Consider the following 56,784-nt stretch of genomic DNA (forward strand, 5'->3'; position numbering starts at 1 on the left):
CGCCCTACAACCCCGCCCGTAACAAAACTCGGGGCGCCCCCCGGGTGGGCGGGCGCCCTTCTTATTGTCCGGAACTGCGGTGCGGCGCCTTAGGTTACGGGCGCCGCTGCTTCCTAGTCGCGGAAGCGGGGCTTGCGGGCACCGGTGGCTGCGCTGTCGCGGAAGCCGCCTTCACGCTTCTTGAACGGGCGGTCGCTGCCGCGGTCACCGAAGGAACGCTCGCCGTCGCGCTTCTTGAAATCCTTCTTGAATCCGCCGCGGTCGGCGCGGTCGTTGAAGCTGCCGCCGCCTTCACGCTCGCGGGCCGGCTTGCGTCCCTTGTCCAGCTCGAGGTGGATCAGCTCGCCGCCGATCCGGGTGCGGGACAGGGCGCGCAGCTGGTCCTTGGACAGGTCAGCGGGCAGTTCCACCAGGGTGTGGTCGGCACGGATATCGATGCCGCCGATCTGCGCAGAGGACAGGCCGCCCTCGTTGGCAATGGCGCCGACAATCGAACCGGGCAGGACGCGCTGGCGGCGGCCGACGGCGATGCGGTACGTAGCATTGCCTTCGGTCAGCGGACGCGTCGGGCCGCGTGAGCCGACGCCGTCGTTGCGGCCTTCGGAACGCTCGCGCTGGCGGGCCGGAGCCTGTGCGACTTCCTGCAGAAGCAGCGGACGTCCGGCCTGTGCCATGACGGCAAGGGCGGCGGCTACATCTTCGGCGGGCACGTCGTGCTCGGCGATGTACTTCGTGACCAGGTCCTTGAACACCGAGATGTCTTCGGAACTACGTGTTTCCGTGATCTTCTCGGAGAACTTGGCCAGGCGCTTCTCATTGACGATGTCAACGCTGGGAAGCTGCATGTGCTCAACCGGCTGGCGGGTTGCCTTTTCAATGGCCCGCAGCAGGTACTTCTCGCGCGGGGTCATGAACAGGATGGCGTCGCCGGTGCGTCCTGCACGGCCGGTGCGGCCGATGCGGTGGACGTAGGACTCGGTATCGTGCGGGATGTCGTAGTTGACGACGTGGCTGATGCGCTCGACGTCGAGGCCGCGGGCGGCAACATCCGTGGCAACCAGGATGTCGATCTTGCCGTCGCGGAGGGCCTCGACCGTGCGTTCGCGCTGCTGCTGCGGGATGTCGCCGTTGATGGCGGCGGCGCTGTAGCCGCGGTCCTTGAGCTTGTCAGCCAGGTCTTCGGTGGCAGCCTTGGTCCGGACGAACGCGATAACGCCGTCGAACTCTTCGGTTTCCAGGATGCGGGTCATTGCGTCCAGCTTGTGCGGGCCCATGACCTGCACGTAGCGCTGGCGGGTGTTCGCACCGGTGGTGGTCTTGGACTTGACCGTGATTTCCGCAGCGTTGTTCAGGTACTTCTTGGCAATCTTGCGGATGGCCGGCGGCATGGTGGCGGAGAACAGGGCAACCTGCTTGCTCGCCGGAGTGGAGGAAAGGATCTGCTCCACGTCTTCGGCGAAGCCCATGCGCAGCATTTCGTCAGCCTCATCGAGGACCAGGTACTCGAGGTTGGACAGGTCCAGGGAACCCTTGGCGATGTGGTCAATCACGCGGCCGGGGGTACCCACGACAACCTGGGCACCGCGGCGCAGGCCGTTGAGCTGGGGGCCGTAGGCGGAGCCGCCGTACACGGGAAGCACGGTGATGCCGTCCATGTGGACTGCGTAGGAAGTGAAGGCTTCTGCAGACTGCAGGGCCAGTTCACGGGTGGGTGCAAGCACCAGCACCTGGGTGTCCTTGGTGGCCGGGCGGCCGGCGAGCAGGGACAGGGCGGGAACCGCGAATGCCGCGGTCTTGCCGGTACCCGTCTGGGCCAGGCCGACGACGTCGCGGCCTTCGAGCAGCAGGGGGATGGTAGCTGCCTGGATGGGGGACGGCGTTACGTAGCCGACATCCTTCAGGGCTGCCAGGACGCGCTCGTCCAGTCCGAAGTCGCTGAACAGCACTGTGTTCTCTTCGGTTTCGGGAGCGGAGTTTTCGACGTTGGTGTTTTCCAGCGTGGCTTCAGACAAGAGGTAATCCTCATTCAATCGGGGAGCAGGCAACCAAGAGGCTGCAGGACGTAAGTCCGGCGCTGTTGCAATCCCAGGCAGGACTTTCCGTCACAGCTGTGGGCCGATTTCACTGGATTGTGCCTACGACCGGTGTGACGATTTCTTTGCCGGCGCTCCCCAAAAGATGAATCTGCCCGCATAAGAAATGCGGGCCCCAACACAACGAACCGTACGGTTTTCGGTGACTATCTCGAATGAACCGTAGGAAATAAGGGAATACCGGAGTGGGGGATGTTTTCCAGTGTACGGCATTCTGCTCCCCGGTGCGTGGCCGGGAGCGGTGAGCTTGCGCACAACGGCCCTTTGGGGGTGCCCAGGCCTGTGCGGGCACCGAGTCGCCTGCCGGCGCCGCCTTGGCGTGTCGCCTTGGCGTGCCGGCAGTCTAGGGCTGGGGCTCCGTGGCACGCAGCAACCCGGGCGGGTTGTTCCGCCACCAGTTGCGCGGGCGGCTGCCCCAGTACGCCAGGAACCACCAGGCCAGCAGGCCGATGCCCCAGAAGACTCCGGCGCTGGAGGCCATCAGCCACGGCTCGGGCAACTGGGAATCCAGGTTCGGCGCGTTGAACAGTTCGCCGATGGTCTTGGGCGAGTAGATGAAGATGACCAGCGAGGACGCGAGCAGGATGAGTCCGGTGATCCGGAGTTTCTGCCGTTCCGGCCCCAGATCCATCACGTTCCGGGCCAGGACCGGAATGAAGAGGGCCACCCAGACCCAGTGGTGGGACCAGGACACGGGTGAGATCAGGAGCATCAGGAGCGCGGTGGCCGCCAAAGCGGTGAAGGTCTGCCCGCGGTTGCCCGCAATGCGGATGATGACTGCCGTGGCGGCAACCGCCAGCAGGGACAGGACGAGCCACGGAAGATCGACGGGGAAGTCGGGACCGCCGAAGTGCAGGATCGCACCCTTGATCGAAAGGTTGTCCACGTAGCCGGCCCCGCCGATCCGCGAGGTGTCCGGCAGCAGGTCCAGCCAGTACGTGCGCGATTCGCGCGGGAGGATAAGGAAACCCAGGGCGAAGGTGGAGAGGAAGCCGTAGGTCATGTTGCGCAGTCCGCGCCAGTCGCCCCGGGCCAGGAAGTACAGGCCGAAGACCAGCGGGGTGAGTTTCAATCCGGCGGCCACCCCGGTCAGGAGACCGGTGGGCCAGCCCTCCTTCTTGATGACGAAGTCGGCCATGATCAGTCCGAAGAGCAGGATGTTGATCTGCCCGAAGGCCTGCGTTTCGCGCCAGGGACCGAGCAGCACAATCAGCCCGGTGCCGGCAATCGCCAGCGGCCGCAGCCAGGGGTGCCGCAGTACATCCATGGCACCCTGGCGGCGGAAGACATAGCGCACTGCCCAAACGGCGGTGGCCGCAGCAATCGCGATGGAAATGCCGGTGAAGATGTTCAGCCCCAGGCTCTGGCCGAACGGGGCCAGCACTGCAAAGACCAGCGCCGCAAAAGGCGGGTAGGTAAAGAGCAGGCTGCTGTCGGCGTCGTACTGGACCGATTTTGTATACAGTTCGCCGGCAGCGTCGATAACGCTCTGCCCGCCGGAAAGGTAGACGCTGAAGTCCAGGCCGTGACGCGGAGACAAATCGAAAGCAGTCCATACGAGCAGCCCGGCAAGTGCCAGCGCCCCCAGGGTCGCAGCGGTCCGCACAAAAACGGATCGGTGGATCTGGCCCATTATTCTCCCTGAAAGACTGCCGGCTGCGCGTGACGCCACAAAGTTGTTCGTCGATATTGACGTGGTAAGTCTACCGGGCAGCCCGCCCCGCCTTCCCCGCCCGGAGGCGCGCGATAGGCTGGCCGGACCAGATCAGTAAGCGAAAGGCCCTCGATGTCCCCCGCGCTTCTAGCCATCACCAACGCCCACGTGGTTCCCGTCACCGGCCTGCCCTTCCACGGCACTGTCCTCGTGGATGGCGGACGGATCCGGGAACTCGGCCTGGACGTCGCCGTGCCCGAAGGTGCGGAGGTGCTCGACGCCGGCGGGCAGTGGCTGCTGCCCGGGCTCGTGGATGCGCACACCCACCTTGGCGTGCATGAAGAGGGCGAAGGCTGGGCCGGCAACGATTCCAATGAGATGACGGATCCGGTGATGGCGGGCGTCCGGGCGCTGGACGCCGTCAACCCCTTCGATACGGGGTTCGATGATGCCCTGGCCGGCGGAGTGACCACCGCGAACATCAACCCCGGTTCCGGCAACCCGATCGGCGGGCAGGCGGTGGCCCTGCACACGCACGGGCGCTATCTGGAGGAAATGGTGCTGCGCGCGCCCAGTGGACTGAAGTCCGCGCTGGGTGAGAACCCGAAGCGGATCTACAGCGATAAGAAACAGACACCCTCCACCCGGCTGGGGACGGCAATGGTGATCCGGCAGGCGTTTATGGATGCGCAGAACTACCTGGGCAAAGCGGACCCGAATACCCGCGATCCGCACCTGGAGGCACTGGCCATGGTGCTGCGGCGGGAAATCCCGTGGCGGCAGCACGCGCACCGAGCGGATGATATCGGCACGGCGCTGCGCCTGGCGGATGAGTTCGGCTACGACCTGGTGCTCGACCACGGTACTGAAGCCCATGTGCTGGCCGATGTCCTGGCCGAACGCGGCGTTCCCGTCCTGATCGGGCCGCTGTTCACCACCCGTTCAAAGGTGGAGCTGCGCGGCCGCAGCATGGCCAATCCGGGGAAGCTTGCCGCTGCCGGGGTGGAAATTTCCATCATCACCGACCATCCGGTGGTACCCATCAACTTCCTGATCTACCAGGCCGCGCTAGCCGTGAAGGAAGGGCTGGACCCCGATGAAGCGCTGCGTGCGGTGACCATCAATCCCGCCCGGGTCCTGGGCCTGGCGGACCGGCTCGGTTCCCTGGAGCCCGGCAAGGACGCGGACCTGGTCCTGTGGAGCGGTAACCCGCTGGACGTGATGCAGCGCGCCCTGAAGGTGTGGATCGGCGGCCGCGAGGTCTACCGCTATGACCTCGACGCCCGCGAGCAGATTGTGGCTCCCCGCTGATGGGACCAGGTTCCGGCGGCAAGCCCCCGGTGCCGGGCACTCCGGTACCGCGCACTCCCCCGCCGGGCATCATTCGAGCGGCTGCAGCTGCGTGGCTGGTGGCCGCCGTGCTGGTGGCCACCGCCGGGGTCTCGTTTATCGTCTCTGCACGCACCCAGCACCAGGACAGCACCGCGCTGACCCTGCTGGGGGCACTGGCCCTGGTGCTCGCTGCACTGAGCGCCTACAGCGTGCTGCGGTTGCGGTCCGGTAAGCGGAGCGCCCGGGAAACGCTCAGCAGCATTGGCGTGATTGCCGGGTTCCCGCTCCTGTTCCGCGGTCCGGCCCTGGTGGCTGTGGGCCTGATCCTGCTGGCCTGCACGGCGCTGCTTTGGCTGCCGCAGAGCAACAGGTTTTTCCAGCTCCGGGACCCGAAGAAGCGCAAGGGCCGCCGGAACGGCTAGAGCTGCCCCAGCGCCTGGTCGAGGTCCGCGATAAGGTCCTCCCCGTCCTCCAGGCCGACGGACAGCCGCAGCAGGTTCTCCGGTACGGCCAGCTCGGTGCCCTTGACCGAGGCATGGGTCATTTCCGAGGGGTAGTTCATCAGGGACTCCACCCCGCCCAACGACTCAGCCAGCAGGAACAGCCGGGTGGATTCGGCCACCTTCCGTGCCGCTGCCTCTCCGCCCTTGAAGGACACCGACACCATGCCGCCGAAGTCCTTCATCTGGGCCTTGGCCAGGTCATGCCCCGGGTGCTCTTCCAGTCCCGGGTACAGCACCTGCTCCACGGCGGGCTGTTCCCTGAGCCATTTCGCCACGGTCATCGCCGTAGCCGAGTGCCGGTCCATCCGTACCGCCAGGGTCTTGAGGCCGCGGGTGGTCAGCCAGGCCTCCATCGGCGCCGACACCGCACCGACAGCAAACTGAATGAACCCGACCTCCTCCGCCGCGGCGTCGTCGTTCAGGATCACGGCGCCGCCCACGGCATCGGAATGCCCGCCGATGTACTTGGTGGTCGAATGCACCACGACGTCGGCACCCAGGGCCAGCGGCTGCTGAAGGTACGGCGAGGCAAAGGTGTTGTCGACCACCAGCAGGGCCCCGGCGTCGTGTGCTGCCTGCGCCGCTGCGGCAATGTCGCTGATTTTCATCATCGGGTTCGACGGCGTTTCCAGCCACACCATCTTCGTGTTCCCGGCCGCAATCGCAGCCGCGAGAGCCGCGGCGTCGGACATGTCCACCGCCGTATTGGTAATTCCCCACTTGCCCAGCACCTTGTTGATGAGGCGGTAGGTTCCGCCGTAGGCATCGTTGCCCAGGACGATGTGGTCTCCGGGGGCAAGCAGCCCGCGGATCAGGGCGTCCTCGGCGGCAAGTCCGGAGCTGAAGGAGAAGGCATGCTTCCCGCCCTCCAGGGCAGCAAGCTGCTGCTGCAGCGAATCCCTGGTGGGGTTGGTACCCCGCCCGTACTCATAGCCGTTGCGCAGGCCGCCGATACCGTCCTGGGCGTAGGTGGTGCTCTGGTACAGGGGCGGAATGACCGCACCGGTGGTGGGATCCGGTTCCTGCCCCGCATGGATGGCGCGGGTGCTGAAGCTGGTCATGGTGTTCTCCTTGCGCCGGCCGGAGCCGGCAGATTGGTGCAAGACAGGCGTCCCTGCGAAGGCGTGCCCAGGTTTAGAGGCTCAGGTACGAAAGTAGGTCGTGCCGGGTCAGCATGCCAACGGCGGTGCCATCGGACGTAACCATCACGGCGTCGTCGTCCGTCAGTTTGGCCCGGGCAGCCGCCACCGTGTCCCCCGCACCCACAAGGGCCGGGCGCGGCCCCATGTGCTCGCTGATTTTGTCGGTGGGTTTGGCCTCACCGCGGAAAAGCTTCTCGGTCAGCGAGCGCTCATCCACGGAGCCGAGGACTTCGCCCAGGACCACCGGAGGTTCCTGCGAAAGGACAGGCAGGAAGGAGACACCGTATTCGTTGAGGATGGCGATGACATCCCGCACGGTCTCGTTCGGATGGGTGTGGACCAGGTCCGGCAGCGACCCGTCCTTGGTGGACAGCACGTCGCGGACGGAGGCCTGCTCCCCGCCGTCCTGCAGGAAGCCGTAGGAGCGCATCCAGTCGTCATTGAAGATCTTGCCCATGTAGCCGCGGCCGCTGTCCGGCAGCAGGACCACAACGACGTCGTCGGGCCCCAGCGAGCGCGCCACCTCAAGCGCCGCCGTCACAGCCATGCCCGAGGACCCGCCTACCAGCAGGCCTTCTTCCCGGGCCAGCCGGCGGGTCATCGTGAAGGACTCGGCATCCTTTACCGGAATCACTTCATCCGGCACGGTCGGGTCGTAGTTGTCCGGCCACATGTCCTCCCCCACGCCTTCCACGAAGTAGGGGCGTCCCGTGCCGCCGGAATACACCGAGCCGTCCGGGTCCGCGGCGATCACGCGCACCGGACCGGAGGCACGGTCCGCGGAGACTTCCTTCAGGTAGCGTCCGGTGCCTGTGATGGTGCCGCCCGTGCCGGCCCCTGCAACGAAGTGGGTAACCCGCCCGTCGGTATCGGCCCAGATTTCCGGTCCCGTGGACTCGTAGTGGCTGGACGGAGCTGACGGGTTGGAGAACTGGTCCGGCTTGTACGCACCGTCGATCTCGCGCACCAACCGGTCGGAGACACCGTAGTAGGAGTCGGGGCTGTCCGGAGCGACCGCCGTCGGCGTCACCACCACCTCGGCACCGTAGGCCCGCAGGACGTCCCGCTTCTCCACCCCCACCTTGTCGGGAGTAACGAAGATGCACCGATAGCCCTTCTGCTGGGCCACCAGCGCCAGCCCGACGCCGGTGTTGCCGCTGGTGGGCTCGACCACCGTGCCGCCGGGCAGCAGTTTGCCTTCGCGCTCCGCCGTTTCAATCATCTTCACGGCAATGCGGTCCTTCACGGAACCGCCCGGGTTCAGGTACTCCAGCTTTACCAGGACAGTGGCGCGGATACCCTCGGTCACGTGGTGGAGCTTCACCAGGGGAGTATTGCCGATCAGGTCCAGGACAGTATTGGCATACTTCATGTGATCCACGTTACTTGCTTGCCCGGCCCGCGGCAGCCGGGACGGAACGCGGCGTAGCAAAAGCCACAGTCGGGCTGCCCCCGGAGCGGGCAGGAGCGGGGGTGGTACGTGCAACCATAGGTGCATGTCCTTCACTGCCGCTGTTCCAGCGCGGCCTGCTCCAACACCGTCTGCGGGCCTGGTGCGCTACTGGGACTCCCCCGCCCCGTACTGCCTGCAGACTTCCCTGCGGATCCTGGTCCGCGGTAAGCAGGACCCCACCATCCGGCTGGGCACGGGTGTTGCCTGGCTGGCCTTCCTCACCCCCGAAGGTCCGGCGACCCTGAACCTGCGCGAGGAACCTGTCCCCGCCCCCGGTGCACGGGTTCGGGCCCAGGCGTGGGGACCGGGTGCGCAATGCGCGCTGGACTCGGTGCCGGCCCTGCTTGGAGAACAGGACGACTGGTCGGGGTTTGACGACGACTCATTCTTCGCGACGCTGCCCCGGATGGTCGCCGAAACCCGGCGCCGGCACCGGTCCCTGCGGCTGCCGAGCACGGGCCGGATCATGGACAGCCTGATCCCGGTGGTGCTGGAGCAGAAGGTGACTGTCCTGGAGGCCTACTACGCCTGGCGCTACCTCGTGACGCGTTACGGCGTTGATGCCCCGGGTCCGGCACCGGCAGGCATGAAGGCCGCGCCGGCACCGGAAACCTGGCGGCGCATCCCCAGTTGGGAATGGCACCAGGCACGGGTGGACCATTCCCGCTCCACCACCATCCTGCGTGCCTGTTCACAGGCCTCCGCGCTGGAGCGGCTGGCGGACACTCCACTGGGAGAGGACCTGACCGCCAAACTGTGCTCGGTTCCGGGGATCGGCGTTTGGAGCGCTGCGGAAATCACCCAGCGGACACACGGTGCTCCGGATTCCGTGTCGGTGGGCGACTATCACCTGGCCGCGTACGTGGGCGCGGCCCTCACCGGTGAGCGTACCGACGACGACGGCATGCTGAAGCTGCTCGAACCCTGGCAGGGACACCGCCAGCGGGTGGTGCGGATGATCATGCTCAGCGGCTACCGCAAACCCACCTACGGACCGAAGCTTGCCCCGATGGACCACCGCCGCCGCTGAGGTGTCCTCGGGTGCCTTGCCATGTCGTGGCCAGATCGGGGCCCGGGTCGGATTGGGGCCAGGTCGGGGCCCGGGTCGGCGTCCGGGTCGGCGGCAACGAAATTTCCCGCTCGCAGAGCTCGCAGGAAATATTAGAGCCGCCTCCTCCGGACCCCTCAGGCCTGCCGGCCTGCTCCCGCTAGGAGACCGCAGGCTCGCCGCTGTCCAGCAGGCCGACAGCTTCCTCGCGCATGGCCACCTTCCGGATCTTGCCGGAGACAGTCATGGGGAAGCTCCCCCGGATCTGCACGTACCGGGGAATCTTGTAGTAGGCCAGCCGGTCACGGCAGAACTCCGCAATGGCCGCCGCATCCGGTTCCGGTGCGCCGGGAACCGGAATGATGCACGCCATGAGCTCTTCCCCATAGCGCTCGTCCGGTACGCCGATGACCTGGACGTCCTGGATTGAGGGGTGCGTGTAGAGGAACTCCTCGATTTCCCGCGGATAAATGTTTTCCCCGCCGCGGATAACCATGTCCTTGATGCGTCCCTCCACGCTGACGTAACCCTCTTCGTCCATCCGGGCCAGATCCCCTGTATGCATCCAGCCCTCGGAGTCGACCGCCTGCGCGGTGGCCTCCGGCTGGTTCCAGTAGCCCGCCATCACGCTGTAGCCACGGGTGCACAGCTCGCCGATTTCACCGTAGGGCACCTGCTTCCCGGTCCCGGGATCCACCACCTGGGTTTCCAGGTGCGGCATGGTCCGTCCCACCGTGCGGGTGCGGCGCTCCAGGGAGTCACCGCGGCGGGTCATGGTGGAAACCGGAGAGGTTTCAGTCATCCCGTAGCAAATAGCCACCTCGGCCATATTCATCTCGCCGATAACCCGTTTCATGATTTCCTCCGGGCAGGGTGAGCCTGCCATCACGCCGGTCCGCAGCGAGGAAAGGTCGTAGCGGTCAAAGTCCGGCAGCCCCAGTTCGGCAATAAACATGGTCGGCACCCCGTACAGGGATGTGCCGCGGTGTGTTTCGACGGCGGCGAGCGCCCGGCCGGCGTCGAAGGTGCGGGACGGAATGATCGTCGCGGCACCGTGCGAGAGGGCGGCCAGGTTGCCGATCACCATTCCGAAGCAGTGGTAGAAGGGCACCGGAAGCACCACCCGGTCCGCGTCGGTGTAGCCTAGCAGCTCGCCGATGAAGTATCCGTTGTTCAGGATGTTCGAATGGGTCAGCGTTGCACCCTTGGGAAAGCCCGTGGTTCCGGAGGTGTACTGGATGTTGATGGGATCACCGGGCTGCAGCCCCGCCATCCGTTCGGCCAGTGCCTCCGCCCCCGGCCCGCCGGCGTCCCTTCCCTCCGCCTCCAGCGCGGCGAAGCTGCCGGCGCCGTCCCCGGACAGGAATACCAGCGTGTCCAGGCTGTCCCCGGTTTCGAGGGCGATTCGAGCCATGGCCTCGTAGTCGTTGCGCTGGTCGCTTGGAGCAGTGAGCAGCATCCGCATTCCACTCTGTTTCACCACGAAGTCCAGTTCAGCCTGCCGGTAGGCCGGGTTGACGTTCACCAGGATGGCACCGGTCTTCGCAGTGGCGTACTGCGCGATGGTCCATTCCGCGCAGTTGGGTGACCAGATGCCTACCCGGTCCCCGGACTGGATACCGCGCAGAAGCAGGCCGGCAGCAACGTCGCTGACCTGCCTGTCCAGTTCGGCGTAGGTCCAGGACCGATTGGCGGGGACATCGATAAGCGCCGGAGCGTTCGGGAAACGACGGACTGTCGACACAAAGTTATCCCCGATGGTTTCCTCCAACAGGGGACTCTGCGACGGGGAAGCGGCGTATGAAAACAAGGCAGACTCCTTTGACTGCGGGACAGATGGCGGCAACGCTACCAACACTTTGGTTCCCTGCGAAGGCAACGCCCTCCACCGCGGTTTCCCGTGAAGTCCTCTGGTGGGGGAAGGACTGAAGAAACCAATACCCCGTCAATCTCCGCGCCACCATGGTCCCGAACCCCGGCGAACACACGCGGGTGAAGCTGGCCCTGGACATCACCATCAGCGCCCTGCTTGCCGAACCGCTGAAGGTGGAACAGGTCTGGCCCACCGTCAGTGCGGCGTAATCGCCACCCGGTAGATGGATTCCGGTTCCGCACCGAAACGCTTCAGGACCGCCACCACCGCTTCCTCGTGCTCTTCATCCACGGCTGCCTGCACCCGGAACCGCTCATCGAAGTCGATCAGCCGTTTTTCGCTGCGGAACGTATCGGTCCGGATCTTCCCGGTGTAGACAGCGGTGTCGGAGAGCTCCAAGGAGCGGGCGCCGGCCAGCAGCAGGGCGTCCCGCAGCCCGTCGATTCGTTCGGTATTGACCAGGGCGCTGACCAGGTGGCTGGGAGCGGCATGGCGGGGGTCCCCGGCCCGTGTACTGCCGTTTGCCGCAGCACGCCCTGCTGCCGTGGGGCGGGCACTGATACCTCTCAGCGAGTACCCGGAGGAGCCCTGCTGGACGCGGTCCAGGTTCTCCTGCTCCGGCCCCGGCTCCCGCAGCCCTACGGTCCGGGAAATGACGGCGGCAATAATCCAGCTCAGTACGAAGGAGAAAAGCACCACGCTGGCGATGGCCACGCTCTGGTGCCAGAGCAGCATCGGTCCCCCTCCGTAGAAGATGCCGTCATCACTGGCCGGGTTCACCGTGCTGTCCGCGAAGAAACCCAGCAGGAAAGACCCCAGCACACCGCCCACGAAATGAACGGCAATCACGTCCAGGGCGTCGTCGTAATGCAGGGCATGCTTGAGCCGGACGGCCAGTGCGCAGACGCACCCCGCGATTAGTCCGATCAGCAGGGCCGCACCGGTACCGACATAGCCGGCGCACGGCGTGATGGTGGCCAGCCCGGCCACCGCCCCCGACACGGCTCCGACCAGGGTGCAGTGTCCGCTGCCGATCCGTTCCACCAGCAGCCAGGTGAGCATTGCGGCAGCCCCGGCCACGTGGGTGTTGATCAGTGCCTGCGCCGCGATGTCGTTTGCCTGCAGGCCGTCCCCTGCATTGAACCCGAACCACCCGAACCAGAGAATGCCTCCGCCCACCAGCATCAGCGGAAGGTTATTCGGTGAGGTCCGCAGGTTCGGCCAGCCGCGGCGCCGGCCCACCACCAGCAGCACCGCGATGGCAGCGGCCCCGGCGGAGGCATGGACCACCATGCCTCCGGCCCAGTCCTGGGCACCGAGCCGGAACAGCCATCCCTTCGGGTGCCAGAGCCAGCGGGCGACCTGTGGATACACCAGGACGGAGAACGCAGCCAGGAAAACCACCCAGCCGGCGAAGCGGAGCCTGCCCGCCGTCGCGCCGGTCAGCAGGGCGGGAGTGATGACGGCAAACATCATCTGATAGGCCGCGAAGGCGAGCGCGGGAATGGTCACCCCGGCCGCGACGGTGTGGAACTGCGGAGTATCGAGGTCCAGGAGCGCGACGGCATCGAACTCACCGAACACGGAGTTGCCCCTGTTACTGAAGGCGAGGGTGTAGCCCACCAGGATCCAGGTCAGGGAAATGACTCCCAACGGGATGATGTTCTGCATCATCATGGTCAGGACGTTGCGCACCGGCACCATCCCGCCGTAGAAGAGGGCGAGGCCCGGGACCATAAACAACACAAGCCCGGCACAGGTCAGCACCCAGGCGGTGTCCGCCGCGTTCATGCCAGGCTCCGCGGGAGGAGGAATGTGCTGAATGTTCCGGCGCTGATGGTTCCGCTGCTACCGCACATGTCGTCCCGCTTCCAACTCGCTTATCAGCCGTGCGCGATCGGGTGGCGGGGCCCGGAGATCCGGTGCCGGGGCCCCGGACCAATCGAGTTTACCGCCGGACGGCGAGGCACCAGAAGAGTGCGGGGCACACAGAGAAGCCGGCAGGACCGATTCTGCTTCGGTCCCGCCGGCTGTGCTGCTGATCATCCGTCCTCCTGCGGGAGGACCACGGGCAGGCTAGTGCGAACCCACCATCCCGTTCGGGTCAATGACGTACTTCTTAGCCACGCCCGAATCGAACTCGCGGTAGGCCTCCGGTGCCTGGTCCAGGCTGATCGGAGTGGCGCTGACAGCCTTGGCAATCTGCACCTTGTCATGCAGGATCGCCATCATCAGTTCACGGTTGTACTTCATCACCGGACATTGGCCGGTGGTGAAGGACAGCGACTTGGCCCAGCCGGTACCCAGATTCAGGCTCAGTGACCCCCGCTGTGCGGCCTCGTCCACGCCGCCCGGATCGCCGGTGACGTACAGTCCCGGGATGCCCAGTGCCCCGCCGGCAGCCGTGACGTCCATCAGCGAGTTCAGCACAGTGGCCGGCGCTTCGCTGCTGGAACCTGCACCGTGACCGCGGGCCTCGAATCCCACGGCGTCGACGCCGCAGTCCACCTCCGGCACGCCCAGGATCATCTCGATCTGGTCCCGCGGGTCGGCCAGCGACACGTCCACGGTCTCGCAGCCGAAGCTGCGGGCCTGGGCCAGTCGCTCCTCGTTCAGGTCACCCACAATCACAACGGCGGCGCCCAGCAATTGTGCCGAGACCGCTGCGGCCAGGCCGACGGGCCCTGCCCCGGCGATGTAGACAGTGGAGCCAACCCCCACCCCGGCGGTGACAGCGCCGTGATAGCCGGTGGGGAAGATATCCGACAGCATGGTGAGATCCAGGATCTTCTCCATGGCCTGGTCCTTGTCCGGGAACCGCAGCAGGTTCCAGTCTGCGTAGGGCACCATGGCGTATTCGGCCTGGCCGCCCACCCAGCCGCCCATGTCCACGTATCCATAGGCAGCGCCGGGACGGGCAGGGTTTACGTTCAGGCAGATACCGGTTTTGCGTTCCTTGCAGTTGCGGCAGCGTCCGCAGGAAATATTGAACGGCACGGAGACCAGGTCCCCCACCTTGATGAACTCCACGTCCGATCCGGTTTCCACCACTTCCCCGGTAATTTCATGGCCCAGGATCAGGTTGGGCGGCGCCGTCGTCCGCCCGCGGACCATGTGCTGGTCCGATCCGCAGATGTTGGTGGTGACCACCTTCAGGATCGCTCCGTGCGGAAGTTGGCGCCCGATGTTGGCCGGGTTCACGCCCGGCCCGTCCTTCAGTTCGAAGCTGGGGTAGTCGATGTCCTGGACTTCCACTACGCCCGGTTCCAGATAGGCAATTCCTCGGTTGGAACTCATGTCTTCCTCGCTGTCTTCTCGTCGTCGTTGACGTCCGCGCCGCATGCTCCCCCTGCATGCTTGCCCGTAGGTGCTCCCCCGTGCGGTTCGCCCTGTGGAAGCGAGGTTACAACGGGCGCTGTGGAGACGGTAGACAGTAGCGGACCGGATTTCAACGAGAGGTCCAGCGGTTAACGCAGTCAGGGAGGCGTCCTCTCGGACGCCTCCCTGACGGAATCGGTGGGGCTAGGCCTGCTTGGCCTGGCCGTTGGAACCTGCTGCTGCCTCGCGCTCCTGCGCGGCGATCTGCTCGTGCACGGCCTTCATGTCCAGGCCCTTCACTGCTTCGACCAGTTCGCTGAACTGGCTGGCGTTGAGGGCACCGGGCTGGGAGAACACCAGCACCTTTTCGCGGAAAGCCATGAGGGTGGGGATGGAGGTGATGCCGGCGGCAGCTGCCAGGCCCTGCTCGGCCTCGGTGTCCACCTTGGCAAAGGTAATGTCGTCGTGCTGCTGCGAAACGGAGTCATACACGGGTGCAAACTGCTTGCAGGGACCGCACCAGTCCGCCCAGAAGTCCACGAAGACTATGTCATTTTCCTCGATGGTCTCGGGGAACGTTGCTTCGGTGATGTCAATAGTAGCCATAGGTCAACGCTAACCGGGCCTGCCGGCATTGTCTGTAGCTGTTCGCTGACCGGTGAAGCCCCTCAGGCGCCGGGCAGTTTCGTGAGCCGGCGGATGACGGGCAGTGCCGCCGACAATGCAGCCCGCTCCTCGCTGCTCAACTGCTCCAGCAGGGCCGCCATCAGTGCGGTCCTGCTGTCGTTGGCTTCCTCAAGCGATGTGGACCCCTGCGGCGTGAGGGTCACCCGGACACCGCGGGAATCATGGGGATCCGGGCTCCGCTTCAGCAGGCCTGCCCCTTCGAGCCGGATGATCTGCTCGGTGGCGCTGGGGACCTTCACCCCGAGGTTGCGTGCAATCTCGCTTACGCGCATCCCCTCACCGGCAGCCATCTTCATGATGCTGACCTGCGTGGCGCTGAGGTTGGTATCCGCGTCCATGTTGCGGGCAATGTACAGGGCCAGCCGGAGGGACTCTCGGAATTCCTCGGCGAGGTCGTCCAGGGCGGGATCGCTACTCATATTTAGGGAGCCTAATATCTAGTGGTCCGGAGCGCAAGGGTCCGGAGCCGGAAAAACCCGCCCTCACCTAGGTGAGGACGGGTTTGTCGGTGGCAGATACTGGATTCGAACCAGTGAAGGCGTTGCCAGCTGATTTACAGTCAGCCCCCTTTGGCCGCTCGGGTAATCTGCCGAGCGTCTTCAAGTGAAGACGTTGTCCGCAGCAGCTGCGGACAAGACAACTTTACCGAAGATTTTCCAAAGTTACGAATCGGGCCTCAAACAGGGTCCGGCAGGACCCTTTTCGGCCCTCACCGCCGCTACAGTCCCCGCACAATCCGACCTTCCAGCTGTGCATAGAACCGATCCGCCTGGGCCTGTGTCACCGAGCCCCAGGCGACGGCGTTCCCCAGGTCGCTGCGGATCCCGGCGAGCCGTTCGCGTGCGTCCTTGTCGACGTCGGCGGCCGGTGCCTTGCACTCGGCCGGGGATGAAACCGGAGACGAAACCGGGGACGACACCGGGGACGACACGGGGCAGATAGCTGCCCGGGCCGGCGCGGCACCAATAACGCCGAGCCCGGCAGCGGAAGCCGCTGCAAGGATGGAACCGGCCGCAGCGGTACGGAGGCGCAGAACTGCGGGACGGCGGGAGGACGGGCGGGACGGGCGCGAAGCGGCACCGGAATTGTTTTCCACCCCCTCACCCTTCCCCGCCTCAATGGGACAACGCCGGGGGTTTGCTGTGTGGCTGCTGGGAGCGGGGCGCCATCCGGGCGCGGACCTACTACGCTAAGTAGCAGGAAAAGTCACCAACTTAGAGGAGTCCCGAAATGGCCAGCGAGTCCACGTTCGACGTCGTCAGCAAGATCGATAAGCAGGAAGTGGCCAACGCGCTGAACCAGGCGCAGAAGGAAATCGTCCAGCGTTACGACTTCAAGGGCGTCGGCGCGGAGGTGGACTTCAGCGGCGAGAAGATCCTAATGAAGGCCAACTCCGAGGACCGGGTGAAGGCAGTACTGGATGTCCTGCAGTCCAAGCTGGTCAAGCGCGGCATCTCCCTGAAGTCCCTGGATGCCGGGGAGCCGTTCGCTTCGGGCAAGGAATACCGGATCGAAGCCTCCATGAAGGAGGGCATCGCCCAGGACCAGGCGAAGAAGATCAACAAGCTGATCCGCGACGAAGGCCCCAAGGGCGTCAAGTCCCAGATCCAGGGCGACGAGCTGCGGGTCAGCTCCAAGTCCCGCGACGATCTCCAGGCCACCATGGCCTTGCTCAAGGGCGCGGACCTCGAGGTTGACCTGCAGTTCATCAACTTCCGCTAAGCCACGGCAGAGCACTTACGACGGCGCCTCCCCGCAGCGGGGACGGCGCCGTTGGTGTTTTACTGCAGCACGTCGCCTAGAGCGCGACGTCGTCCGCGGCCGGACCGTCGTCGCCGTAGTCCTTGAGCTCCCCGCCGCCCACGGCCTCGCCCATCCACGTCAGCAGCTGCCAGGGGCCGAGGCCGCCGCCGGGCAGCTCCTCCGCTTCCAGCACGGCAACACCGGTGTTACTCAGTGCGTTCGTGACAATAAAGTCCGGCCCCACATTCTCGGCCCGCGCAGTGGCCCAGGCCCGGATGATGGCGCCGTGGCTGAAGATTGCCGGGGACTTCAGCCCTGCGGCGGCCAGGTCCCCGATGACGGCGTCAAAACGGCCCAGTGTCTCCGCACCGTCGGGCCCGCCGGGCATCCGGACGGCGGTGTCGCCGGAAACCCAGCGGTAAACCGTCTTGAGGTAGGCAATGATCGCGTCCCGGTCGTTTCGCATCTCCAGCTCACCGGCGGACACTTCCCGCAGCCCGTCCCGGATCTGTACCGGCAGGCCGAGCGAGGCAGCCAGGGGTGCTGCGGTGAGCTGGGTGCGGACGAGGTTGGAGGCAAAAATCCCGTCGATGGGTTCGTGGCCCAGGGCTTCGGGCAGCGACGCCGCCTGTTCCCTTCCCAGCTCCGTCAGCCCCGGGCCGGGAACAGCGGTGTCGAGGAAATGCTCCACATTGGAGGGGGTCTGACCGTGGCGGATGAGTATCAGGCGCATGTTCGAAGCCTACTTTGTCACCGGGGGCCGGTCAGGTTCCGGCTAGACGTCCAGTGCACGGCCGGCCATGCGCTCCAGCCGCTGGATGCGGTCCGCCATGGGCGGGTGGGTGGCCAGCAGGCCGCGCACGCCGGCGCGGAACGGGTTGGCAATCATCAGATGCGAGGTGTTCGCCAGCTTCTGGTCATTGGCCGGCAGCGGCGCGCGCTGCGTTCCGGTTTCCAGCTTGCGCAGGGCGGAAGCGAGCGCCAGCGGGTCATTCGTCAGCTTCGCGCCGTCTTCGTCGGCGTCGTACTCGCGGGTCCGGCCAATTGCCATCTGGATCAGCGAAGCGGCCAGCGGTGCCAGGACCGCCATGGCGATCATGGCCAGCGGGTTGGCGTTGCGCCGGTCGCCGCCGCCGAAGAAGAGCAGGAACTGTCCCAGCGAGGTAATCACGCCGGCAATGGCGGCGGCCACCGACGAGGTGAGGATGTCGCGGTTGTACACGTGCATCAGCTCATGGCCGAGCACGCCGCGCAGTTCACGCTCGTTCAGCAGCGCCAGGATGCCCTGCGTGCAGCACACCGCCGCATGCTGCGGGTTGCGGCCGGTGGCGAAGGCGTTGGGCGCCATGGTAGGCGATACGTAGAGCCGCGGCATGGGCTCGCCGGCCTGCAGCGAAAGCTCGCGGACAATGCGGTACATCTCGGGGGCCTGCGCCTCGGTAACCGGCACGGCGCGCATTGCCCTGATGGCGAGCTTGTCGCTGTTCCAGTAACTGTAGGCAGTGGTGGCAAGGCCGATCACGAGGAAGACCCAGATAAACGCCGGGCTTCCGGTTCCGCTTGAAAGCAGGGCCCCGATTCCCAGCAGCACGGCGAAAAGCACGCCGAAGAGGGCTGCGGTCTTGAGGCCGTTGAAATGTCGGTGCACGGGTACAAGGTCCTTTCACACGGGCCCCTTAGGGCAGTTCGAATCCATATACTTCAACGTTTAACTCCGCAGGACTGTTCCGGATTCCGCGGCGGCTCAGGGCTCGGGATGCTGGGCGTCGTACCGGGCGAACCGTGGCTGGGTGCGTGCCAGCACCGCAACCAGGGCCAGGCAGATCAGTCCGCCAAACACTGCCGCCCACCCCTCCCCGACCAGGGAGGCGTCCATGCCCGCCACCAGGTCCCCCAGCCGCGGCCCGCCTGCCACCACCACCACGAACACACCCTGCAGCCTGCCGCGCATGGCATCGGGGGTGGCGGACTGCAGGATGGTGGACCGGAAGACGCCGCTGATGGAATCGGCAATCCCGGCGCAGGCCATCGCCGCGGCCGCCGGGATCAGCCACCGGGACGGGACCGCGCCGTCGTTGTGTCCGGCCAGGACCACCACGACGCCGAATGCCGTCACCGACAGCCCCCAGGCGGCAACGGACCAGAGCACCGCCAGGCCCTGTCGGCGCACCAGCCCGAGCGGCCCGGAAAACAGCCCGGCGAGGAAGGCACCCACGGCGGTGGCCGCCAGCAGCACACCCACCGTGGTCGCGCCGCCGCCGAGCATCAGCGCCCCGATGGCCGGAAGCAGCGCACGCGGCTGGGCAAACACCATGGCGCACAGGTCCACCACAAAGGTCATGCGGATATTGGGCCGGGTGCCCAGGAACCGGAATCCCTCCAGCACGGACCCCAGCCCGGCCTTCTGCACCTTGCCCACCGGCGGCATGGGTGCCAGCCGGTACAGCGCCCACATGGCGGCAGTGAAGGTAACCACGTCGATGGTGTAGGTCCACCCGTAGCCCACCCGGGCCACCAGCACCCCGGCCAGCAGCGGCCCCGCAGTCATGGCCAGGCCGAAGGTCATCATGCTCAGCGCATTGGCGGCAGGCAGCAGCTCGGGGCGGACCAGGCGGGGAATGATGGCGCTGCGCGCCGGCTGGTTCAGCCCGCCCGCGCCGGCGTTGACTGCCACGAGGAAGTACAGCAGCCAGACGTTGCCCACCCCGGCCCAGGCCTGGGCTGCTATCCCGATGGTGCTCAGCCAAAGCAGTCCCGACGAGAACAGTGCCACCTTGCGCCTGTCGTACGCGTCCACCACGGATCCGCCGTACAGTCCGGCCAGGACCAGCGGAACCAGGCCTACCAGGCCCAGCAGCCCGACATTGAAACTCGACTCCGTCAGTTCGTAGACTTCCAGGCTGACCGCCACGAGAGTGAGCTGCGTGCCGACGGCGGAGAGCGCCGTTCCGGTCCAGAGCCGGCGGAATTCGGGGCTTTCGCGCAGTGGGGTGAGGTCAGCGAGCAGTCTTGGCACCAGAGCAGTCTAGGGTCCCGCCGGCTCGGATCCGGGCCGCCACACGCGCACGGCAATAGAAAGCATGCTTAGGATGGGACGATATCGATTCGCCCGCATCCCGCCGAAGGAGTAGCCGCCGTGTTTACCCGCAACGTTGCCGATGGAATCCACCGCCTTGAGCATGCCCATGTGAACGTTTACCTGGTCGAGGACGACGACGGTGTGGCAGTGATCGACGCCGGCCTGCCGGGGATGTGGCCGCACCTGACCGGCGCGCTGGACGAGCTGGGCTACGGCCCCGGCGATATCCGTGCCCTGGTGCTCACGCATGCGCATTTCGACCATGTGGGAACTGCTGCCCGGCTGCGGCAGGAGTACCGCACGCCCATTCTGGTGCACACCGCCGACCGGTACATTGCCGCACACCCCTACCGCTACCGGCACGAGACCAACCGGTTCCTGTATCCGCTGCGCTATCCCAAGTCGGTCCCCGTCCTGGGCGCAATGACCCTCGCCGGAGCGCTGAACGTGCGCGGAGTGACCGATGTGCACAGCCTGACCACGGATTCCGGCGACGCCCTGCCGGGCAGGCCGCGGATCCTGTACACGCCCGGACATACCGCCGGGCACGTGGCGCTGCACTATCCGGACCGCGGCACCCTCATCAGCGGCGACTCCCTGGTTACCCTCGATCCCTACACCGGCGCCAAAGGACCGCAGATCGTTTCCGGTGCGGCCACGGCCGACAGCACCCAGGCGCTCGCCTCGCTGTCCCTGCTGGCCGAGGCCAACGCGCCGTTGCTGCTCACCGGCCACGGGGAGCCGTGGCGGGACGGTTCGGCAGCTGCCGTGGAACAGGCGCTTGCCCGCGGGGCTTCCTAGGCTGTCCCGCCCCGGGGCCCGGCGTCGTCGAGTTCCTGCTCCAGCACGTCGAGCAGCCGGGAGTCACCGATGGGTCGGAAGTGGCCCATGCTCTGCAGCTGGATGTTCCGCGCTCCGGCCAGGTGGCTTCCGGCCGGAATATGCGGGTCAAAGCTGCTGTAGACGGAGGTGATCCGGGCGTTTACGTCCTCGTTGCGCAGCAGCCGGCGCAGGAACGGGTCCCGCGGTGAGAAGGCACGGATCGAGGCGAGCGGAAACAGGTTGGCATAGACCGAGCCGGAGAAGGGCGTGTTGACGGCAATCATGCGGTCCACCCGCGCCCCGCCGTCCGGCAGGGTCATCAGGTGCTTGCCGATCAGGCCGCCCTTGCTGTGCGCCAGCACCAGGACGCCCTGCAGGTTCTGTTCCTGAAGATAGCGTTCCACCAGCACGGCCATGTCCTTGACCGCACCCCGGTTGTAGCCCAGCGGGGCCACGGTGTGCACCGGATGTCCGCGCTCGTAAAGGTAATCGGCCAGCGGACGCAGGAACTGCCAGTTCTCGTAGACGCCGGGGATCAGCACCACCGGAGCCCGCACCTCGCCTTCCGGATGCAGGTACGCCGCAGGGTCCCGCCGGAAGACGAAACCGTGCACCTGCCAGTACGCCACGTAGAGATAGTCCGAGGCCCAGCCCCGCCCCTGGCGCGCCCACCGGAAGATCCGCCCCTGCCTGCGCGGACGGACCCCCGGGCGTGGAGAGGTCACTGGACAGCGGCCGCCGTGCGCAGCAGGGCAGCGGTTTCCTTGGGACGGGTGTACATCATCACGTGCGGCTGTCCGGGGATTTCCGCCGTCACCGCACCGGGGCGGGCAAGAGCCAGACGGGCCAGCCAGTCGGCACGGACCACCGGATCCTTGCCGCCGCGGACCAGCAGGACCGGCGGCTTCACCTCTCCGATCCGTTCCTCGAGCCGGTGGCGGATCATCACGGGCAGCGTGGACAGGTACCAGCGGGGGCCGGCACGCAGGTAATCGGTAACCAGGATGTAGTTGACCGCCGGCGGTTCGCCCAGGCAGTCCTGCAGCAGCCGCAGCGCCTGCAGCGGGGCCGAGCGCTCGGCGTCGTTGATGGTTGGTCCCAGCAGGACCACTGAGGAGGCAGCCTTCGGGGCGGCGAGCGCCATTTCCACCACCACCTGGCAGCCCATGGAGTGACCCACCCACTGCGCCCCGTGAATCCCGGCGGCATCGAGGGCCTGCACGGCGATACGCCCGAAATCCTCCATCTGCAGCTGAGTGCGCGGTTTCTTGGTGGTGCCGAACCCGGGAAGTTCCAGCGTGTGCACAATCGAGGTGCGCGCCAGTTCCCAGATCAGCGGGCCGTAGTACCGCTCCGAAGCGCCGATCCCGTGCACCAGGACCACCTCGCTGCGGTTCTGCGGCCAGTCGGGCGTTCCGGCGTCGTCAAAGCGCCGGTAGGTGCGGATATCCACCTGCGCGTCCCCTACCGTTATCCGCTGGTATCCGGTTCGAACTTCTGCTGCCGGCACTGTGCCTCCGCTTGGTGTTCCGATAAGTCGATCTAGGCCCAGCGTACCCGGGGCGCGGACAAGTTAGGCGATCCTTATTATGAATAACTCAGAATAAGAATAGGATGATGAACATGACCGGAACAGCAGCACCAGAGGAGGCCACCGCCAGGTGGACCGCTGAACTGCGCACCCACGGCCGCCGGGTCACCAAACAGCGGCTGGCCGTGCTCCGCGCCGTCGACGCCGCACCGCACTCGGTGGCGGACGACGTCGTTGCCGCCGTCCGCGCAGAGCTCCCGGACATTTCGCTGCAGTCCGTTTATGTTGTCCTGGCGGACCTCACCGAAACCGGCCTGCTGCGGAAGATCGAAACCCCCGACTCTCCGGCCCGGTACGAGACCCGTGTGAATGACAACCACCATCACGCGGTCTGCACCGGCTGCGGACGGATCGAGGACGTGGACTGCGCCGTCGGCCACGCCCCCTGTCTGACCCCCGGAGATACCCACGGCATGACCATCCAGATTGCGGATGTGCTCTACCGGGGGCTCTGCACCGACTGCGCCGCCGCAGCCGCGTCCTAGCCCGCCCCGAACCCCCTAGACCTTTTTGCCAGCACCAGAGAAAGAACAAGTATGTCTAACTTCACCACCACGCAGACCGGTACCCCGGTTGCCAGCGACGCCCATTCGCTGAGCACCGGTGCCGACGGCGCCATTGCCCTTCACGACCGTTACCTGGTCGAGAAGCTGGCGCAGTTCAACCGGGAGCGCATTCCGGAGCGCATCGTGCACGCCAAGGGCGGCGGCGCATTCGGTGAGTTCGTAGTCACCGAGGATGTCTCCAAGTACACGCGTGCCGCTGTTTTCCAGCCCGGCACCGTCACCGAAACCGTCCAGCGGTTCTCCTCCGTTGCCGGTGAAATGGGTTCCCCCGACACCTGGCGCGACGTACGCGGCTTCGCGATGCGTTTCTACACCACCGAGGGCAACTACGACATCGTCGGCAACAACACCCCGGTGTTCTTCATCCGCGACGGCATCAAGTTCCCGGACTTCATCCACTCGCAGAAGCGCCTGCCGGGCTCCGGCCTGCGCGATGCCGACATGCAGTGGGACTTCTGGACCAACTCCCCCGAGTCCGCCCACCAGGTCACGTACCTGATGGGTGACCGCGGCCTGCCGACGTCGTGGCGTGAAATGCCCGGCTTCGGTTCGCACACCTACCAGTGGATCAACGCCGCCGGCGAGCGCTTCTGGGTGAAGTACCACTTCACGTCCAACCAGGGCAACCATGAAATCACCGGTGCCGAGGCTGAAAAGATTGCCGGCGCCGACGCTGACTACTACCGCCGGGACCTGTACGAGGCCATCGAGGCCGGCAACTTCCCGTCCTGGGACCTGCACGTGCAGGTCATGCCGTACGAGGATGCCAAGACGTACCGGTTCAACCCGTTCGACCTGACCAAGGTCTGGCCGCACGCGGACTACCCGCTGATCAAGGTGGGTACCCACACCCTGAACCGCAACCCGGAGAACTTCTTCGCGCAGATCGAACAGGTTGCCCTGTCCCCCGCGAACCTGGTTCCCGGCATCGACGCTAGCCCGGACAAGATGCTGATGGCCCGCATCTTCTCCTACCCGGACGCCCAGCGTTACCGCATCGGCGCCAACTACAACCTGCTGCCGGTCAACGCACCGAAGGCTCCGGTTAACAACTACTCGCAGGACGGCGCCATGCGCTTCTCCTACAACTCCCCGGAAACCCCGGTCTACGCTCCGAACACGCTGGGCGGCCCCGCGGCCGACGCAGCGCTGGCCGGCTCGGGCAGCTGGGAGAACGACGGCGCACTGGTGCGTTCCGCCGCGACCCTGCACTCCGAGGACAGCGACTTCGGCCAGGCCGGCACGCTGTACCGCGAGGTTTACGACGACGCCGCCAAGCAGCGTTTCCTGGAAACCATCACCGGTGCCATCTCCGGTGTGAAGCGTCCGCACATCCGCGAAGCTGCGATCCAGTACTGGACCAACGTTGACGCGGTCCTGGGCGAGAAGCTGCGCCTCTCCCTGGCACAGGGCGAGACCACGGCCAACGAAAAGGCCGAGTTCGTCGGCGTTGCCGAGTAACTTCAGCACCCTTTAGACAGTGCAGCGGCCGGTCCCTTCGGGGGCCGGCCGCTTGTGCGTTCGGGGATGTCCTGCTGCCGGTTGGGGTTTCTGCTGCCGGTTTGGGAAACTGCTGCCACGGCGCACTGCAGCAATCTCCCATACCGGTCGGATTTTCCCAAACCGGAGCAAACCGCGGTCCGCGCCCCGCACCGCCCGCCGCGCCCCTCCACCGCGAGGGATAGGCAGGTTACCGGGACGGCCAGTACCAGATGATCAGCATGGTCACGAGGAAGCCGGTGAGGAAGTTCAGCTTCAGGAACCGTTTCCAACCGGCATTGGCCGCCGCGGAGCCGGCGTCGGTGATCCGCAGGAACGGAACCAGGTTGAGGAGATAGGGCAGGGCCAGCAGGCAGCCCAGGACCGCCGGCCACGGGATGAAGAGCATCAGCAGCCCCGCAGCCAGGTACGCCGCTGCGGCCAGCCACACCACGGGCCGCGCACCCAGCACCGTGGCAATGGAGCCGATGCCGCCCTCCCGGTCCGGGACCACGTCCTGCACCGCGCCGAAGGCCTGGCTCGCCATCCCCCAGAGGAAGAACGCACCCAGCACTGCCCACAGCCCCGGCGTGAAGACCGCGCCGGCCAGGACCAGTCCGTATACGGCGGGACTGACGAAGTGCGTGCTGGACGTCACCGAATCGAGGAAGGGGCGTTCCTTGAACCGCAGCCCGGGGGCGCTGTACGCAATCACCGCAAAGACGCTGACCGCCAGCACCAGCCAGGACAGCGGGCTTCCGAGCAGGACCAGGGCGAGCAGGAAAGGCACATTCGTAATGGCCGCCGCCCATAGCGTGGTGCGGTGGAAGCCGCGGTCCAATACGGCTCCTTCCACTCCCCCTTTGCGTGGATTATGCAGATCCGACTCGTAGTCGAAAACGTCATTGATGCCGTACATCGCCAGGTTGTAGGGAACCAGGAAGTAGAGGGTTCCGATCACCCAGGCCAGGTCAATCCGGCCGGTGGTGAGCAGGTATGCCGCAGCGAACGGATAGGCGGTGTTGACCCAGGAAAGGGGCCGCGAGGACACCAGCAGCATCCGCAGGGTGCCCCTTGTTCCGGTGGCGGCGGGGTTCACGGCTGCTCCTTGGGGTTCGGTTTCGGACGTACGGGACCGGGGCCGGGGGCGCGTCCGGGCAGCAGTACCCAGAGCGCGGGAAGCAGCAGGACGGCCGCCAGCGGGTACGCAAAGTCCTCCAGCGGAGCGGCGCCGGCAAAGGCTCCGGAAATACGGTCCTCGTTGTACCAGAAGAGGCCCACGCGGATCATGAGATTGTCGAAGACCGCTGTCAGTGCCAGCAGGACGACGGCGGTAACGGCTGCCGCGGCCGCAAAGTGCTGCGGGCGGTTCCGGCGCAGCAGGACCGTTGCGCAGGACAGCGCCGCGGGGACGAGGAAGAAGGCATTGAGGGTCCAGTAGGTCACTGCTGCGTCCTCTCCGCCGGCCTGCTCCCCGCGGGCGGCCCGCCGGCACGGTTCTCGGCTCGGCTCCCATTTCGGCTTCCGGCCCGGCTCCCGGCCCGGCCGGTGAATCTGCCGGCGATTAGACGCACCAGGCCGAAGACCACCATGGTCAGGTAACAAAGGAAGGCCAGGAAAAAGATCTCCTCCACCGGCAGGTGCGGTGCCAGGGTCAGGCCCAGCATGAACGGAGTCTCTCCCCTGTAGAAGATGTCGGAACCGATGCCGGCCAGGTCCCAGCCGGTGAAGAACGCCACCCCTACCGCCAGCACTACGGCGGCCCGCCGTGCGTCGGCAAAGAAGAACAGCCGGAACCGGTGGTCCAGCAGCGCCATGCAGCCCAGGGACAACAGCAGGAAAAGCAGGTAGAGGATCCCCATCACGCTTCCGTCCCGCCGGAAGGCGAACCGGCGGAGGATGTCTCGTCGGAAGGCATCCCGGCGGAAGGCGAACCGGCCGGCTGCCATCCGGAGGAAGCCGGGCCGGCCGGCCACGACGCTCCTCCCTGTGCCGACCACGGCGCGGGCTCCGGCAGCGCCTCGGTACCGGTGTCTCCGCGCAGCCGCTTGAGCACGAGCTCCGCGCTGATCAGGCACATGGGAAGGCCGATGCCCGGCAGCGTGGACCCGCCGGCGTACAGCAGTCCCTCCACTTTCCTGCTGGCGTTCGTTCCGCGGAAGAATGCGCTTTGCTTGAGGATGTGTGCCGGCCCCAGCAGGGTTCCCCGCCAGGAGTTAAGGTCGGTGACAAAGTCCTGCGGCCCTACGGTACGGCGGATAATGATGCGTTCGGCCAGATCCGGAATACCTGCCCAGGACGAGAGCTGGGCAATGACGGCGTCGGCCATTTTCTCGATCTGCGGATCCCCGGCACCGTCAATCCCTCCGGCTCCCAGCGACGGGTCCGACGGCACCGGCACGAGCACGAACAGGTTTTCGTGTCCGTCCGGTGCGGCGCCGGGGTCCGTGGCGCTCGGACGGCAGACGTACAGGGAGGCCGGATCCGGGACGGAGGTGTCCGTGCCGAAGATTTTCTCGAAGTTGGCTTCCCAGTCCCGGGTAAACAGCAGGGTGTGGTGTTCCAGCTGCGGCAGCTTCCCCTGCACCCCCAGATGCAGCAGCAGCCCTCCGGGGCCGGGGACGCGGTGCTCCCAGTAGCTCTCCGGATAGGTCTGCAGCCTCTCGGGCAGGAGTACGGTCTCGGTGTGGTGCAGGTCCGCCGCCGAAACCACCAGGTCCGCGTCCAGCGACATCTGCGTTCCCTCGGCGTCGCGGTAGTCCACTCCCACGGCACGCGGCCTGCGGCGGCGGAAGGGGTTTCGGCCCCGCCCCGGGCCGGAGCCGGACGGCGCGGACGTGCGGATCCGGGTGACCTCGGCACCGGTGATCACCCGGGTGCCTTCGGCCCTCGCCAGATCCGAGATCACCGAAACTATCCGGTGGAAGCCGCCCAACGGATAAAGCACCCCGTCGGCCAGGTCCAGCCGGCTCATCAGGTGGTACATGCTTGGGGTGGTGAAGGGTGAGGAGCCCAGGAAGACGGCCGGGTAACCCAGGATTTGCCGGATCCGCGGGTCCGTGAAACGCCGGGCAACAAAGCTGCTCAGGGGTTCCAGCAACAGCCGGGCGAGCCGGGGGCCGCTGCGCAGGACATCCGGGCGCAGCAGCGGCAGGAATGAGGCGAACGTTGAATACAGGAAACGCTTCCTGGCCATCCCGTAGACCTCTTCGGCGGACTCAAGGTACTCCTCGAGCCGGGCTCCGGCCCCGGGTTCCAGCGATTCAAACAGTGCCACGTTCCCTTCCCGGGTGCCGGCCACGTCCACCGCTCCGGGGACGTCTTCGAAGAGCACCCGGTAGCCCGGATCCAGCCGGACCAGCTCCAGCTGTTCGGCGGCCGAGGTGCCCAACAGCCGGAAGAAGTGGTCAAAGACCTCCGGCATCAGGTACCAGGACGGTCCGGTGTCAAAGCGGAATCCTCCGGTTTCCCAGCTGCCCGCACGGCCTCCGGTCTCCGGCTGCTTCTCCAGGACCGTGACTTCCAGGCCTTCCCGGGCCAGCAGTGCCGCGGTGGCCAGTCCGGTGATCCCGCCGCCGATCACGACGGCGGTGCGCGGACGCATGCTCATGGTTGCCTTTCGTTTCCCGCGGCATCGGGAGATTGGTTGTGAACGCGGGGACCGGAGGGACTTGCTACCCGGCGGGTCAGCACCGCACGGGCGGCGATGCGGACCTTCACCGGGTTGGGGACGCGTACCCGGGTGGTACGCAGCTGCTCCGCGGGGGTACTGCGGAGCCTGCGGGCCAGTTCACTGAACAGGTCCTGGGCCAGCGCGACGGCGGCCCTGCAGTTTGCCGGCAGCTGCGCCACGGCCGCCCCCGAGACCAGCAGGTCCGCGTCGATGCCGTCCAGGATCCGGTGCTTATCCGCCTCGGTGAAGGCCTCCACGGTGACACCGGGAAAATAGCTGCGTCCCAGGGCCTCGAAGTCCTGGGCGAGGTCGCGCAGGAAGTTGACCTTCTGGAATGCCGCCCCCAGCCGCTGGGCGCCTTCGCGCAGTTGCTTGGCCGCGTCGTCGGGCACCTGCACTTCATCGAGGAAGCACTGCAGGCACATCAGCCCGATCACCTCGGCGGAACCGTAGACGTACTCGTTGAAGCTGTGGTCGGTGTGTTCCGCCTGTTCCAGGTCCTCCCGCATCGACGCGAAGAACGGCTTGGTGAGATCCGTTCCGATTCCGGTTTCCCTCGCCGTCAGCGCAAAGGCATGGACCACCAGGTTGACGCTGTAGCCGGTGCGCAGGGCACGTTCCGTGTCCGTTTCCAACTCGTCCAGCAGCCCGCCGATCTCCCTGCGGGACACCAGGGCCGCTGCCGCCACGCCGTCGACAATCTCGTCCGCCAGCCGGACCAGCGCGTAGATGGTCTCAATCTGCATCCGGGTCCGGGCCGGCAGCAGCCGGGATGCGAGCCCGAACGACGTCGAATAGGACCGGATCAGCACGGCTGAGGCCTGCCGCGCGACGGTGTTGTAGAGGCCGAGGCCCTGCTGTGCTGCCACAGGCTACCGTCCCCGGTTCACGGCGTCGTCGGTCACTGCGGACAGTGCGGCACGCAGGGACGGCGGTATGGCGGGGTACTGCAGGTGCTGCCGGGACCGCTCGGCGTATTCCAGGACCAGGCCCCGCGCGTAGTTCCGGGCTCCGCAGCTATTCAGCAGTTCCCGTGCCCGGGCTGCATCCGGCCCGGTCAGGGCAGGGCTGCCCAGCAGCGCCGAAAGCTCTTCCCATTCAGGGGTTCCCGCCGCATAGGAGACCAGGGCGGTGCGCTTCCCCTCCCGCAGGTCCGAGAAGCTGGACTTGCCCGTTGTGCTTTCGGTGCCGAAAACGCCGAGGAGGTCGTCCACCACTTGGTAGGCAATCCCGATGTCCCGGCCGTAGAGACCCAGGACGTCGACGACGTCGTCCGGTGCCCCCGCCAGCACCGCGCCTGCCTGCAGCGGGGCCTCGAAGGAGTAGACAGCGGTCTTGAGGCGTTCCATCTGCAGGACTTCGTCGATGGGCGGGGCGCCTGGCTGGAAGGACAGATCCACGTCGATCAGTTCGCCGCCGGCGGAGGCAAATACTGCTTCGTCGAGGATGTCGGCCAGGCGCAGCCGCACCTCGGCACCTACCGCTACGCGGTCCAGCAGGCGGAAGGCTCCGGCCAGCGCGAGGTCCCCGGCAATCACCCCCGCGGACAGTCCCCGGTGCCGTGCTGCGCGTTCTTCGACGCCGGCAGCGGCCGCCAGCCCGCGGTAGATGCCGGAGACGTTTTCCTGGCCGCGCCGGGTGAAATCGAGGTCAATGACGTCATCATGGATGATCAGCGCCGTGTGCAGCAGTTCAAAGGCTGCACCAACACGGGCGGCGGCGTCGCGGTCCGTGCCCCCGAGGCTGAGGTAGGACGTCAGGAGGATCCGCGGCCGTAACCGTTTGCCTCCTGCCGCGGCGTTTTCCAGGATCTGCCAGAGGGACAGGTACGCCGGGCCCAGCTTCGCCGCCCGGTCCTTGGCTTGTTCGAAGAACTGCCGCAGGACGGTCTCGACCTGGTCCTCCCCGGCAGCCAGGTCGAGCGGGGGGTGCGTTTCCATAGGTAAAGTAAACACGTATGGGACAAGGGGAAGAAATGGCGGACAGCCCAGAACTGGTGGTTCTCGTCGACAATGAAGGCCGACCCCTGGGCACGCAGGACAAAGCCGGCGTGCACACCACCGACACACCGCTGCATCTGGCATTCTCCACTCACGTCTTCAATACCCGCGGCGAATTGCTGGTCACCCGGCGGGCCCTGTCCAAGCTGACCTGGCCGGGTGTGTGGACCAATTCCTTCTGCGGCCACCCCGGCCCCGGAGAAGCCACCGAGGATGCGGTAAGCCGGCGTGCCCGGCGCGAACTCGGGCTCGAAGTGCGGGACCTTACGCTGAAGCTTCCGGATTTCCGCTACCGGGCAGTGGATGCCTCCGGGATTGTTGAGCACGAAATCTGCCCTGTTTACACCGCAGTGGCCGACGCCGATCCGGTCCCGGCCGAGGACGAGGTCATGGACTGGGAATGGGCCGATCCGGCGCAGCTGGTTCCGGCCGTGCGGCTGACGCCGTGGGCTTTCAGCCCCTGGCTGGTGCTGCAGCTGCCCCTGCTCTACCCCTGAACCTCCTGCTCCAGCGGACCCAGGGATATTCCCCGGGCCAGTGACCGGCCAGGGTATGGAAGGCCCGGCGGAAGCGCAGGGCCAGCCCGGTCCGGCTTTGCACCGCCCGCGGCGCCATCCCCACAACCAGGTTCGGGTCCAGGCGACACCGCCGTCCCTGGCCGAGGTGGAAACTGAGGCACACGTCGTCGTGCATTTGGGCATCGTTTCGATGCACCTCGCCGCTGACCTCACGCCACGAACCCGCACGCAGCGCCAGGTTGGAGCCGAAAAAGGGCCAGTGGGCCAGGGCCGCGCCCATGGCCAGGTAATAAGACCCCAGATACAGCCGGGACAACAGCAGCGCGGGCACGCGGGGCAGGCCGTAGAAAACACCGGGACCGCTGAGCACTTCCAACTGCGGATCCGCGGCGAAGGCTTCCCTGATGCGGGCAATCCAGTCGGCTGGAAGGACGCAGTCGGCGTCGCATCTCGCAATGACGGACACCTCGTCCAGCTCCTCCGCGGCGGCGTCGTACCCGGCACTGGCCGCGGCCGGGATGCCCGCAACCGGCTCGTAAACCACCCTGGCGCCGAACCGCCGGGCAACCTCGGCGCTGGCATCGCTGCTGTTGTTATCCACCACCACTATCTCCCGGGGCGGCACGGTCTGCCGGGCCAGTGACAGCAGACAGGCTTCCAGAAGGGCTGCGTCGTTTCGGCACGGGATAACCACGGACACTGCCGGAAGCTCGGAAGGCATGGGCTGAGTTTAGCGCGGGGCCGGAAGCACCCCCGCCGGTTTTCGGTGAACGCTGCTTCCGCGGGAGGTGCAGGGCTACCGTGGGAGGGTGATTGACGCGCTGCTCCGCCCGCCGGAGACCCGGAAGGAATACCTCGCCGATACGGTCCGTGCGCTTGCCGTGCTTAGCGTTGCAGCGGCCCTGGTACTGCTGGGACCGGTGGAAACGGCACTGTTCCTGCTGGTGCTGCTGGGACTTCTGGTCTCCCGAGCACTGGCAGTTTTTGCCGGCTTCGACACCGTGTTCGGACTGGTGCTGCTGACTGCGGCCTGGAGCAGCGTCGCGGACCTGTACGCCCATATCCCGTGGTGGGATCTCGCCATCCACTGTGCCGCCACCGGCACCCTCGCCGTCATCGCCTATTTCCTGCTGGTGCAGTTTGGCGCGGTTCCCGCCGTTCGGCGTCCGCACCGGGCGTCGCGGTCGCTGCCCCTGGTGGTTCCGCTGCTGGTGCTTGCAGTGGGGCTGGGAATGAGCGTGCTGTGGGAGATCGGTGAATGGTGGGGCCACACGTACGTGGATGCAGGAATCAACGTCGGTTATGCGGACACCATGACGGATCTGGCCGCCGGAGGGCTGGGAGCTTTGGTCGCCGGAGCGTGCCTCGGTTCAGCGGTACGGCGTTCCGGTGCCTTGCCGAAGGCCCCGGTGCCGCACCGGACCGGTCGCTGAACACCAGGGCCGGGGCTGGGCGTCGGGGCGGGCCGGCGCGGGGCGAGCTGGAACCACTGTTAACTGCGAGGGGCATCCCCGGCAGCCTGGTGGCTGCCGGGGATGCCCCGGTTTCGCCGGCCGATAGGCGCCGGCTTATCCGCTAGCGGGAGAGGTACCGCTCGTGCTCGCTGTGTGCGCGGGCAACGGTTTCGCGGATCTCCTCGATGTCCTTGACCTTGTCGCGGTACTTGAGGTCCATCTTCAGGATGTCCTGCTCTTCGTCGCAGAGGGCCTTGTAGACCCGCTCCCGCTCGGTGGGATCGGCTGTGTAGTGCAGGTCCAGGTAGGCATCGGCGTGGCGGCGGGCATTGTTGACCGCAGTCATCGCCTTGCCCGCGGGACTGACCAGGGACGCAATGACGGTCACGACGAGGACGCCCACGATGACGGAGAGCGAGAGACCGGTGGTGATCTCGATGACCGAGACATGCTCGCCGCCGTTGATGAAGGGCAGCGTGTTCTCATGCAGGGCGTGCAGGACCAGCTTGACGCCGATGAAGGCCAGGATGGTTGCCAGGCCGTAGCTGAGGTAGATCAGGCGGTCCAGCAGGCCGTCGATGAGGAAGTAGAGCTGGCGCAGGCCCATCAGCGAGAACGCCGTGGCGGTGAAGACGATGAAGACGTTCTGGGTCAGGCCGAAGATCGCCGGGATGGAGTCCAGCGCGAAGAGGATGTCGGTGCCGCCGATGGCCACCATGACCAGGAGCATCGGCGTGAGGACACGCTTGCCGTTCTCCATGGTGAACAGCTTGTCCCCGTCGTAGTTCTCCGAGGTGTGGAAGATCTTGCGGGCCAGCCGAATGATGAAGTTGTTGGCTTCGTCATCGCCCTCCGTGCTTTCCGGCTTGAGCAGGTTGCCCGCCGTGATCAGCAGGATCAGGCCGAAGATGTAGAAGACCCAGGAGAAGGAGTTGATCAGCGCGGCACCGAGAAGAATGAACGCGGTACGGGCGATCAGGGAGAACACAATGCCGAAGAGCAGGACCTTCTGCTGGTCTTCACGCGGAACGCGGAAGCTCGCCATGATGATCAGGAAGACAAACAGGTTGTCTACCGAAAGCGCCTTCTCGGTGATGTACCCGGCGAAATACTCGGTGCCCATCTGGGCTCCGCCAAGGACCCAGACAACACCGCCGAAGACTACGGCGAGGCCTACGTAGATGGAGGACCAAATGGCCGCTTCCCTCAACGTAGGGATGTGCGCCTTGCGGATGTGGAAGAAGTAATCAAAGGCCAGAAGGGCCAGGATGACCACAATGGTCACTCCCCAGACCAAGGGGGAAACAGTCATGAGATGTCTGCTTTCGTAGGGTACGCCAAAGGAGCATAGGTCTCTCCCGCCAGTCTGAACAGACTGACCGCTGAACCCGGCGGAGCGTCGGTGCTCCACGTGTTGACGGATATCGGCGTATCGGGATACTCCCCTACGAAGCCATCAGTCTAACAGGACAAGGTCACCCTCGGTGTCCACGTCGCGCCCGTCGGCCAGATCCGAGCAGTCGATGACGTCCAGCAGCTCCGGATGGGCTTCGAGGAAGGAACGGGCGCCGGTATCCGGATCCACGGCCTGCTTTCCATTCCGTGCATGTTCAGCAGCGGAATAGCCGGCATCCGGACCCAGGCTTTGCACGGCCAGGGAAGCATCGAACAGAACGGGGTGCCCGCGGCGCAGCCGGCCTTCGGCTGACCGGTACCCTGCAGCGGCGATCCTGCCGGGCTGCCCAGCGGCGAGGACGCGTGCCACCACCGCCGGGCTCAGGCCGGGCTGGTCCACGAGGGCTACGAGCACGGCCGCGGGGCCGTGTGCCAGCGCCGCCTGGACCCCGCAGCGGTAGCTGGTGCCCATCCCGAGGTCCCAGCGGGGGTTCACCGCCACTTCCGTGTTCTGCAGCCGGGCGGCGGCCAAAACCTCCGAGTGTCCGGCACCCAGCACCGCGACCACCCTGGTGCACCCGCCGGCAAGGAGGACCCGGACCTGATGCTCGATCAGGGGCCTGCCGCGAAAGGGAAGCAGCGCCTTCGGTCCGTGCCCGAGGCGTTTCCCGGCTCCGGCAGCCAGCAGGACCGCCGTCGTCGTTCCGTCCATCCGCGCGTCCTCTCTCCGGGTCGGTGGCCTTAAACAGGCAGCCGCCGCACCCTGGCGGGACGGCGGCTGAAGTTACGTGTGGTTATCCTTCACAGTCCTTGCAGTAGGCCAGGCCGTTCTTTTCCACGGCCAGCTGGGAGCGGTGCCGGACGAGGAAGCAGGAGTTGCAGGTGAACTCGTCTTCCTGCGGCGGCACCACACGTACAAGCAGTTCTTCGCCGGACAGGTCTGCGCCGGGCAGTTCGAATCCCTCGGCTGCCTCGGTTTCATCCACGTCAACTACGGCAGACTGCTTGTCGCTGCGCCGGGCCTGAAGCTCTTCAATCGAAGCCGGACCGGCCTCTTCCTCAGTCTTGCGCGGCGCGTCATAATCTGTAGCCATTTTCTCGGCTCACACTCCAAATCCGTAGTTGTGTTATTCCCGGGGCACTCGATACTAGCCGAAGATAACGGTCGTACCGTTGCGTACTATTCCCATCTACGGTCGGGCGGAGGTTTTCTTTCCCGGGACGTTGAACGTCCAGGCCCGCCGGCGCCGTCGTGCGCTCCCCCCGTGTGCCCTCCCTACCCAACGTGCACCATGCCGTGCGGGTTCCGCTTTTTGGGTGGGACTTTGCCAGCGGTTGAAACGGCTGCACAGCGGGCAAGGGGAACAAAAAAGCACCGGACTGGCGGGGATTGCTCCCCACCCGTCCGGTGCCTACCTGCTTTTCCGCTTAGGCCTCGGGCTGCGGTTCAGCCGGAGACATCTTCTGCTCGCCGCCGGAAGTGTAGGAACCGTTGGTTCCCGTGCTGCCGGCCGCCGAAGAACCCGTGGTCGGGGTGGAGGCGGACTCGGTGCTGCTGGAGCTGCCGGAGCCGGAGCTGCTGGAGCCGGTGACCTTGGATGCGGCGTCCTTGGCAACGCCCGTGACCTTGTCCTGCAGGCCCGGAGCCTTCTCCTTCGCCCAATCGGTGCCGTGGGACACGGTCTCCTGCACCTTCGGGTCATTCCACAGCTGCATCAGCTTTTCACGGCCGCCTTTGGAGCCGACCAGGTAGCCAACACCTGCGCCCGCCAAAAACACAAACTTCTTTACCATGGTCTTCCTCTTCTCCTGCCCTCACTGGGCTTTGATAAGTTCCGTCCACATGCACACTACCGTCCAAAACGGCAGGTTCAACAGTCAGCTTACTATTTGGATCCTACCCAAGCAGACGGGACCGGATAAGGAAGCGTTTACCCTCAGGAGCTTCCACCGAAAATCCACTCCCCCGGCCGGAGACCACATCCACGGTGAGATGGGTGTGTTTCCAGTACTCAAACTGCTCCCGCGACATCCAGAACTCCAGTTCCTCGCCCTCCACGTCGAATACCCCCAGGAGCACATCGGCCTCTGAAGTCAGGAACTCCCCCTTTGGATAACACATGGGTGAAGACCCGTCGCAGCAGCCCCCGGACTGGTGGAACATCAACGCACCGTGGATTGGGCGCAGCCGCTGCAGCAATGCCAGTGCCTCAGGTGTCAGCGCCACCCGGGAGAAATTCTCTCCGGGCAGTGCGGCGGCCGCTTCCAGCCCGGGAGCAAGCGAAGAATCCATCAGTATCCAATCACCACACGGCCGTCGATGCGGCCTTCTCGAAGTTCAGTCATCACGTCATTGATCTCTTCCAGGTTGCGGACGGTGATGTTGGGGTGAATCAGTCCGCGGTCGTAGAAGTCAATCGCCTCCGCCAGGTCCTGGCGGGTACCCACGATCGACCCCCGGATGGTGAGTCCCTTAAGCACGGTGTCAAAGATCGGGGCCGGGAAGTCCCCCGGCGGCAACCCGACAAAGACAATCGTTCCGCCGCGCCGGGCCATGCCGATGGCCTGTCCGAAGGCTGTCGGATGGACTGCGGTGACAAGTATGGCGTGGGCACCGCCGATCTTCTCCTGGATAACCTCGGCCGGGTCCTCGTTGCGCGCGTTGACCACAACCTCCGCACCGTACCTCGTGGCCAGTTCCAGCTTCTCATCTGCGATATCCACGGCGGCCACTCGCAGTCCCATGGCAATGGCATACTGCACTGCCACGTGGCCCAGACCGCCGATGCCGGAGATGACGACCCATTGACCGGGCCGTGCCTCGCTGACTTTCAGCCCTTTGTAGACCGTGACACCGGCACAGAGGACCGGAGCGATTTCCTGCGGATCGGCTCCTTCCGGGATGCGCGCCGCAAAACGCGCATCCACCAGCATGTACTGGCCAAAGGAGCCGTCCACGGAGTAACCACTGTTCTTCTGCTGCTCACACAGGGTTTCCCAGCCGGTCCGGCAGTACTCGCACACACCGCAGGCGTAGGCGAGCCAGGCGTTGCCCACCATGTCGCCCGGGTGCAGGTCGGTGACCCCTTCACCGACCTGCACCACCTCGCCGACGCCCTCATGCCCCGGGATGAACGGAGGCGTTGGCTTTACGGGCCAGTCGCCGTCGGCCGCGTGGAGGTCCGTATGGCATACACCTGACGCCACCAGCTTGACGAGCGCCTGGCCCGGTCCTGGTTCAAGCACCGCCATTTCCTCGATGGAGAGGCCTTCACCGAGTTGGTTCACTACTGCTGCCTGCATGCTGGCCATGGGGTCCTCTTTCCATCAGCGGTTTAGGGTGGTTCCAGCGGAAAGCGGGTGATACCCCAGCCTAGGCAGGTCCTCGGGCAGCTTAGAAGAACCCCTGCTTGTTTTCGGCGTAGCTAACCAGCAGGTTCTTGGTCTGCTGGTAGTGGTCCAGCATCATGGCGTGGTTTTCGCGTCCGATGCCGGAGGACTTGTAGCCGCCGAAAGCGGAATGGGCGGGATAGGCGTGGTAATTGTTCACCCACACCCGGCCGGCCTGGATATCCCGTCCGGCCCGGTACGCTGTGTTGCCGTCCCGGGACCAGACACCGGCACCAAGGCCGTACAGCGTGTCATTGGCGATGGCCATGGCCTCTCCGTAGTCGGAGAACCGGGTCACGGAAACCACCGGACCGAAGATCTCCTCCTGGAAGATGCGCATGTTATTGGTGCCTTCGAAGACGGTGGGCTGGACGTAGAAGCCTCCGGCAAGGTCGCCGTCGAGGTGGGCACGTTCGCCGCCGGCCAGGACCTTGGCCCCCTCCTGCCTGCCGATGTCCAGGTAGGACAGGATCTTCTCCAACTGGTCGTTGGAGGCCTGCGCGCCCACCATGGTGTTGGTATCCAGCGGGTTGCCCTGGATCATTTGTGCCGTGCGGGCCAGTGCATCCGCCATGAAGGAGTCATACATGGAGTCCTGGACCAGTGCCCGGGACGGGCAGGTGCAGACCTCGCCCTGGTTCAGGGCGAACATGTTGAAGCCTTCGAGTGCCTTGTCGTAGAACGAGTCGTCGGCGGCGGCGACGTCGGCGAAGAAGATATTCGGGCTCTTGCCGCCCAGTTCGAGGGTGACCGGAATCAGGTTCTGGCTGGCGTACTGCATGATCAGCCGGCCCGTGGTGGTCTCACCGGTGAAGGCGATCTTCCGGATCCGGTTGGAGGAGGCCAGCGGCTTGCCGGCCTCCACGCCGAAACCGTTGACGACGTTGAGCACGCCGGCCGGCAGGAGATCCGCGATGAGCTCCATCAGCACCAGGATCGATGTGGGCGTCTGTTCCGCCGGCTTCAGCACAATGGCGTTGCCCGCGGCCAGTGCGGGGGCAAGTTTCCAGACGGCCATAAGGATGGGGAAGTTCCACGGAATGATCTGCCCCACCACGCCGAGCGGCTCGTGGAAGTGGTACGAGGTGGTGTTGTCGTCGATCTGGGAGATGCCACCTTCCTGGGCACGGATGGCACCGGCGAAGTAGCGGAAGTGGTCTACCGCCAGCGGCAGGTCCGCGGCCAGGACTTCCCGGATCGGTTTGCCGTTGTCCCAGGTTTCGGCAACGGCGAGCATTTCGAGGTTGGCTTCGATCCGGTCCGCGATGCGGGTCAGGACCAATGCCCGCTCGGCTACTGCAGTCTTCCCCCAGGCCCCTGCTGCCTTGTGGGCGGCGTCCAGCGCGAGATCGATGTCGGCAGATGTCCCGCGGGCCACCTCGCAGAATGCCCGGCCGTTAACCGGCGAAATGTTTTCGAAGTACTCACCCTTGACCGGGGCCACCCATTCCCCGCCGATCCAGTTGTCGTAGCGCGGTTTGAAGGTGACTTTCGAACCTTCGGTGCCTGGCTGTGCATAAACGGTCATTTTGCGCTCCTTGTGCGTTCGACGTCGATGTCGGTAGCGGACATGTGGAACGCTACGGGGACAAAGGTCGCATCTACGTTGCAAATCGGGGCCGATCACGTAGGGTTTCGCCTCAGGCGCTGCCCGGTGTGCCGGGTCTGTAGCAGGGGGAATTCATGGAACGTGCGTTGCTCGCCGCCGTGGCTTGGTCCACGGTCGGATAAGTGGACTGGTGGCAGGCTGCGGGAGCCATCCTCTCTGCCGCGGCGATCCTGATACTCACGGGGGTTCCTGCCTGTGCCGCAGCAGGTGCCAGAGGAATAACGTTGTGGGCGTCCTCCGGCCCGGCAGCCGTCAGTATCGCTTCGGTGGCCGCAGTGGTGCTGGGCAGCACCGGCTTCGCGCTGACCCCCTTGGCGGTGGCGGTGGCAGCAGCAGCGGCGGCCGTCCTGGTCCTGCTGGTCCGTTTAACCATCCGGCGCCTCCGGCCGGTCCCGCCGTCCGGACTTTTCCAAGGGACCTTCGACTGGCAATCAGCCCTCCGTCTGGGCATAGTCTGCGCAGCCATAGGGCTGCTTTTGTTCCGTCTGATGAGCGTCTTCGGCCGAATGGAGAACATCTCGCAGACGCTGGACAACATCTTCCACCTCAACCTGGCCAGGTACATTCTCGATACGGGAAACGGCTCAGCACTGACGGCAGGGCGGATTACCGATCCCGCCGTCGATTTCGCCTTCTACCCTGCAGCCTGGCACGACGCGGTGGCCCTGACATCGGTCATGTCCGGCGCCGAGCTGCCGGCGGCCGCCTCCGCCGTCAACCTCGTTATCGGTGCCGTCCTATGGCCCTTGGGGGTCATCCTGCTCGGCACCATACTGGCGGGGAACCGACCCGTGGTGTGGGCCGTGAGCGGCCTGCTCGCCGGTGCGTTCCCCGCGTTTCCCTACCTCATGGTCGATTTCGGAGTGCTGTACCCGAATTACCTATCCATTGCCCTATTGCCGACACTGCTCGCTCTGTTTGCCGGCGGCATGCGCAAAGGGTCGCTGCGCATCCACATCAGTACCTTCTGGTTGCTCTTTGCCGTTGGGCTGCCGGGCCTGGCGCTTGCGCATCCCAGCGCACTTCTGGCTCTCATAGCCTTCACTTTGCCGCTCGTCGTCAGCATCCTCTGGTCCGGGACACGGGACCGAAGCTCCTCCGCATTGAAAGCGGCACTGCAGTTCTGCCTGCCGTGGGCCGCTGTTGCCGCTTATCTAGCGGGAGTTGTCTATGTCTGGCAGCACCTGCGGCCCAACATGGACGGAGTCGTCTGGGAGCCGTTCATGGATCCGGCTCAGGCTCTCGGCGAGGGATTCCTCAATGCGCCGTTCGACCTGCCCGTTCCGGGCCTGATCGCCGTCCTAACCGCTGTCGGAATCGGCAGGACGCTTTTTGCCAGGCGTAATGCGTGGACGATTGGGGTTTTCGGAGTGGGCGTCGCGCTCTTTACGATCGCTGCGGGGTTCCCCTGGTCCGATTTCAGGACCGCCGTGGTGGGGAACTGGTACAACGACCCACCCCGATTGGCTGCCCTGCTGCCGCTGGCCGCGATCGGCGTCGTAGTCGTGGGAGGAACCTTCGTGATCGACTGGTGCACCATCCGGCTCGGGGCGCTGGCCGGAAAAGGACGGGGCAGGGAGTGGACGCCGGAGCAGGAAACCACCTTCCTGGCGAAGCCTGCCGGGGTGCTGACCGGATTGCTGCTGGCGGCCGCGATGGGGTGGGCCGGGCAGCAGGCTTCTGTCCAGTCCGCGGTTGCCCGCGCCTCTCTGAATTACGAATTATCGGACACATCGAAGCTATTGAGCGCGGACGAGGAAGAGCTGCTGTCCCGGGTCGGCAAGCTGGTTCCTGCCGACGCCACGGTGGTCGGAAACCCTGCAACCGGGGCCTCGCTGGTCTATGCCCTGGCCGATCGAAAGGCGCTCACACCACACGTTTTCTGGGCTTCGGATCCGTTGGTGTCCCTGGTCCTGGACCATCTCGACGAAGCAGCTCCGGGCAGCGAAGTGTGCGCTGCAGTCGAAGAACTCAATGCCTTCTATGCCCTGGACTTTGGCACCCTCGGGGTGCATGGAGAAGTCCCCCGCTTCCCCGGAATGGACAACCTCGAGGCAAACCCGGGTTTCGAGCTGGTGGAGCAGGTGGGTGACGCCCGGCTGTACCAGGTCATTGCCTGCGGCCAGGGCTGACGAAAAAGCGCTTAGGCCAGATCCCGTTCGATGCGTTCCAAACCGGCGACGACGGCGGCACGGCGGGGTGAGCGCGGCGGAAGCATCCGCAGGGCAAGCTGCCAGGCCTCGGCGTCGTGCTCTGCTTCCGGCAGGTGCAGGTACCGCAGCAGGGTGTCGGCGCCGGCGTCGGACAGCATCGCCTGGCGCAGGACGGCGGAAACCTCGGCGCGCAGCCGGATAAGGGCGGGGGCTTCCGAGCGTGGCAGCACCTGTCCGCCGTACATCTGCAGCGCCAGCCGGTACGCGCCCTGTTCCAGGAACCGCAGGACCTGCGCGGCGTCGACCGCCATGGGCCGGGCCAGGCGGTAGGGGCGCGAACGCGGGACCAGGGGTTCGGCAGCTGTCCCGGCGGCCACGGACTCCATCAGCTTGCGCAGCCGCAGCATCTCGGCACGCACGGTACCTGCCTGCCCGCCGTCGGGGTATGCAAGTACGGCCAGTTCCTCGGCTGTGAGGCCGCCGGGATGCAGTGCCAGAACGGCCAGCAGCTCTCCGTGGCGGGAGCTCAGCTCCACCGTCCTGCCCACGGTGTGGAGAACCGCGCGGTCCCGGCCGAGCAGCTCCAGGCTTTCCGTGAAATCCGCGGCGGGCAGCGAGGCCGGCCGCCGGGCACGGCGGCGCGGAAGGACGGCGGAGGACATGGGGGACCCGTTGCGGGGCGCATCCCTGCGGGCCTGCAGGCGCTGGACCTGAAGCCTGGCTTCGGCGGCCGCCACAGCTGCCCGGACGAGGGCCAGGGTATGCGGTGCGACGGCTTCGGAGCCGCCGGTGACATCCACAACGCCCAGCACGGAACCCGTGTCCGGGTCGTGGACGGGTACGGCGGTGCAGCTCCAGGAGTGTACGAGCCGGCTGAAGTGTTCCGGCCCGGCAATCTGCACATCTGCCCCGGTGGCGAGGGCAGTTCCGGGGGCGCTGGTGCCGACCGTTCGTTCGGACCAGTCCGCTCCGGCCATAAAAAGCATGCCTTCGGCACGCCGGCGAAGGACCGCATCGCCGTCCACCCACAACAGACGGCCCAGTTCATCCCCCACTGCCACCAACAGCCCGGAGTCCTCTCCCGGCTCCACGAGCAGACGGCGGATTACCGGCATCACGGCGGACAGCGGATGCGCGGCACGATAACGTGCCAGGGCGGCGTCGTCGAACACCAATTCCGGACGCGAGACGTCCGGGTCCGGGTGATGCTGGAGCGAACGCTGCCAGGAGTCGCGGACGGACGGCCGCAGCCGCTCCAGCCATCCGCTGCCGGAACCGAGCGACTCATGGGCCCGGACTGCGTTGTGATGCAGTTCCTCCGCCGGCATCCGCGGCAGGACACCGGACTGCCTGCCCAGGGCAACACCTTCATTTCGCGCCGCAATGCGCACGGCCCCCGCCTATCCACGCTGATACACGGACAACGTCTGTTTGGACGCTGTCCGAGAAGGAACACACCATTGTCGGATATGCTCCCATGCGCGGACCGGCGGAGGCCAGAGGAACTTCGGTTTACTCCCGGATCGCTATTCTCCGCGGGAAATGCGGGTCATTTCTTCGCGGTCGACCACCTTCACGCGCTCGCGGACCAGTTCTCCGGTCAGCGGGTCAGGATGGATATAGGAGGCACCGAGGCTGCGCTCATAGGCATCGAGCTTCAGCCAGCCCTCCCAGGTGGTGTACTTGACGCCGCGTTCCTCGAGGAGCTCGATGATCGACGACGGATCCGGGTGTGTGGCGGCCGGCAGGCTCAGCCGGTCCTCGAGCAGGAAGCCGATGGTCTCCAGCGCATCACCCTTGGTGTGCCCGATCAGGCCGACGGGGCCGCGCTTGATCCAGCCCGTGGTGTAGATGCCCGGCACCGGAGCGCCGTCCTCGTTGATGACGCGGCCGCCCTCATTGGGAATTACGCCGCGCTGCTCGTCGTAGCCCACTTCGGGCAGTTCGGAGCCGAAGTAGCCGATGGCCCGGTAGACGGCCTGGACCGGGTAATCCACAATCTCCCCGGTGCCGCGGACGTTTCCGGTGCCGTCCAGTTCGGTTCGTTCGAACTTCATCCCGGCGACCTTGCCCGGGTCTGCGGGATCCTCGTAGATCTCCACGGGGCTGTGCAGGAAGTGCAGGTGCAGACGGCGGGACGCTCCGGTGTCCTGTTCCTCCACCAGCCAGTTGGTGAGCGTATTGACCATGGTCTTGGTCTGGTTGTTGGTGCGGATCTGCTCGTCGGAGCCCTCGTCGAATTCGAAGTCCTCGGGGTAGAGGACAATATCGACGTCGCGGGAATGCGAGAGTTCGCGCAGTTCAAGCGGCGTGAACTTCACCTGCGCCGGTCCGCGCCGGCCGAAGATGTGCACATCTGTGACCGGGGACTTCTTCAGGCCCGCGTAGACGTTGGTCGGGATTTCCGTGGTGAGCAGGTCATCGGCGTGCTTGGAAAGGATGCGCGCGACGTCGAGGGCCACGTTGCCGTTGCCGATCACTGCAACTTCCTTGGCGTCCAGCGGCCATTCGCGCGGGACGTCGGGGTGTCCGTCATACCAGGACACAAATTCCGCTCCGCCGAAGGAACCCTCCAGTTCGACGCCGGGCACGTTCAGCGGGGCGTCCTTGATGGCGCCGGTGGCGAAGATGATGGCGTCATAGAAGTGGCGGAAGTCCGCCAGGGTCAGGTCGCGGCCGTAGTTGACGTTACCGAGGAAACGGATGTCACCCCGGTCCAGCACCTTGTGGAGGGCGTTGACGATGCCTTTGATCCGCGGGTGGTCGGGAGCCACTCCGTAGCGGATGAGGCCGTAGGGTGCGGGGTACTGGTCGAAGAGGTCAATGCTGACCTCGAAGTCCCGCTCGGCTTTGGTAAGGATGTCGGCGGCGTAAACACCGGCGGGGCCTGCGCCGATAATGGCGACCCTCAAAGGACGCTGGGCGCTGTCCGCGGCAGGGTTAGTCACTGATAGTCCTTCTTCTCTTCTGAGCTCCTGGGTGCGCAATTAACACACAGTTATTTATTCTAAATGCCGGGTTCGCCCGTCGTCTAAACGGTCCCGGAAAGGGTGCGGGAGAAAGCCCGGGAATATGCTCCGGCGTCGAGGCGTTAAGCACGTCGTGCCTTTCTCCAAGCCTGTCCCCGCCCTCCGCGCCGTCCGTACCGCCACGCCCGCCGACGGCGTTGGGACCTCCCCGGGTAGTTCCGCGTCTTCCGGGCCGGCAGCGTCCGGTCCGGCGTCGTCCGGTCCGGCGTCGACGGGACGCGAAAACCTGCCCGGCATTCTCTTCGGAGTCGGAGCATACGGACTCTGGGGCCTGCTTCCGCTTTACTTCATGGTCCTCCAGCCCGCTGGTGCCGTGGAAATCGTTGCCAACCGGGTCGTCTGGTCGCTGGTGTTCTGCGCAATCCTGCTGACCGTGATGCGGGCCTGGAAGCCGATGCTCGCTGCGGGACGGAATCCGCGGACGGTTGGAACCCTGGCCGGCGCTGCCGTGCTGATCGCCGTGAACTGGCTGACGTACTCCTGGGCCGTGCTGAATGAGCATGCGGTGGAAGCAGCGCTGGGCTACTTCATTAATCCGCTTGTGTCGGTTCTGCTCGGCGTACTGGTGCTTAAGGAAAAGCTGCGCCCGCTGCAGTGGGCCGCGATGGCCGTCGGGTTCATCGCTGTCCTGGTCCTGGCCCTCGCGTACGGCACCGTGCCGTGGGTGGCCCTGGCCCTGGCGTTCAGCTTCGGATTTTACGGATTGGTCAAGAAGGGCATCGGGTCCCGTGTTGACGCGGTCTCGAGCCTGACGATTGAAACGGCTGTCCTAACGCCGATTGCCGCCGGCGTGATGATCTGGCTGTCCATGACCGGTGCGGCCACTCTGACGTCCAACGGTGCCGGGCACTTCTGGCTGCTGGTCGCCTCCGGCGTCATCACTGCCGTCCCGCTGATCTTCTTCGGGGCTGCTGCCCGCCGACTGCCGCTGTCCACAGTGGGGCTGCTGCAGTATCTGGCGCCCACCCTGCAGTTCATCCTGGCCCTGACTGTCTTCAAGGAAGCGATGCCTCCCGAGCGTTGGGCGGGCTTCGGTCTCGTATGGCTGGCGCTGGTGATGTTGACCATCGATATGATCGGCGGCCCGCGGCGCGGCCGCAAGCTCCGCGCTGCGGCTGCGGCTGCGGTGTAGGGGTTGGTCCGTAGGGGCTGCGGCACTTGTCCCTCGGCTAGGTAGGGGCCGGGGCGTTATACCCGAGAAGGCAGGAAACTGCGGCACTTGTCCCTCGGCTAGGTGTCGCACTTGCCCTCCACCGCCTGATTCCGCTCCGGGCGTCCGGCTTGTTATCCCCACCCGCGCTTGCTGCGGGGCTTCAGGGACGGTCTCCACGGCAGGATTGTTCCATGGCGGTGGAACCCTTGAACGAGTTGAAGTCCCCGGCGGAATTCTCCGTCAGGGCTCCTAACGACACACCGACTCAGCCTGTCGCATTGGCCTTGGCCACAGTCAATGAAATGCGCGAAATCGCCACCGGCTGCTGGGACCTATTGGGACTGCAGGAAGCCGTGGAATTTGCCTCTGCCGTCGAGGAAATTTCGAGGATCACGGACTACCTGAAGCTAACGGCGGCTGCCGCAATTGATCAGCATCATCCCGCTCACGCGCTTGCCGCTACCCCTGCGGCTGCCACCGCTGCGAAGCCCCTCGACGTCGTGGACGGGCCGGAAGATGCCTGCGGAGCTGCGGCTACTGAACCCAACCGCAACGCTGCGTCTGCAGGATATGACTCCCGCCCTCAGGATGAACACCTCGCCTCCCCGAAGAGCGGCGGACGCCTCCGGGAGTTTCGAAGTACTGCGGATTTCATGCGGGCCCGCTTGAGGATCTCTCGGGCCGAGGCCCGCCGTCGTCTGGCACTGGCGACCGCCGTCCTTCCCACGACCACACTCACGGGTGAGACACTCCCGCCCGCTTATCCGTCGGTCGCACAGGCCTGTGCCGAAGGCGTGTTGGCTGCAGCTGACGTGGACGTCATCGCACGTGCATTGGAGGAGGCACTTCCGCGGTTGGAACCGCCGGCTTTGGAAGCCATGGATAAGCAGCTCACAGATATCGGCTCCCATCAGGACCATGATTTCCTCGTCCGAACAGCGAAGCATTGGATCGCCCTGCTGGACCAGGATCGGCCGCCCACCGAAGAAGAATTGAAACAGTTCCAAGGAATTTTTCCTGGTCGGCGACGCAACGGCTTGAACCACCTGCACATTTACTGCACCGATGAACAGCATGAGGCACTCACAACGCTTATCAACAGCGCAGCCAATCCTCGGGTAAACGGTACGGATGACGCCAAACCCGCAGGTGCGGCAGGTTCTCCTGCCGGAAGCGGCGTAACGGACCCCGCGGGTGGCGCGCGTGCCGCGGGTGCCGCAGGTCCCGCAGGTCCCGCAGGTTCTCCTACTGGGAGCGGCGTGACTGGGAGCAGCGCAACTGGGAGCGGCGTGACGGATGACGTCGGCGCGGCTGAATTTGTCGGTGCGGCTGAATTTGTCGGTGCGGCTGAATCCGGCGGCAGGACTGAGCCCGGCTGTAAGACTGATCCCGGCGGTGGCGCTCGGACCGAGCAACACTCACCGGAGGCGGGGGTGTTTGAACCATCAGCAGTGGCACAGGATTCGCCTGGCCAGCCCCACGTTATTGGCCGTCTGCCCCGGCCAACACGCCCGCAGCAACTTCTGGAGGGACTGCTCGCCGCGGTCCGCGCCGCTCTGGCATCGGGTGGTTTGCCCGCTGCAGGCGGCCTGCGTCCCCAAGTTATGATCACGATCAATCACGACTCGCTGTTGAAAGGACTGATGGTCCCGATAAGCGGGAGGGGCCTGAAGAACTCGAACCCCCGGGATACGAAAAACGACCTGGACGGCAGGGACCGCGACGACACACCCGATAACAGGAGCACAGGAAGCGACAACAAGGCTTTCCCTCAGCCGGGAACTGCGGCTTTCTCCGGACCAATCGACACCCGGGCTGTCCGCCGGATAGCCTGCGACGCGGACCTGATTCCGGTGGTGCTGGGTTCCAAGGGGCAGGTACTGGACCTGGGACGGACAGCACGACTGTTCCCGCCGCACCTCCGTAAGGCTCTCCACGCCCGCGACGGAGGATGCGCCTTCCCGGGATGCACGGTGCCGGGGCCCTGGACCGAGGCGCACCACGTGACATTTTGGGAGCGGGGTGGAGGCACCGGCATCGCAAACGGAGTGTTGCTGTGCTCGTTCCACCACCACTTGATCCATCAGGGTAATTGGGAGGTATCCATACGGGCCGGCATTCCCTGGTTCCTTCCGCCTCGTTACGTTGACCCCGACCGCCGGCCTCTGCGAAACGCCTATTTCCACCCGGAGTTTCTTGCCCCTGCCATCTCCGACCCCGCCTAAAAGGGATCCGTTATGTTCTTCCGGGGCAGCGTGGGACGTAAGAGTCCGGTCGTGCTCCGGAGCCAACCGGTGCTGGCTGCGGAGCGCAGAGGTTCCTGCAGTCAGCCGACGGACCGTACGGCAGCCTCAAGTACGTCGAGCGCATCAAGCAGCAGCTCATCACCAATGGTCAGCGGCGGCAGCAACCGGATGACGTTTCCGTAAGTACCGCAGGTCAGCACAATGACCCCTTCCCGCAGGCAGGCCGCCGCAACGGTCTTCGCTGCCTCGGCGTCGGGGGCCTTTGATCCGGGCCGAACGAATTCCATGGCAAGCATGGCACCGCGGCCGCGGACATCTCCAACGATGCCGTCCTTCACCGCCAGCGCCTCAAGGCGGGGCAGGGTGAGTGCCTCGATGTGCCTCGCCCGTTCGGCCAGGTCCAGGGAAACCATGGTGTCCATGGCTGCCAGGGCAGCCGCACAGGCCACCGGGTTGCCGCCGTAAGTGCCGCCCAAACCGCCGGGGTGGACGGCGTCGAGCAACTCCGCACGTCCGGTTACGGCGGAGAGCGGCATTCCGGCAGCAATGCCCTTGGCCATCGTGATCAGGTCGGGAACCACTCCCTCATGCTGCACGGCAAACCATTCGCCGGTGCGGCAGAAGCCGGACTGCACCTCGTCGGCAATGAAGACCACGCCGTTGGTCCGCGCCCACTCGGCGAGCCGCGGCAGGAAGCCCTCCGCAGGGACAATGAAGCCGCCCTCACCCTGGATCGGTTCAATCAGCAGGGCCGCAAGCTGGTCTGCACCGATCTGCTTCTCAATGGCCAGGATGGCCCGGTCCGCAGCCTCAGCGCCGGTGAGGTTCGGGTTCTCCTCGCGGAACGGATAGCTCATGGGCATCCGGTAAATTTCCGGAGCGAACGGACCAAAGCCGGTCTTGTACGGCATCGCCTTGGCTGTCAGTCCCATCGTGAGGTTTGTCCGCCCGTGGTACGCGTGGTCGAAAGCGACGACGGCATCGCGTCCGGTAGCGGAACGGGCAATCTTCACGGCGTTCTCCACCGCTTCCGCTCCGGAATTGAACAGCACGGTCCGTTTTTCGAAGTCCCCCGGTGTCACTGCGGCAAGGCGCTCGGCAACCGCTACGTATCCCTCGTAGGGAGTGACCATAAAGCACGTGTGAGTGAAGTGCTCCACTTGTTCCCGCACGGCTGCGACAACCGCAGGATCGGAGGCGCCCACGCTGGTCACGGCAATTCCCGAGCCCAGGTCCGTGAAGGCATTGCCGTCCACGTCCACGATGATTGCGCCGTCGGCATCCGCGGCATATACCGGGATGCTCGAGGCCACCCCCTTTGCCACCACTGCAGCACGCCGTGCTGCTATTGCCATCGACTTTGGGCCAGGGAACGTGCCGGCAATCCGGCGCCGCTGCTCAATGCGGTAGCTGGGCGTAACGCTGGGAGTGCTCATGAGGCTGCCTTTCGGAGGTACTGCCGGAGGGACAGGGATAGGGATGCCGGACTAGGCGTCCAGTGCGCTCATCACGTGCTTGATACGCGTATAGTCCTCCACGCCGTACATGGAGAGGTCCTTGCCGTAGCCGGAGCTCTTGAAACCTCCGTGCGGCATTTCGGCCGTGAGCATGATGTGCGTATTGATCCAGACCGCCCCGAAATCCAGGTCCCGGGACAGACGCATCGCCCGGCCGTGGTTCGTGGTCCAGACGCTGGAGGCAAGGGCGTATTCGACGTCGTTGGCCATTTCCACAGCCTGCTCCTCGGTGTCAAACTTCTGCACCGTGATGACCGGACCGAAGGTTTCCTTCTGCACCACGTCGTCGTCCTGGCGGGCGCCGGTGATGATCGTGGGTTCGAAGAAGAATCCCTTGGATCCTGCCCTCCGCCCGCCGGTCTCCACGCGGCAGTGCGCTGGCAGTGCCTCGATCACGGCGTTCACCGCGTTGAAGTGGTTGATGTTGTTCAGCGGCCCGAAGTAGTTTTCCTCGTCGTTGCCGCTGCCGGTCTTGAGTTCCTTCGCAGCTGCCACGAGTTTGTCGACCAGAGCATCGTGCACGGAATCCTCCACCAGTACGCGGGTGATGGCGGTGCAGTCCTGGCCTGCATTGAAGAACGCGAACTCGGCAATGGCGGTGGCGGTCCGGTCCAGGTCCGCATCTGCAAAAACGACTGCAGGTGCCTTGCCGCCAAGTTCCAGATGGGCACGTTTAAGGGTCTTCGCCGCACCCGTGGCGACGGCGATGCCTGCCCGCACGGATCCTGTGATGGAGACCAGACCGGGCACCGGGTGGTCAACCATCAGGGCCCCGGTCTCAGCCGTACCAAGGACAACGTTGAGGACGCCGGCAGGGAAGATACCTGCCGCAAGGCGGGCAAGGACCAAGGTGGACTCGGGGGTGGTATCGGAGGGCTTGAGCACCACGGTGTTTCCGGCTGCAAGAGCCGGACCGATCTTCCAGACCGCCATCAGCAGCGGATAGTTCCACGGAGCAACCTGGGCAACGACGCCGATCGGCTCCCTGCGGATGAAGGAGGTATACCCTTCCAGATACTCTCCGGCGGACTTGCCCTCAAGGAGCCTGGCCGCACCGGCAAAGAAGCGAAGCTGATCCGCTCCGACGGCTACTTCCTCGGCGGCAATCAGTGAGCGAACCTGTCCGGTATTACGGTGCTGCGCTTCCACCAATTCAGCGGAATTGGCCTCGAAGGCATCGGCCAGGCGGAGCAGCATCCGCTGGCGTTCGCTTGGGGTAGTGCGCTTCCACGTCCGGAACGCTGCGGCGGCAGCATCCATGGCGGCGTCGACGTCGGCCTGCACGGATACCGGCGACACGGCAACCACTTCGCCGTTGGTCGGATTCACGATGTCCAGTACGGCGGTTCCACGGGACGGAACAAACTCCCCGTTGATGAAGTTCTGCAGTGTCTCAGCCATGCCGGACGTCCTTTCGGGGCGGGCGGTGCGTATTCAGGTGCCTCAAACCTACTTGTGAAGCCCAGGTTCCATGTACGGCCGCATGCACAGCAGCGCCGTACAACAACAGTGCAAACGCCTAATGACCGCGGCCTATAGTGGTGCAATGTCAATCACACTTCCGGACCTGCTGGCGGCAGGCGGCCTGGAACTGACGCGCCGCGGGTCGGCGCCGCTCTCCTCCCGCCCCATCCAGTGGGTCGCCGTGACCGAACTGGAGGATCCGTCTCCATTCCTCGGCGGCGATGAGGTGGTGCTGACTACGGGCCTGCGGCACCGCAACGGTACAGAGCAGCGGAGCTTTGTGCAGAGTGTGCAGCGGGCCGGCGCACTTGGAATCGGATTCGGCACCGGCCTCAGCCATGACTCGGTACCTGCTCCCCTGCTGGCCGAAGCGGACCGTCTGGGAGTGCCCGTGTTTGAAGTCCCCTACGGCACCCCGTTTATGGCTTTGGGGAAACTGGTTGCCGATTCCCTCTCCGCCCAGCACGTCGCCCAGCTGCACCAACTGCTGTCCGCCCATCGGGTACTCGCGGAGGTGCTGCTCAGCAATAAGGGACTGCCGCGGCTTCTGGCAGAACTCTCCGGCTTGGTACAGGCGGACGTGGCCCTTTTCCAATACGGTGCACTGGTCTGCGCCACGTCCGAGCCCGAGGCTTCCTGGCGACGGATACCCGTCCCCACCGGGATGCGGGACCGCTGCACACTGGCTGTCGCGCAACCGTCCGTGCAGCCGGACGTTATTACCTATGCCCAAAGCCTGATTGGGGTGGAGCTAAACAACCAGGCGTCAAGGCGGGCCAGCAGCAGGGCAGCCGCCGGGCAACTCCTGGGAGACGTAGTGGACGGCAGATTCGTAGGTCTGGACGCAGCGTTACGGCTCCAGGCCGGCGGTTTCAAGACCGACGTGCAGCAAGCCGTAGTCCTGGTGGAAGCGGCATCCGGGCAGATCCGTTCCCTGCCTTCGCTGCCGCTGCCGGCCGGGTTCGACGGCGTGCCAACGGCCGTCCACGATAGCCGGCTGGCCGTGGTGGTCCCCGCCGCCGCGGCCAGCGGTCTGGCCGGTCGGTTGAGCGACTACCTTTTTGGAGCCGGGCTTACGGCGAAGGTGGGAATCGGCGGTTCCTACACGGAAGCCGCAGGGCTGCGCTGGAGTTATTACGAGGCGAGGGAGGCACTGCGGAACGGTGCAGCGGTGAACGAACCCAACCGTTTGAACCTCACCTCCCTGCTGATGGCCAGCCGCGATGTTCCGCTGGCGGATCTGGCAGCCGAAGCCCTCGACCCTCTGGTTGCCTTCGACAGCAAACACGGCGCACACCTGATTCCCACTCTGGACGCCTATCTGCTCCATAACGGATCGGTGGCCGCTGTCGCTGGGGATCTGGGCCTGCACCGCAACACTGTCCGCTACCGCCTCACGCAGATTGCGGAGCTGACCGGGTACGACCCCGCAGTCACTGCGGACCGTGTGCACCTGTATCTGGCGCTGAACGTCCGCCCTCTGGGCAGTTAAGCCTGGGCAGTTAACCTGTAGGGATGACATCCACCGCGCAGGCCAGGACCGTCCGCTGGCAGGGACAGGACGATCCGGACCGCATGGATACGGCAGTAGTGTCCTTTCGGGACCGGGAACTTGCAGCCGCCGGCACCTCTGTCACACCCGAATACCGCGCCTCCTGGACCCTGTCCACCATCCCGGGCTGGGTCACCCGTCGGCTGACCGTGGAGGTGACGGGTAAGGGCTGGTCCCGGAGCCTGCAGCTCGAACGAAGCACCGAGGGCAGATGGAGCGCCGAAACAACCACATCCGGACTGACGGACCTCCCCTCCCCCGGAATCACGGATCCGCGCAGCCTGGACGAGGCCCAGGATTGTGATCTTGGCCTATGCCCCCTCACGAACACCATGCCGATCCTGCGGCTGGACCTGCTGAATGAGTCCGCTCCTCCGGACGAGACACAGCTGACCATGGCCTGGGTGGAAATGCCCAGCCTGCGGGTACTGCCCAGCAAACAGGTCTATTCACAGGTGCGGGCCTATTCCGCGGGCGCGGGACACGCCGTCGTCCTCTACAGTTCAACCAACCGCGGATTCACTGCCGAACTCACTGTCGATGCCGACGGCACCGTGATCGACTACCCCGGACTCGCCGCGCGCCTGCCTTAGCCGCCCCAAGCCCCAAAGCCCCCGCAGCCCGAAGCCCGAAGCCCTAAGCATCGACAGCCGGAAGCCCGTCGAATTCGCGGCAACAACCGGAAGAACCGCCCGGCGGATGCAGCGCGGATCTCGTGCTGGCTCCGTGCAGGCTCCGTGCAGGCTCCGGGTGACTTCACGCGTGGATACCCGTGGCCGGGAACTGCTGAAGCGGCCGACGCCGTTCGACAGCCACCCTTCCCGCCTCCCCGGGGCCGGGCAGCGTCCGGACCTCCTCCGCGTCCCGGCTAGGATTGGAATACATCCACTCAACGCACGCTTGGAGACCACATGAGTGAAATTTTCCTGGATCGATTCCGCGCCCTGGTCCCCAAGTACCTTGAGGACAACTGGCGGGAAGAAGACGGCATCCCCGCGCAGGAGCTCGATTCGATGCTTGCCGCCCACGATTTCCGTATCCCGCTGGTGCTGCGGGAGTTCTACCTAGCCATCGGCGGCTGCGAAGACCTGATGGAGGCCTTCCACTTCTTCTGGGATCCGGACGAGCTGGAGATCGAAGACGGTTACCTGCTGTTCCTCGAGGACGAAGACGAGAAGTTTGTCTGGGGCATCCGGGCGGATCAGCTGGACGTTCCGGACCCCATTGTCTGGCGGCGCAACAACGCACGCGGTGACTGGCAGAGCGAGGAAGGCACCCTGAGCGAATATGTCCTGGACATGTTCGAGTGGGTCTTCGAAGAGGATGAGGACGAGGACTGAGCCTTCGATGAGGGACGTTTCGAGCGAAGCAACTTGGCGGAGCCACGCGCCGGAGGGCTATGAGTGCCCGTTCTGCGATCTGGCGTCCGGTGAGTTCCGGTATCCCGGCAATCTGTGCGAGCCCGGGGACCTGGTCTACTCGGATGACCTGGTGCTTGCCTTCATTGCTTCCCACGGCTTCGATCCGGAGCCCGGCCATGTGCTGGTCACTCCCCGGCAGCACTTCGAACTGCTCTACGAACTGCCTGACGACGTCGCGGCCAGGATCATGCTGGTGACCCGGGATATGGCTGTGGCCATCAAAAAAGCATGGAACCCGGACGGCGTCACCACCCGTCAGCACAACGAGCCTGCCGGCAGCCAGCACGTCTGGCACTACCACCAGCACGTGCTTCCCCGCTGGACCGATGACGGTCTTTACTTCACCCCCAAGCGGCCGATTGTGCCGCCCGCCGTCCGGGCACGCAAGGCAGCGGAGCTGCGCGCTGTCCTGCAGTAAGTCCTAGACCTCGCGGTTGACCACGGCCCGGGCGAAGGCGGCCAGGGCTTCCTTTACGACGGAGTCGGGCAGCGGTGCAAGGGCAGCCACTGCGTCTTCGGACCAGTTGCGGGCAACTTCCCAGGACTGATCGGTCACGGGGCTGCTGCGCAGGGCAGCTACGGCTTCAGCCAGCGCCTCGTCCGAGCTGAGGTCCCTTTCCACCAGTTCGAGAACGGCCGCGGCGTCGGCATCCCCGGCCGCAGCAGCACGACGGAGAAGCAGCACGGGCAAGGTGGGAACGCCTTCGCGCAGGTCGGTCCCGGGGGTCTTCCCGGACTTCACCTGCTTGCCGGTGACGTCAATGACGTCGTCGGCCAGCTGGAAGGCGATGCCTACCTTCTCGCCGTATTCGACCATGATGTCGATGACTTCCTGGCCGGCACCCGAGAACAGTGCGCCGAACTGGCCGGAAGCGGCAATCAGTGAACCGGTCTTGTCCGCAATCACGGACAGGTAGTGTTCCAGCGGATCCTGGCCCTCCGCAGGGCCCACGGTTTCGTGCAGCTGGCCCAGGCACAACCGTTCGAACGTGTGCGCCTGGATGGCCAGAGCCGGACCGCCCAGGGCAGAAACCAGGCTGGAAGCACGGGCAAAGATGAGGTCACCCGTGAGCACGGCAACCGAGTTGCCCCAGATTTCATGCGCTGTCGGGGCACCACGGCGGTACGGTGCTTCGTCCATCACGTCGTCGTGATAGAGGGTGGCAAGGTGCGTCAGCTCAACGACCACTGCCGACTGGATAACCTTCTCGGGCGCGTCCTCAGCACCGAGATGGGAAGCCAGCAGGGTCAGGAGCGGTCGGATCCGCTTACCTCCGGCCTCCACGAGGTGCCGGGAGGTGACGTCCGCGAAGGGATCGGAGTTGGCCACCGCTTCGCGCAGCCGCAGTTCCACCTGCTCCAGGGATGCGGCCATCGACGGGCCAAGCCTCGGGTCCTCTGCCAACAGGGCAAAGCCCGGCGGCAGCGCGGAAGTGCTCGGAGCGGTATCCGGGCTGGTGTTGATGGATTCAGTCACTGTTCAAGACTAACTATTTGTCGGAACGGGTGGACAACAGGCATGGAACGTCACGGGTGTTGCACGGGCTGCCGGGAGGTTGCCGGCGTTCCTTGGTTGCTGGCCGCAGGGACCAGCATTTCCAGTAAGGCAATCACTCTATCCTCTATGCCCTTGGAGCTGCGGTCCGTCAGGTTCGCGAGCATACGCACCACGAAACGCATCAGCACGGGAATCGGCATCCCGGTGCGCAGCGCCAGTTTCATCACCGCAGGACGGCCGATCATGGCGGCGAAGATGCGGCCGAGCGTGAAGTGGCTGCCCCATTCTTCCCGCACGTGGTCAGCATAACCGCGCAGTTCGACGTCGAACGCGGCCCGCGAGGTGAGCAGGCCCGGAGCGAGTGCGGCACCGGAGCCCTCGAGGATGTGTTCAGCCGCAAACCGTGCCGACTCCATGGCATAGGAGATGCCTTCGCCGTTGAACGGGCTGACCATGCCGCCGGCGTCGCCGAGCAGCAGCAGCCCGGGCGAGTAATGCGGGGTGCGGTTGAACCCCATCGGCAGGGCCGCACCGCGGATCTCGCCCACTTGGTTCTCCGGGGTGAAGCCCCACTCCGCAGGCATGCCGGCAGTCCAGTCGCGCAGGACCTTGCGGTAGTCCAGCTTCCCGAATTCCTTGGAGGAGTTCAGGATGCCCAGGCCCACATTGGAGGTTCCATCCCCCACACCGAAGACCCAGCCGTAGCCGGGCAGCGGATTGCCGGAGGCATCGGGAAGCTCGAGCCAGCCTTCCATCCAGTCGTCATTGGTGCGCGGGCTCTCGAAGTACGTGCGTACGGCCACGCCCATGGGGCGGTCATCGCGCTTTTCGATGCCCAGGCTCAAAGCGGTGCGGCTCGAGTTTCCGTCGGCGGCGAGGACGACGTCGGCGAAGAACTCGCGCCGTTCGCCGGTGCGCCTGCCGTTTTCGTCCAAGATGTTGGCGACGGCGCCCTCCACACGTCCGTCTTCGCCGCGGATGGCGGAGACCACTGTGTGCCGTTCAAGGATCTTCGCTCCTGCCGCCTGCGCGTGACGGGCCAAGGCCTCGTCGAAGCCCAGCCGGGTGCGGATCAGGCCATAGTCGGGGAAATCCGAAAGCGCCGGCCACGGCAGTTCCAGGGTGCGGCCGCCGGCAATGAGGCGAAGCCCCTTATTCCGGCGCCACCCTTCGGTTTCTTCGTGGGGCAGTCCCAGGAACTGGATTTCACGAACGGCACGCGGCGTCAGGCCGTCTCCGCAGACCTTTTCCCGCGGAAAGGCGGTCTTCTCGAGAACGGTGACATCCACCCCCGCGGAGGCGAGGTAATACGCAGCTGTAGAGCCGGCGGGGCCGGCACCGACAATTAGGACCTTCACTTTGCCGGACGTCCTCCGGGCTTGACTGCACGGTGAACAGCCACGATTCCACCGGTGAGGTTGCGGTAGGCAACATCCTGCCAGCCGGTTTCGGAAATCCACGCGGCCAGACCGTCCTGGTTCGGCCACGCCCGGATGGATTCGGCAAGGTAAACGTAAGCATCCGGGTTGGAGGCAACCTTGCGGGCGATCGGAGGAAGGGCACGCATCAGGTATTCGGTGTACATGGTCCGCCACACCGGAATCACCGGCGAGGAGAATTCCGCAATGACAAGGCGGCCGCCGGGCTTGGTGACCCGAAGCATTTCCGCCAGGGCCTTTTTCGGCTCGTTGACGTTGCGGAGGCCGAAGGAAATGGTGGAGGCGTCAAAGGAGTTGTCCTCGAACGGCAGGTTGGTGGCATCCCCGGCGACGAAGTCGATGTCCGGGCGGCGGCGCTTGCCTACCTTGAGCATGCCGAGGGAGAAGTCGCAGGCAACGACGTCGATCCCGGCGTCGGCGTAGGGCTCGCTCGAGGTGCCGGTGCCGGCGGCAAGGTCGAGGACCCGCTGGCCGGGCACGGCGCCGACGGCGTCCACCACGATACGGCGCCAGCGGCGTGTCTGTCCGAGGGACAGCACGTCATTGACGACGTCGTATTTAGGTGCCACGTCGTCAAACATGGCAGCAACTTCATCCGGACGTTTTTCCAACGATGCGCGGTTCACTCTGACATTGTCTCAAACAATGGGAGGGCCGCCGAACCGGCCGCCGGGTTGTCTCGTTCCTCTCAGCCGGCGGCCCTGATATCGGGCGTGCACCGGCGGCGGAGTACTGTGGAACCACTATGACCACCCTGCGTTCTGTGACCGTGCCTGTAGGTGAGCTTTCCGCCGCCATGGGCCTTCTGGAGTATCTGGTACTCGACGAGCAACTGTGTTGGATCCGGCGCCGGGAGGGACTCGTGGGCTTCGGGGAAGCCGCCCGTTTCA

The 56,784-nt window shown here is 65.6% G+C and carries 53 protein-coding genes and 1 tRNA gene (1 of these 54 only partly in view); 17 read left to right on the forward strand and 37 right to left on the reverse strand.

Annotation, left to right across the window (positions count from 1 at the left end; genetic code table 11):
• Window positions 1–113 precede the first annotated feature (113 nt).
• The gene (locus LOC60_RS02185; protein WP_269440135.1) at window positions 114–2,012 is read right to left on the reverse strand and encodes a DEAD/DEAH box helicase; all 1,899 of its coding nucleotides are present in this window, start codon (window positions 2,010–2,012) and stop codon (window positions 114–116) included.
• Window positions 2,013–2,436: 424 nt separating this feature from the next.
• A complete protein-coding gene (locus LOC60_RS02190; RefSeq protein ID WP_230021389.1) occupies window positions 2,437–3,726 on the reverse strand; it encodes a glycosyltransferase 87 family protein in 1,290 nt (429 codons plus the stop codon).
• 153 nt (window positions 3,727–3,879) lie between these two features.
• Between LOC60_RS02190 and LOC60_RS02195 the strand changes: the two genes are divergently transcribed.
• Window positions 3,880–5,058 (forward strand): amidohydrolase, encoded by a 1,179-nt coding sequence (locus LOC60_RS02195; RefSeq protein ID WP_230021392.1) that lies wholly within the window; start codon window positions 3,880–3,882, stop codon window positions 5,056–5,058.
• Window positions 5,058–5,501 carry a hypothetical protein gene (locus LOC60_RS02200; protein ID WP_230021394.1) on the forward strand — a complete coding sequence of 148 codons (444 nt, stop codon included), beginning with the start codon at window positions 5,058–5,060 and terminating at the stop codon, window positions 5,499–5,501. The genes LOC60_RS02195 and LOC60_RS02200 overlap by 1 nt, the downstream gene beginning before the upstream one ends.
• Here LOC60_RS02200 and LOC60_RS02205 read toward each other — a convergent pair.
• Together LOC60_RS02205 and LOC60_RS02210 are read right to left on the reverse strand one after the other, a co-directional pair.
• Window positions 5,498–6,643 carry a cystathionine gamma-synthase gene (locus LOC60_RS02205; RefSeq protein WP_230021401.1) on the reverse strand — a complete coding sequence of 382 codons (1,146 nt, stop codon included), beginning with the start codon at window positions 6,641–6,643 and terminating at the stop codon, window positions 5,498–5,500. The genes LOC60_RS02200 and LOC60_RS02205 overlap by 4 nt on opposite strands.
• A gap of 73 nt (window positions 6,644–6,716) precedes the next feature.
• The gene (locus LOC60_RS02210) at window positions 6,717–8,096 is read right to left on the reverse strand and encodes a cystathionine beta-synthase (protein ID WP_230021403.1); all 1,380 of its coding nucleotides are present in this window, start codon (window positions 8,094–8,096) and stop codon (window positions 6,717–6,719) included.
• A gap of 124 nt (window positions 8,097–8,220) precedes the next feature.
• Here LOC60_RS02210 and LOC60_RS02215 point away from each other — a divergent pair, with 124 nt between their 5' ends.
• Complete coding sequence (locus LOC60_RS02215; RefSeq protein ID WP_230021405.1) at window positions 8,221–9,207, forward strand: DNA-3-methyladenine glycosylase family protein; 987 nt, start codon at window positions 8,221–8,223, stop codon at window positions 9,205–9,207.
• Between the two features lie 178 nt (window positions 9,208–9,385).
• Here the strand turns inward: LOC60_RS02215 and LOC60_RS02220 are convergent, their stop codons facing one another.
• The 7 genes from LOC60_RS02220 to LOC60_RS02250 all read right to left on the reverse strand — a co-directional run bounded on the left by LOC60_RS02220 (window position 9,386) and on the right by LOC60_RS02250 (window position 16,199).
• Window positions 9,386–11,035: an AMP-binding protein gene (locus LOC60_RS02220; protein ID WP_230021408.1), complete on the reverse strand. Its 1,650-nt coding sequence runs from the start codon at window positions 11,033–11,035 to the stop codon at window positions 9,386–9,388.
• A 258-nt stretch (window positions 11,036–11,293) separates the two neighbouring features.
• Entirely contained in the window at window positions 11,294–12,889 is a 1,596-nt protein-coding gene (locus LOC60_RS02225) for an ammonium transporter (RefSeq protein ID WP_230021410.1), read from the reverse strand.
• A gap of 285 nt (window positions 12,890–13,174) precedes the next feature.
• Window positions 13,175–14,395 (reverse strand): formaldehyde dehydrogenase, glutathione-independent, encoded by a 1,221-nt coding sequence (gene fdhA, locus LOC60_RS02230; protein ID WP_230021413.1) that lies wholly within the window; start codon window positions 14,393–14,395, stop codon window positions 13,175–13,177.
• Window positions 14,396–14,620: 225 nt separating this feature from the next.
• The gene (gene trxA / locus LOC60_RS02235; protein WP_146360930.1) at window positions 14,621–15,022 is read right to left on the reverse strand and encodes a thioredoxin; all 402 of its coding nucleotides are present in this window, start codon (window positions 15,020–15,022) and stop codon (window positions 14,621–14,623) included.
• Window positions 15,023–15,084: 62 nt separating this feature from the next.
• Window positions 15,085–15,522 (reverse strand): MarR family winged helix-turn-helix transcriptional regulator, encoded by a 438-nt coding sequence (locus LOC60_RS02240; protein WP_230021415.1) that lies wholly within the window; start codon window positions 15,520–15,522, stop codon window positions 15,085–15,087.
• Window positions 15,523–15,612: 90 nt separating this feature from the next.
• Window positions 15,613–15,694: transfer RNA gene (locus LOC60_RS02245), tRNA-Tyr, on the reverse strand.
• Window positions 15,695–15,821: 127 nt separating this feature from the next.
• Window positions 15,822–16,199 carry a hypothetical protein gene (locus tag LOC60_RS02250; RefSeq protein ID WP_230021424.1) on the reverse strand — a complete coding sequence of 126 codons (378 nt, stop codon included), beginning with the start codon at window positions 16,197–16,199 and terminating at the stop codon, window positions 15,822–15,824.
• 134 nt (window positions 16,200–16,333) lie between these two features.
• Here LOC60_RS02250 and LOC60_RS02255 point away from each other — a divergent pair, with 134 nt between their 5' ends.
• Window positions 16,334–16,825 carry a YajQ family cyclic di-GMP-binding protein gene (locus LOC60_RS02255; RefSeq protein ID WP_146360925.1) on the forward strand — a complete coding sequence of 164 codons (492 nt, stop codon included), beginning with the start codon at window positions 16,334–16,336 and terminating at the stop codon, window positions 16,823–16,825.
• 76 nt (window positions 16,826–16,901) lie between these two features.
• Here LOC60_RS02255 and LOC60_RS02260 read toward each other — a convergent pair whose 3' ends face one another.
• From LOC60_RS02260 to LOC60_RS02270, 3 genes are all read right to left on the reverse strand, one after another.
• Window positions 16,902–17,579 (reverse strand): histidine phosphatase family protein, encoded by a 678-nt coding sequence (locus LOC60_RS02260; RefSeq protein ID WP_230021426.1) that lies wholly within the window; start codon window positions 17,577–17,579, stop codon window positions 16,902–16,904.
• 42 nt (window positions 17,580–17,621) lie between these two features.
• Window positions 17,622–18,494: a zinc metalloprotease HtpX gene (htpX, locus tag LOC60_RS02265; protein WP_230021427.1), complete on the reverse strand. Its 873-nt coding sequence runs from the start codon at window positions 18,492–18,494 to the stop codon at window positions 17,622–17,624.
• A gap of 96 nt (window positions 18,495–18,590) precedes the next feature.
• Complete coding sequence (locus LOC60_RS02270) at window positions 18,591–19,862, reverse strand: MFS transporter (RefSeq protein ID WP_230021430.1); 1,272 nt, start codon at window positions 19,860–19,862, stop codon at window positions 18,591–18,593.
• 120 nt (window positions 19,863–19,982) lie between these two features.
• Between LOC60_RS02270 and LOC60_RS02275 the strand changes: the two genes are divergently transcribed.
• Entirely contained in the window at window positions 19,983–20,726 is a 744-nt protein-coding gene (locus tag LOC60_RS02275; RefSeq protein WP_230021433.1) for an MBL fold metallo-hydrolase, read from the forward strand.
• Here LOC60_RS02275 and LOC60_RS02280 read toward each other — a convergent pair.
• Together LOC60_RS02280 and LOC60_RS02285 are read right to left on the reverse strand one after the other, a co-directional pair.
• The gene (locus LOC60_RS02280; protein ID WP_230021435.1) at window positions 20,723–21,472 is read right to left on the reverse strand and encodes an esterase/lipase family protein; all 750 of its coding nucleotides are present in this window, start codon (window positions 21,470–21,472) and stop codon (window positions 20,723–20,725) included. The genes LOC60_RS02275 and LOC60_RS02280 overlap by 4 nt on opposite strands.
• A complete protein-coding gene (locus LOC60_RS02285) occupies window positions 21,469–22,257 on the reverse strand; it encodes an alpha/beta fold hydrolase (protein WP_230021438.1) in 789 nt (262 codons plus the stop codon). The genes LOC60_RS02280 and LOC60_RS02285 overlap by 4 nt, the downstream gene beginning before the upstream one ends.
• Window positions 22,258–22,370: 113 nt before the next feature.
• Between LOC60_RS02285 and LOC60_RS02290 the strand changes: the two genes are divergently transcribed.
• Window positions 22,371–22,823 (forward strand): Fur family transcriptional regulator, encoded by a 453-nt coding sequence (locus tag LOC60_RS02290; RefSeq protein WP_230021440.1) that lies wholly within the window; start codon window positions 22,371–22,373, stop codon window positions 22,821–22,823.
• Between the two features lie 51 nt (window positions 22,824–22,874).
• Window positions 22,875–24,365 (forward strand): catalase, encoded by a 1,491-nt coding sequence (locus LOC60_RS02295; protein WP_230021442.1) that lies wholly within the window; start codon window positions 22,875–22,877, stop codon window positions 24,363–24,365.
• 229 nt (window positions 24,366–24,594) lie between these two features.
• On the opposite strand, the gene LOC60_RS02300 is transcribed toward LOC60_RS02295, so the two are convergent.
• From LOC60_RS02300 to LOC60_RS02325, 6 genes are read right to left on the reverse strand one after another with little or no spacing between them, the layout of a single operon-like run.
• Window positions 24,595–25,443 (reverse strand): prenyltransferase, encoded by an 849-nt coding sequence (locus LOC60_RS02300; RefSeq protein WP_230022802.1) that lies wholly within the window; start codon window positions 25,441–25,443, stop codon window positions 24,595–24,597.
• 35 nt (window positions 25,444–25,478) lie between these two features.
• On the reverse strand, window positions 25,479–25,829 hold the full coding sequence (locus LOC60_RS02305) for a lycopene cyclase domain-containing protein (protein ID WP_331460766.1): 351 nt from the start codon (window positions 25,827–25,829) through the stop codon (window positions 25,479–25,481).
• A complete protein-coding gene (locus LOC60_RS02310; protein ID WP_230021444.1) occupies window positions 25,826–26,245 on the reverse strand; it encodes a lycopene cyclase domain-containing protein in 420 nt (139 codons plus the stop codon). Before LOC60_RS02310 ends, LOC60_RS02305 begins: the two co-directional genes overlap by 4 nt.
• Window positions 26,245–27,987, reverse strand: a complete 1,743-nt coding sequence (gene crtI, locus LOC60_RS02315) for a phytoene desaturase family protein (RefSeq protein WP_230022806.1) — start codon at window positions 27,985–27,987, stop codon at window positions 26,245–26,247. Before crtI ends, LOC60_RS02310 begins: the two co-directional genes overlap by 1 nt.
• A 2-nt stretch (window positions 27,988–27,989) precedes the next feature.
• Window positions 27,990–28,925: a phytoene/squalene synthase family protein gene (locus LOC60_RS02320; protein ID WP_230021446.1), complete on the reverse strand. Its 936-nt coding sequence runs from the start codon at window positions 28,923–28,925 to the stop codon at window positions 27,990–27,992.
• Window positions 28,926–28,928: 3 nt separating this feature from the next.
• Window positions 28,929–29,996 (reverse strand): polyprenyl synthetase family protein, encoded by a 1,068-nt coding sequence (locus LOC60_RS02325; protein WP_230021448.1) that lies wholly within the window; start codon window positions 29,994–29,996, stop codon window positions 28,929–28,931.
• A 35-nt stretch (window positions 29,997–30,031) separates the two neighbouring features.
• Here LOC60_RS02325 and idi point away from each other — a divergent pair, with 35 nt between their 5' ends.
• Window positions 30,032–30,553 (forward strand): isopentenyl-diphosphate Delta-isomerase, encoded by a 522-nt coding sequence (gene idi / locus LOC60_RS02330; protein WP_230021451.1) that lies wholly within the window; start codon window positions 30,032–30,034, stop codon window positions 30,551–30,553.
• On the opposite strand, the gene LOC60_RS02335 is transcribed toward idi, so the two are convergent.
• Window positions 30,510–31,295 (reverse strand): glycosyltransferase family A protein, encoded by a 786-nt coding sequence (locus tag LOC60_RS02335; protein WP_230021453.1) that lies wholly within the window; start codon window positions 31,293–31,295, stop codon window positions 30,510–30,512. The two genes, idi and LOC60_RS02335, sit on opposite strands and share 44 nt — an antisense overlap.
• A gap of 88 nt (window positions 31,296–31,383) precedes the next feature.
• Between LOC60_RS02335 and LOC60_RS02340 the strand changes: the two genes are divergently transcribed.
• Window positions 31,384–32,007: a hypothetical protein gene (locus LOC60_RS02340; protein ID WP_230021455.1), complete on the forward strand. Its 624-nt coding sequence runs from the start codon at window positions 31,384–31,386 to the stop codon at window positions 32,005–32,007.
• 142 nt (window positions 32,008–32,149) lie between these two features.
• On the opposite strand, the gene LOC60_RS02345 is transcribed toward LOC60_RS02340, so the two are convergent.
• The 7 genes from LOC60_RS02345 to exaC form a co-directional block, all read right to left on the reverse strand.
• The gene (locus LOC60_RS02345; RefSeq protein WP_230021462.1) at window positions 32,150–33,340 is read right to left on the reverse strand and encodes a TerC family protein; all 1,191 of its coding nucleotides are present in this window, start codon (window positions 33,338–33,340) and stop codon (window positions 32,150–32,152) included.
• A 144-nt stretch (window positions 33,341–33,484) separates the two neighbouring features.
• A complete protein-coding gene (locus tag LOC60_RS02350) occupies window positions 33,485–34,135 on the reverse strand; it encodes a nucleotidyltransferase family protein (RefSeq protein ID WP_230021464.1) in 651 nt (216 codons plus the stop codon).
• An 82-nt stretch (window positions 34,136–34,217) separates the two neighbouring features.
• Complete coding sequence (locus LOC60_RS02355; RefSeq protein WP_146360892.1) at window positions 34,218–34,517, reverse strand: DUF4193 domain-containing protein; 300 nt, start codon at window positions 34,515–34,517, stop codon at window positions 34,218–34,220.
• A 334-nt stretch (window positions 34,518–34,851) separates the two neighbouring features.
• Window positions 34,852–35,217 (reverse strand): hypothetical protein, encoded by a 366-nt coding sequence (locus tag LOC60_RS02360; protein ID WP_230021467.1) that lies wholly within the window; start codon window positions 35,215–35,217, stop codon window positions 34,852–34,854.
• A 103-nt stretch (window positions 35,218–35,320) separates the two neighbouring features.
• Window positions 35,321–35,716: a DUF779 domain-containing protein gene (locus tag LOC60_RS02365; protein ID WP_230021475.1), complete on the reverse strand. Its 396-nt coding sequence runs from the start codon at window positions 35,714–35,716 to the stop codon at window positions 35,321–35,323.
• Entirely contained in the window at window positions 35,716–36,726 is a 1,011-nt protein-coding gene (gene adhP / locus LOC60_RS02370) for an alcohol dehydrogenase AdhP (protein ID WP_230022808.1), read from the reverse strand. Before adhP ends, LOC60_RS02365 begins: the two co-directional genes overlap by 1 nt.
• 91 nt (window positions 36,727–36,817) lie before the next feature.
• The gene (gene exaC, locus LOC60_RS02375) at window positions 36,818–38,341 is read right to left on the reverse strand and encodes an acetaldehyde dehydrogenase ExaC (RefSeq protein WP_230021477.1); all 1,524 of its coding nucleotides are present in this window, start codon (window positions 38,339–38,341) and stop codon (window positions 36,818–36,820) included.
• Between the two features lie 203 nt (window positions 38,342–38,544).
• Here exaC and LOC60_RS02380 point away from each other — a divergent pair, with 203 nt between their 5' ends.
• A complete protein-coding gene (locus LOC60_RS02380) occupies window positions 38,545–40,554 on the forward strand; it encodes a DUF6541 family protein (protein ID WP_230021479.1) in 2,010 nt (669 codons plus the stop codon).
• A gap of 11 nt (window positions 40,555–40,565) precedes the next feature.
• Here LOC60_RS02380 and LOC60_RS02385 read toward each other — a convergent pair whose 3' ends face one another.
• Entirely contained in the window at window positions 40,566–41,966 is a 1,401-nt protein-coding gene (locus LOC60_RS02385; protein ID WP_230021480.1) for a GAF domain-containing protein, read from the reverse strand.
• Between the two features lie 135 nt (window positions 41,967–42,101).
• The gene (locus tag LOC60_RS02390; RefSeq protein ID WP_230021481.1) at window positions 42,102–43,523 is read right to left on the reverse strand and encodes an FAD-dependent oxidoreductase; all 1,422 of its coding nucleotides are present in this window, start codon (window positions 43,521–43,523) and stop codon (window positions 42,102–42,104) included.
• A gap of 154 nt (window positions 43,524–43,677) precedes the next feature.
• On the opposite strand from LOC60_RS02390, the gene rarD reads away from it, so the two are divergent.
• Window positions 43,678–44,736, forward strand: a complete 1,059-nt coding sequence (gene rarD / locus LOC60_RS02395; protein WP_442860357.1) for an EamA family transporter RarD — start codon at window positions 43,678–43,680, stop codon at window positions 44,734–44,736.
• 212 nt (window positions 44,737–44,948) lie between these two features.
• The gene (locus LOC60_RS16155; protein ID WP_269440136.1) at window positions 44,949–46,982 is read left to right on the forward strand and encodes an HNH endonuclease signature motif containing protein; all 2,034 of its coding nucleotides are present in this window, start codon (window positions 44,949–44,951) and stop codon (window positions 46,980–46,982) included.
• A 101-nt stretch (window positions 46,983–47,083) separates the two neighbouring features.
• Here LOC60_RS16155 and gabT read toward each other — a convergent pair whose 3' ends face one another.
• Window positions 47,084–48,439, reverse strand: coding sequence for a 4-aminobutyrate--2-oxoglutarate transaminase (gene gabT / locus LOC60_RS02410; RefSeq protein WP_230021483.1), 1,356 nt, complete (start codon window positions 48,437–48,439; stop codon window positions 47,084–47,086).
• 51 nt (window positions 48,440–48,490) lie between these two features.
• Window positions 48,491–49,921: a gamma-aminobutyraldehyde dehydrogenase gene (locus tag LOC60_RS02415; protein ID WP_230021486.1), complete on the reverse strand. Its 1,431-nt coding sequence runs from the start codon at window positions 49,919–49,921 to the stop codon at window positions 48,491–48,493.
• A 145-nt stretch (window positions 49,922–50,066) separates the two neighbouring features.
• Between LOC60_RS02415 and LOC60_RS02420 the strand changes: the two genes are divergently transcribed.
• From LOC60_RS02420 to LOC60_RS02435, 4 genes are all read left to right on the forward strand, one after another.
• Window positions 50,067–51,476, forward strand: coding sequence for a PucR family transcriptional regulator (locus LOC60_RS02420; protein ID WP_230021487.1), 1,410 nt, complete (start codon window positions 50,067–50,069; stop codon window positions 51,474–51,476).
• Window positions 51,477–51,499: 23 nt separating this feature from the next.
• Entirely contained in the window at window positions 51,500–52,129 is a 630-nt protein-coding gene (locus LOC60_RS02425; protein WP_230021489.1) for a putative glycolipid-binding domain-containing protein, read from the forward strand.
• Between the two features lie 318 nt (window positions 52,130–52,447).
• Window positions 52,448–52,876, forward strand: coding sequence for a hypothetical protein (locus LOC60_RS02430; protein ID WP_230021491.1), 429 nt, complete (start codon window positions 52,448–52,450; stop codon window positions 52,874–52,876).
• A 7-nt stretch (window positions 52,877–52,883) separates the two neighbouring features.
• Window positions 52,884–53,375 carry an HIT family protein gene (locus LOC60_RS02435; RefSeq protein ID WP_230021493.1) on the forward strand — a complete coding sequence of 164 codons (492 nt, stop codon included), beginning with the start codon at window positions 52,884–52,886 and terminating at the stop codon, window positions 53,373–53,375.
• Between the two features lie 3 nt (window positions 53,376–53,378).
• Here the strand turns inward: LOC60_RS02435 and LOC60_RS02440 are convergent, their stop codons facing one another.
• Genes LOC60_RS02440 through LOC60_RS02450 form a run of 3 tightly spaced genes read right to left on the reverse strand, consistent with a single transcriptional unit; the run spans window position 53,379 to window position 56,520 of the window.
• Window positions 53,379–54,434 carry a polyprenyl synthetase family protein gene (locus LOC60_RS02440; protein WP_230021496.1) on the reverse strand — a complete coding sequence of 352 codons (1,056 nt, stop codon included), beginning with the start codon at window positions 54,432–54,434 and terminating at the stop codon, window positions 53,379–53,381.
• Between the two features lie 50 nt (window positions 54,435–54,484).
• Complete coding sequence (locus LOC60_RS02445) at window positions 54,485–55,813, reverse strand: geranylgeranyl reductase family protein (protein ID WP_230021498.1); 1,329 nt, start codon at window positions 55,811–55,813, stop codon at window positions 54,485–54,487.
• Window positions 55,810–56,520 carry a demethylmenaquinone methyltransferase gene (locus LOC60_RS02450; protein WP_230021501.1) on the reverse strand — a complete coding sequence of 237 codons (711 nt, stop codon included), beginning with the start codon at window positions 56,518–56,520 and terminating at the stop codon, window positions 55,810–55,812. The genes LOC60_RS02445 and LOC60_RS02450 overlap by 4 nt, the downstream gene beginning before the upstream one ends.
• A 119-nt stretch (window positions 56,521–56,639) precedes the next feature.
• Between LOC60_RS02450 and LOC60_RS02455 the strand changes: the two genes are divergently transcribed.
• On the forward strand, window positions 56,640–56,784 hold the 5' end (the start) of the coding sequence (locus tag LOC60_RS02455) for an isochorismate synthase (RefSeq protein WP_230021513.1). It continues 1,205 nt past the right edge of the window; the window shows 145 of its 1,350 coding nt (coding positions 1–145); the start codon lies at window positions 56,640–56,642; the stop codon falls past the right edge of the window.

Source organism: Arthrobacter sp. zg-Y769, from assembly GCF_020907405.1.
In the GTDB taxonomy this organism is placed as follows: Bacteria; Actinomycetota; Actinomycetes; order Actinomycetales; family Micrococcaceae; genus Arthrobacter_B.

Bases quoted from the DNA above. Each gene is read 5' to 3' on its own strand.
- idi (WP_230021451.1), top strand. From the start codon at position 30,032: ATGGCGGACAGCCCAGAACTGGTGGTTCTCGTCGACAATGAAGGCCGA.
- LOC60_RS02430 (WP_230021491.1), top strand. From the start codon at position 52,448: ATGAGTGAAATTTTCCTGGATCGATTCCGCGCCCTGGTCCCCAAGTAC.
- LOC60_RS02205 (WP_230021401.1), bottom strand. From the start codon at position 6,643: ATGACCAGCTTCAGCACCCGCGCCATCCATGCGGGGCAGGAACCGGAT.
- LOC60_RS02190 (WP_230021389.1), bottom strand. From the start codon at position 3,726: ATGGGCCAGATCCACCGATCCGTTTTTGTGCGGACCGCTGCGACCCTG.
- LOC60_RS02360 (WP_230021467.1), bottom strand. From the start codon at position 35,217: ATGGTAAAGAAGTTTGTGTTTTTGGCGGGCGCAGGTGTTGGCTACCTG.
- LOC60_RS02295 (WP_230021442.1), top strand. From the start codon at position 22,875: ATGTCTAACTTCACCACCACGCAGACCGGTACCCCGGTTGCCAGCGAC.
- LOC60_RS02195 (WP_230021392.1), top strand. From the start codon at position 3,880: ATGTCCCCCGCGCTTCTAGCCATCACCAACGCCCACGTGGTTCCCGTC.
- LOC60_RS02290 (WP_230021440.1), top strand. From the start codon at position 22,371: ATGACCGGAACAGCAGCACCAGAGGAGGCCACCGCCAGGTGGACCGCT.
- LOC60_RS02355 (WP_146360892.1), bottom strand. From the start codon at position 34,517: ATGGCTACAGATTATGACGCGCCGCGCAAGACTGAGGAAGAGGCCGGT.
- LOC60_RS02225 (WP_230021410.1), bottom strand. From the start codon at position 12,889: ATGAACGCGGCGGACACCGCCTGGGTGCTGACCTGTGCCGGGCTTGTG.
- LOC60_RS02260 (WP_230021426.1), bottom strand. From the start codon at position 17,579: ATGCGCCTGATACTCATCCGCCACGGTCAGACCCCCTCCAATGTGGAG.
- LOC60_RS02335 (WP_230021453.1), bottom strand. From the start codon at position 31,295: ATGCCTTCCGAGCTTCCGGCAGTGTCCGTGGTTATCCCGTGCCGAAAC.
- gabT (WP_230021483.1), bottom strand. From the start codon at position 48,439: ATGAGCACTCCCAGCGTTACGCCCAGCTACCGCATTGAGCAGCGGCGC.
- exaC (WP_230021477.1), bottom strand. From the start codon at position 38,341: ATGACCGTTTATGCACAGCCAGGCACCGAAGGTTCGAAAGTCACCTTC.
- LOC60_RS02255 (WP_146360925.1), top strand. From the start codon at position 16,334: ATGGCCAGCGAGTCCACGTTCGACGTCGTCAGCAAGATCGATAAGCAG.
- LOC60_RS02415 (WP_230021486.1), bottom strand. From the start codon at position 49,921: ATGGCTGAGACACTGCAGAACTTCATCAACGGGGAGTTTGTTCCGTCC.
- LOC60_RS16155 (WP_269440136.1), top strand. From the start codon at position 44,949: ATGGCGGTGGAACCCTTGAACGAGTTGAAGTCCCCGGCGGAATTCTCC.
- LOC60_RS02425 (WP_230021489.1), top strand. From the start codon at position 51,500: ATGACATCCACCGCGCAGGCCAGGACCGTCCGCTGGCAGGGACAGGAC.
- LOC60_RS02420 (WP_230021487.1), top strand. From the start codon at position 50,067: ATGTCAATCACACTTCCGGACCTGCTGGCGGCAGGCGGCCTGGAACTG.
- crtI (WP_230022806.1), bottom strand. From the start codon at position 27,987: ATGCGTCCGCGCACCGCCGTCGTGATCGGCGGCGGGATCACCGGACTG.
- LOC60_RS02350 (WP_230021464.1), bottom strand. From the start codon at position 34,135: ATGGACGGAACGACGACGGCGGTCCTGCTGGCTGCCGGAGCCGGGAAA.
- LOC60_RS02325 (WP_230021448.1), bottom strand. From the start codon at position 29,996: ATGGAAACGCACCCCCCGCTCGACCTGGCTGCCGGGGAGGACCAGGTC.
- fdhA (WP_230021413.1), bottom strand. From the start codon at position 14,395: ATGAGTTCCAACCGAGGAATTGCCTATCTGGAACCGGGCGTAGTGGAA.
- LOC60_RS02435 (WP_230021493.1), top strand. From the start codon at position 52,884: ATGAGGGACGTTTCGAGCGAAGCAACTTGGCGGAGCCACGCGCCGGAG.
- LOC60_RS02200 (WP_230021394.1), top strand. From the start codon at position 5,058: ATGGGACCAGGTTCCGGCGGCAAGCCCCCGGTGCCGGGCACTCCGGTA.
- LOC60_RS02300 (WP_230022802.1), bottom strand. From the start codon at position 25,443: ATGCTGCTGGTGTCCTCGCGGCCCCTTTCCTGGGTCAACACCGCCTAT.
- LOC60_RS02240 (WP_230021415.1), bottom strand. From the start codon at position 15,522: ATGAGTAGCGATCCCGCCCTGGACGACCTCGCCGAGGAATTCCGAGAG.
- LOC60_RS02215 (WP_230021405.1), top strand. From the start codon at position 8,221: ATGTCCTTCACTGCCGCTGTTCCAGCGCGGCCTGCTCCAACACCGTCT.
- LOC60_RS02345 (WP_230021462.1), bottom strand. From the start codon at position 33,340: ATGACTGTTTCCCCCTTGGTCTGGGGAGTGACCATTGTGGTCATCCTG.
- LOC60_RS02365 (WP_230021475.1), bottom strand. From the start codon at position 35,716: ATGGATTCTTCGCTTGCTCCCGGGCTGGAAGCGGCCGCCGCACTGCCC.
- trxA (WP_146360930.1), bottom strand. From the start codon at position 15,022: ATGGCTACTATTGACATCACCGAAGCAACGTTCCCCGAGACCATCGAG.
- adhP (WP_230022808.1), bottom strand. From the start codon at position 36,726: ATGCAGGCAGCAGTAGTGAACCAACTCGGTGAAGGCCTCTCCATCGAG.
- LOC60_RS02310 (WP_230021444.1), bottom strand. From the start codon at position 26,245: ATGGGGATCCTCTACCTGCTTTTCCTGCTGTTGTCCCTGGGCTGCATG.
- LOC60_RS02210 (WP_230021403.1), bottom strand. From the start codon at position 8,096: ATGAAGTATGCCAATACTGTCCTGGACCTGATCGGCAATACTCCCCTG.